47 protein-coding genes and 1 pseudogene (1 of these 48 running past the window's edge) are annotated in these 57671 nt (G+C 60.2%); 27 read left to right on the plus strand and 21 right to left on the minus strand.

All coding sequences use genetic code 11. The annotated features are described in order from the left end of the window. Positions 1 to 306: 306 nt before the first annotated feature. Positions 307 to 3048: an aconitate hydratase AcnA gene (gene acnA / locus JFT63_RS23660; protein ID WP_198844900.1), complete on the minus strand. Its 2742-nt coding sequence runs from the start codon at positions 3046 to 3048 to the stop codon at positions 307 to 309. A 196-nt stretch (positions 3049 to 3244) separates the two neighbouring features. Here acnA and rlmM point away from each other — a divergent pair, with 196 nt between their 5' ends. Further along, positions 3245 to 4321, plus strand: a complete 1077-nt coding sequence (gene rlmM, locus JFT63_RS23665) for a 23S rRNA (cytidine(2498)-2'-O)-methyltransferase RlmM (RefSeq protein ID WP_038449465.1) — start codon at positions 3245 to 3247, stop codon at positions 4319 to 4321. A 129-nt stretch (positions 4322 to 4450) separates the two neighbouring features. Beyond that, complete coding sequence (gene tusA / locus JFT63_RS23670; RefSeq protein ID WP_186562814.1) at positions 4451 to 4696, plus strand: sulfurtransferase TusA; 246 nt, start codon at positions 4451 to 4453, stop codon at positions 4694 to 4696. Here tusA and JFT63_RS23675 read toward each other — a convergent pair. Further along, positions 4693 to 6087 (minus strand): MATE family efflux transporter, encoded by a 1395-nt coding sequence (locus JFT63_RS23675; RefSeq protein WP_186562812.1) that lies wholly within the window; start codon positions 6085 to 6087, stop codon positions 4693 to 4695. The genes tusA and JFT63_RS23675 overlap by 4 nt on opposite strands. A 170-nt stretch (positions 6088 to 6257) precedes the next feature. On the opposite strand from JFT63_RS23675, the gene pdxB reads away from it, so the two are divergent. Beyond that, the gene (gene pdxB, locus JFT63_RS23680; protein WP_198844901.1) at positions 6258 to 7400 is read left to right on the plus strand and encodes a 4-phosphoerythronate dehydrogenase PdxB; all 1143 of its coding nucleotides are present in this window, start codon (positions 6258 to 6260) and stop codon (positions 7398 to 7400) included. A 157-nt stretch (positions 7401 to 7557) separates the two neighbouring features. On the opposite strand, the gene JFT63_RS23685 is transcribed toward pdxB, so the two are convergent. Beyond that, the gene (locus JFT63_RS23685; protein WP_186562808.1) at positions 7558 to 7731 is read right to left on the minus strand and encodes a PA1571 family protein; all 174 of its coding nucleotides are present in this window, start codon (positions 7729 to 7731) and stop codon (positions 7558 to 7560) included. A 236-nt stretch (positions 7732 to 7967) separates the two neighbouring features. Here JFT63_RS23685 and JFT63_RS23690 point away from each other — a divergent pair, with 236 nt between their 5' ends. Continuing rightward, the gene (locus tag JFT63_RS23690; protein WP_198844916.1) at positions 7968 to 9737 is read left to right on the plus strand and encodes an ABC transporter transmembrane domain-containing protein; all 1770 of its coding nucleotides are present in this window, start codon (positions 7968 to 7970) and stop codon (positions 9735 to 9737) included. Positions 9738 to 9753: 16 nt separating this feature from the next. Here JFT63_RS23690 and JFT63_RS23695 read toward each other — a convergent pair whose 3' ends face one another. After that, the gene (locus tag JFT63_RS23695) at positions 9754 to 11682 is read right to left on the minus strand and encodes a transglycosylase SLT domain-containing protein (RefSeq protein ID WP_198844902.1); all 1929 of its coding nucleotides are present in this window, start codon (positions 11680 to 11682) and stop codon (positions 9754 to 9756) included. A gap of 213 nt (positions 11683 to 11895) precedes the next feature. On the opposite strand from JFT63_RS23695, the gene JFT63_RS23700 reads away from it, so the two are divergent. Beyond that, positions 11896 to 13815 carry an ATP-binding cassette domain-containing protein gene (locus JFT63_RS23700; RefSeq protein WP_057704696.1) on the plus strand — a complete coding sequence of 640 codons (1920 nt, stop codon included), beginning with the start codon at positions 11896 to 11898 and terminating at the stop codon, positions 13813 to 13815. A 181-nt stretch (positions 13816 to 13996) separates the two neighbouring features. Here the strand turns inward: JFT63_RS23700 and JFT63_RS23705 are convergent, their stop codons facing one another. Continuing rightward, entirely contained in the window at positions 13997 to 14437 is a 441-nt protein-coding gene (locus JFT63_RS23705) for a universal stress protein (protein WP_057704695.1), read from the minus strand. A 105-nt stretch (positions 14438 to 14542) separates the two neighbouring features. On the opposite strand from JFT63_RS23705, the gene JFT63_RS23710 reads away from it, so the two are divergent. From JFT63_RS23710 to JFT63_RS23745, 8 genes are all read left to right on the plus strand, one after another. After that, entirely contained in the window at positions 14543 to 14980 is a 438-nt protein-coding gene (locus JFT63_RS23710; RefSeq protein WP_186562801.1) for a hypothetical protein, read from the plus strand. 22 nt (positions 14981 to 15002) lie between these two features. Next, a complete protein-coding gene (locus JFT63_RS30150; protein ID WP_157243958.1) occupies positions 15003 to 15179 on the plus strand; it encodes a hypothetical protein in 177 nt (58 codons plus the stop codon). A 361-nt stretch (positions 15180 to 15540) separates the two neighbouring features. Beyond that, on the plus strand, positions 15541 to 17688 hold the full coding sequence (gene fadB, locus JFT63_RS23720) for a fatty acid oxidation complex subunit alpha FadB (RefSeq protein WP_005786151.1): 2148 nt from the start codon (positions 15541 to 15543) through the stop codon (positions 17686 to 17688). 29 nt (positions 17689 to 17717) lie between these two features. Continuing rightward, positions 17718 to 18893 (plus strand): acetyl-CoA C-acyltransferase FadA, encoded by a 1176-nt coding sequence (gene fadA, locus JFT63_RS23725; RefSeq protein ID WP_005786153.1) that lies wholly within the window; start codon positions 17718 to 17720, stop codon positions 18891 to 18893. Between the two features lie 98 nt (positions 18894 to 18991). Continuing rightward, on the plus strand, positions 18992 to 19228 hold the full coding sequence (locus tag JFT63_RS23730; RefSeq protein WP_032803813.1) for a DUF1653 domain-containing protein: 237 nt from the start codon (positions 18992 to 18994) through the stop codon (positions 19226 to 19228). 114 nt (positions 19229 to 19342) lie between these two features. After that, positions 19343 to 21964, plus strand: coding sequence for a type I DNA topoisomerase (gene topA, locus JFT63_RS23735; protein ID WP_003189652.1), 2622 nt, complete (start codon positions 19343 to 19345; stop codon positions 21962 to 21964). A gap of 194 nt (positions 21965 to 22158) precedes the next feature. Continuing rightward, a complete protein-coding gene (locus JFT63_RS23740) occupies positions 22159 to 22680 on the plus strand; it encodes a DUF6586 family protein (RefSeq protein ID WP_057704693.1) in 522 nt (173 codons plus the stop codon). A 575-nt stretch (positions 22681 to 23255) separates the two neighbouring features. Next, positions 23256 to 23489 carry a hypothetical protein gene (locus JFT63_RS23745; protein ID WP_005786160.1) on the plus strand — a complete coding sequence of 78 codons (234 nt, stop codon included), beginning with the start codon at positions 23256 to 23258 and terminating at the stop codon, positions 23487 to 23489. 53 nt (positions 23490 to 23542) lie between these two features. Here the strand turns inward: JFT63_RS23745 and sulA are convergent, their stop codons facing one another. Both sulA and lexA read right to left on the minus strand, forming a co-directional pair. Then, positions 23543 to 24016 (minus strand): SOS-induced cell division inhibitor SulA, encoded by a 474-nt coding sequence (sulA, locus tag JFT63_RS23750; RefSeq protein WP_057704692.1) that lies wholly within the window; start codon positions 24014 to 24016, stop codon positions 23543 to 23545. A gap of 10 nt (positions 24017 to 24026) precedes the next feature. Next, complete coding sequence (gene lexA, locus JFT63_RS23755) at positions 24027 to 24635, minus strand: transcriptional repressor LexA (protein WP_003172575.1); 609 nt, start codon at positions 24633 to 24635, stop codon at positions 24027 to 24029. Between the two features lie 263 nt (positions 24636 to 24898). Between lexA and JFT63_RS23760 the strand changes: the two genes are divergently transcribed. The 3 genes from JFT63_RS23760 (at position 24899) to JFT63_RS23770 (ending at position 30186) form a co-directional block, all read left to right on the plus strand. Beyond that, positions 24899 to 25606 carry a TetR/AcrR family transcriptional regulator gene (locus tag JFT63_RS23760; RefSeq protein WP_198844903.1) on the plus strand — a complete coding sequence of 236 codons (708 nt, stop codon included), beginning with the start codon at positions 24899 to 24901 and terminating at the stop codon, positions 25604 to 25606. 135 nt (positions 25607 to 25741) lie between these two features. After that, on the plus strand, positions 25742 to 26752 hold the full coding sequence (gene nagZ / locus JFT63_RS23765; protein ID WP_057704691.1) for a beta-N-acetylhexosaminidase: 1011 nt from the start codon (positions 25742 to 25744) through the stop codon (positions 26750 to 26752). A gap of 128 nt (positions 26753 to 26880) precedes the next feature. Beyond that, a complete protein-coding gene (locus tag JFT63_RS23770) occupies positions 26881 to 30186 on the plus strand; it encodes a DEAD/DEAH box helicase (protein ID WP_198844904.1) in 3306 nt (1101 codons plus the stop codon). Positions 30187 to 30287: 101 nt separating this feature from the next. Here the strand turns inward: JFT63_RS23770 and JFT63_RS23775 are convergent, their stop codons facing one another. Genes JFT63_RS23775 through mfd form a run of 3 tightly spaced genes read right to left on the minus strand, consistent with a single transcriptional unit; the run spans position 30288 to position 37015 of the window. Continuing rightward, positions 30288 to 32978, minus strand: a complete 2691-nt coding sequence (locus JFT63_RS23775) for a DEAD/DEAH box helicase (protein ID WP_057704690.1) — start codon at positions 32976 to 32978, stop codon at positions 30288 to 30290. Positions 32979 to 32987: 9 nt separating this feature from the next. Next, entirely contained in the window at positions 32988 to 33554 is a 567-nt protein-coding gene (locus tag JFT63_RS23780; protein ID WP_057704689.1) for a CsiV family protein, read from the minus strand. A gap of 11 nt (positions 33555 to 33565) precedes the next feature. Then, positions 33566 to 37015, minus strand: a complete 3450-nt coding sequence (gene mfd, locus JFT63_RS23785; RefSeq protein WP_198844905.1) for a transcription-repair coupling factor — start codon at positions 37013 to 37015, stop codon at positions 33566 to 33568. Between the two features lie 340 nt (positions 37016 to 37355). On the opposite strand from mfd, the gene JFT63_RS23790 reads away from it, so the two are divergent. Further along, the gene (locus JFT63_RS23790) at positions 37356 to 38819 is read left to right on the plus strand and encodes a glyceraldehyde-3-phosphate dehydrogenase (protein WP_057704687.1); all 1464 of its coding nucleotides are present in this window, start codon (positions 37356 to 37358) and stop codon (positions 38817 to 38819) included. A 167-nt stretch (positions 38820 to 38986) separates the two neighbouring features. Here JFT63_RS23790 and JFT63_RS23795 read toward each other — a convergent pair whose 3' ends face one another. Continuing rightward, complete coding sequence (locus JFT63_RS23795) at positions 38987 to 39520, minus strand: chalcone isomerase family protein (protein WP_198844906.1); 534 nt, start codon at positions 39518 to 39520, stop codon at positions 38987 to 38989. Positions 39521 to 39734: 214 nt separating this feature from the next. Between JFT63_RS23795 and sthA the strand changes: the two genes are divergently transcribed. Continuing rightward, complete coding sequence (sthA, locus tag JFT63_RS23800) at positions 39735 to 41129, plus strand: Si-specific NAD(P)(+) transhydrogenase (protein WP_003189670.1); 1395 nt, start codon at positions 39735 to 39737, stop codon at positions 41127 to 41129. Between the two features lie 42 nt (positions 41130 to 41171). Here sthA and JFT63_RS23805 read toward each other — a convergent pair whose 3' ends face one another. Further along, on the minus strand, positions 41172 to 41894 hold the full coding sequence (locus JFT63_RS23805) for a glycerophosphodiester phosphodiesterase (protein ID WP_057704685.1): 723 nt from the start codon (positions 41892 to 41894) through the stop codon (positions 41172 to 41174). A 44-nt stretch (positions 41895 to 41938) separates the two neighbouring features. Then, positions 41939 to 42517 carry a PilZ domain-containing protein gene (locus JFT63_RS23810; protein ID WP_198707548.1) on the minus strand — a complete coding sequence of 193 codons (579 nt, stop codon included), beginning with the start codon at positions 42515 to 42517 and terminating at the stop codon, positions 41939 to 41941. Positions 42518 to 42611: 94 nt separating this feature from the next. Between JFT63_RS23810 and JFT63_RS23815 the strand changes: the two genes are divergently transcribed. The 3 genes from JFT63_RS23815 to JFT63_RS23825 are packed head-to-tail and all read left to right on the plus strand — an operon-like array spanning position 42612 to position 45858. Next, positions 42612 to 43862, plus strand: a complete 1251-nt coding sequence (locus JFT63_RS23815; RefSeq protein WP_186562325.1) for a lipoprotein-releasing ABC transporter permease subunit — start codon at positions 42612 to 42614, stop codon at positions 43860 to 43862. 7 nt (positions 43863 to 43869) lie between these two features. Then, positions 43870 to 44553, plus strand: a complete 684-nt coding sequence (gene lolD / locus JFT63_RS23820) for a lipoprotein-releasing ABC transporter ATP-binding protein LolD (protein ID WP_019818240.1) — start codon at positions 43870 to 43872, stop codon at positions 44551 to 44553. 60 nt (positions 44554 to 44613) lie between these two features. Beyond that, positions 44614 to 45858: a lipoprotein-releasing ABC transporter permease subunit gene (locus JFT63_RS23825; RefSeq protein WP_057704682.1), complete on the plus strand. Its 1245-nt coding sequence runs from the start codon at positions 44614 to 44616 to the stop codon at positions 45856 to 45858. A gap of 106 nt (positions 45859 to 45964) precedes the next feature. Here the strand turns inward: JFT63_RS23825 and JFT63_RS23830 are convergent, their stop codons facing one another. Further along, positions 45965 to 47311, minus strand: a complete 1347-nt coding sequence (locus tag JFT63_RS23830; protein ID WP_198844907.1) for a heavy metal sensor histidine kinase — start codon at positions 47309 to 47311, stop codon at positions 45965 to 45967. Then, complete coding sequence (locus tag JFT63_RS23835; protein WP_057704680.1) at positions 47308 to 47988, minus strand: heavy metal response regulator transcription factor; 681 nt, start codon at positions 47986 to 47988, stop codon at positions 47308 to 47310. Before JFT63_RS23835 ends, JFT63_RS23830 begins: the two co-directional genes overlap by 4 nt. A 260-nt stretch (positions 47989 to 48248) precedes the next feature. Here JFT63_RS23835 and copI point away from each other — a divergent pair, with 260 nt between their 5' ends. Together copI and queF are read left to right on the plus strand one after the other, a co-directional pair. Then, complete coding sequence (gene copI, locus JFT63_RS23840) at positions 48249 to 48770, plus strand: copper-resistant cuproprotein CopI (RefSeq protein WP_198844908.1); 522 nt, start codon at positions 48249 to 48251, stop codon at positions 48768 to 48770. Positions 48771 to 48836: 66 nt separating this feature from the next. Beyond that, positions 48837 to 49667 (plus strand): NADPH-dependent 7-cyano-7-deazaguanine reductase QueF, encoded by an 831-nt coding sequence (gene queF, locus JFT63_RS23845; RefSeq protein ID WP_057704678.1) that lies wholly within the window; start codon positions 48837 to 48839, stop codon positions 49665 to 49667. 135 nt (positions 49668 to 49802) lie between these two features. Here the strand turns inward: queF and JFT63_RS23850 are convergent, their stop codons facing one another. Further along, the gene (locus tag JFT63_RS23850) at positions 49803 to 50069 is read right to left on the minus strand and encodes a DUF4404 family protein (RefSeq protein ID WP_043047481.1); all 267 of its coding nucleotides are present in this window, start codon (positions 50067 to 50069) and stop codon (positions 49803 to 49805) included. 111 nt (positions 50070 to 50180) lie between these two features. Then, positions 50181 to 50789, minus strand: a complete 609-nt coding sequence (locus tag JFT63_RS23855; protein WP_186562316.1) for an HAD family phosphatase — start codon at positions 50787 to 50789, stop codon at positions 50181 to 50183. Positions 50790 to 50984: 195 nt separating this feature from the next. Here JFT63_RS23855 and JFT63_RS23860 point away from each other — a divergent pair, with 195 nt between their 5' ends. From JFT63_RS23860 to rssC, 3 genes are all read left to right on the plus strand, one after another. Next, entirely contained in the window at positions 50985 to 51674 is a 690-nt protein-coding gene (locus JFT63_RS23860) for an MlaA family lipoprotein (RefSeq protein WP_057704676.1), read from the plus strand. Positions 51675 to 52006: 332 nt separating this feature from the next. Next, on the plus strand, positions 52007 to 53188 hold the full coding sequence (gene rssB, locus JFT63_RS23865; protein WP_054899086.1) for a two-component system response regulator RssB: 1182 nt from the start codon (positions 52007 to 52009) through the stop codon (positions 53186 to 53188). Then, the gene (rssC, locus tag JFT63_RS23870; protein WP_010212025.1) at positions 53188 to 53670 is read left to right on the plus strand and encodes an anti-sigma factor antagonist RssC; all 483 of its coding nucleotides are present in this window, start codon (positions 53188 to 53190) and stop codon (positions 53668 to 53670) included. The genes rssB and rssC overlap by 1 nt, the downstream gene beginning before the upstream one ends. Positions 53671 to 53862: 192 nt before the next feature. On the opposite strand, the gene tal is transcribed toward rssC, so the two are convergent. Continuing rightward, positions 53863 to 54789 (minus strand): transaldolase, encoded by a 927-nt coding sequence (gene tal, locus JFT63_RS23875; RefSeq protein ID WP_198707554.1) that lies wholly within the window; start codon positions 54787 to 54789, stop codon positions 53863 to 53865. Positions 54790 to 55201: 412 nt separating this feature from the next. Here tal and JFT63_RS23880 point away from each other — a divergent pair, with 412 nt between their 5' ends. Then, complete coding sequence (locus JFT63_RS23880) at positions 55202 to 55948, plus strand: hypothetical protein (RefSeq protein ID WP_198844909.1); 747 nt, start codon at positions 55202 to 55204, stop codon at positions 55946 to 55948. A gap of 271 nt (positions 55949 to 56219) precedes the next feature. On the opposite strand, the gene dusA is transcribed toward JFT63_RS23880, so the two are convergent. The 3 genes and pseudogenes from dusA to JFT63_RS23895 form a co-directional block, all read right to left on the minus strand. Continuing rightward, the gene (gene dusA, locus JFT63_RS23885; protein ID WP_198844910.1) at positions 56220 to 57206 is read right to left on the minus strand and encodes a tRNA dihydrouridine(20/20a) synthase DusA; all 987 of its coding nucleotides are present in this window, start codon (positions 57204 to 57206) and stop codon (positions 56220 to 56222) included. 104 nt (positions 57207 to 57310) lie between these two features. Beyond that, positions 57311 to 57574 (minus strand): annotated as a pseudogene (locus JFT63_RS23890) (type II toxin-antitoxin system RelE/ParE family toxin). Further along, on the minus strand, positions 57564 to 57671 hold the end of the coding sequence (locus JFT63_RS23895) for a CopG family transcriptional regulator (RefSeq protein WP_198844911.1). Its footprint extends 135 nt past the window's final position; the window shows 108 of its 243 coding nt (coding positions 136-243); the start codon falls outside the window, past its right edge — the gene reads right to left on this strand; the stop codon is at positions 57564 to 57566. The pseudogene JFT63_RS23890 and the gene JFT63_RS23895 overlap by 11 nt, the downstream one beginning before the upstream one ends.

The following is a 57671-nucleotide window of genomic DNA, read 5'->3' on the forward strand; positions in this document are numbered from 1 at the left end:
CACCACTCGGCACCTCGCCTAGGCTCGGTGTGCCCGTAATCCGCCATGGATTTGGGGGGGCGCCGCCACGCGCCATCCATGGCGCGGGGCGGCTAAACCGGCATCCCTGCCGGTTTACCCCCCAAATCCCTGTCGAATTCCGGCCAGCGTGGTTTGACGGGGCGCCTAAGATCAAGATCAAAAGCAGATCAAGAGCAAGAGCGACTCGCTTCGCATCGTGGTTACGGTTGGCAGTGGCTATAAAAAAGTTGGCTGACCCACCGCTTTCGCAGGCAAGCCAGCTCCCACCTTTGATCAGCGTTGCTCTTAAGAGGCGATCAACTGGCGCAGCACGTAGTGCAAGATCCCACCCGCCTTGAAGTACTCCACTTCATTCAAGGTATCAATCCGGCACAGCACCTCAACCTTCTCGCTGCTGCCATCGTCCCGAGTGATCACCAACGTCAGGTTCATGCGCGGCTCGATCTCGGCATCGGTCAGCCCGAGGATGTCGATCTTCTCCTTGCCGGTGAGCTTGAGCGTCTTGCGGTTCTGATCCAGCTTGAACTGCAACGGCAACACGCCCATGCCCACCAGGTTGGAGCGGTGGATACGCTCGAAGCTCTCGGCGATCACCGCCTTGACGCCCAGCAGGTTAGTGCCCTTGGCCGCCCAGTCACGGCTGGAGCCGGTGCCGTACTCCTGGCCTGCGATCACCACCAGGGGTGTACCTGAGGCCTGGTACTTCATCGACGCATCGTAGATCGCTATTTTTTCGCCGGTGGGGATATACAGCGTGTTGCCGCCTTCCTCACCGCCGAGCATTTCATTGCGGATACGGATGTTGGCAAAGGTGCCGCGCATCATCACTTCATGGTTGCCACGGCGTGAGCCGTAGGAATTGAAGTCACGCGGTTCCACGCCTTGCTCGCGCAGGTAGCGCCCGGCCGGGCTGTCGGTCTTGATATTACCGGCAGGGGAGATGTGGTCAGTGGTCACCGAATCCCCCAGCAGCGCCAGCACATTGGCGCCCTTGACGTCCTTGATCACCGGCAGCGGGCCGCCAATGTCATCGAAGAACGGTGGGTGCTGGATGTAAGTGGAGTCCTTTTGCCACACGTAGGTCGCCGCCTGCGGCACTTCGATCGCCTGCCATTGCTCGTCACCGGCAAACACCTCGGCGTATTCCTTGTGGAACATGCTGGTGCTGACCTGGGCGACGGCGTCAGCGATTTCCTGGCTGCTGGGCCAGATGTCCTTCAGGTACACCGGATTACCCTGCTGGTCATTGCCCAGCGGCTCGCTGCTGATATCAATGCGCACGGTACCGGCCAATGCGTAGGCGACTACCAGGGGCGGCGAGGCCAGCCAGTTGGTTTTCACCAAGGGGTGCACGCGGCCTTCGAAGTTGCGGTTACCGGACAACACCGAAGCGACGGCGAGGTCGGCTTTCTGGATGGCTTTTTCAATCGGCTCCGGCAGCGGTCCCGAGTTACCAATGCAGGTGGTGCAGCCGTAGCCCACCAGGTCGAAGCCGAGCTTGTCCAGGTACTGGGTGAGGCCCGCCGCCTTGTAGTAGTCGGTGACCACCTTGGAACCCGGTGCCAGCGAGCTTTTCACCCAGGGCTTGCGGGTCAGGCCTTTTTCCACGGCCTTTTTCGCCACCAGCCCAGCCGCCATCATCACGCTGGGGTTGGAGGTGTTGGTGCAGGAGGTGATCGCGGCGATTACCACCGCGCCGTTTTTCAGGCGATAGGTGTTGCCTTCATATTCATAATCGGCCTCGCCGACCAGGTCGGCGTTGCCCACGGCTACACCGCCACCGCCTTCGCTTTCCAGGCGGCCTTCTTCCTTACTGGTGGGCTTGAATTGCAGGTCGAGGAAGTCGCTGAACGCTTGGCCGACATTCGGCAGCGATACCCGGTCTTGCGGGCGTTTGGGCCCGGCGAGGCTGGCTTCGACGCTGCCCATGTCCAGGGCCAGGGTGTCGGTGAACACCGGTTCCTGACCGGCGTTGCGCCACAGGCCCTGGGCCTTGGTATAGGCCTCCACGAGTTTGACCGTTTCAGCCGGGCGACCGGACAGACGCAGGTAGTCCAGGGTCACCTCATCCACCGGGAAAAAGCCGCAGGTAGCGCCGTATTCCGGCGCCATATTGGCGATGGTGGCACGGTCTGCCAGGGGCAAATCGGCCAGGCCATCACCGTAGAATTCGACGAATTTACCCACCACGCCTTTCTTGCGCAGCATTTGCGTCACGGTGAGCACCAGGTCGGTGGCGGTGATGCCTTCCTTGAGCTTGCCGGTGAGTTTGAAGCCGATCACTTCCGGGATCAGCATCGACACCGGCTGGCCGAGCATGGCCGCTTCGGCTTCGATCCCGCCCACGCCCCAGCCCAGTACGCCAAGGCCGTTGATCATGGTGGTGTGGGAGTCGGTGCCTACCAGGGTGTCGGGGAAGGCGTAGGTGCGGCCGTCTTCCTCTTTGGTCCACACGGTGCGGCCCAGGTATTCCAGGTTGACCTGGTGGCAGATGCCGGTACCCGGCGGTACCACGCTGAAGTTGTCAAAGGCGCTCTGGCCCCAGCGCAGGAAGGCGTAGCGTTCGCCGTTACGCTGCATTTCGATGTCGACGTTCTGCTCAAAGGCACTGTGGCTGCCGAACTTGTCGACCATCACCGAGTGGTCGATCACCAGGTCCACCGGCGACAGCGGGTTGATGCGCTGCGGGTCACCGCCGGCCTTGGCCACGGCGGCGCGCATGGCGGCCAGGTCGACCACGGCGGGTACCCCGGTAAAGTCCTGCATCAGCACGCGGGCGGGGCGATACTGGATCTCGCGGTCCGACTGGCGCTCTTTGAGCCAGGCGGCGATGGCTTTGAGGTCGGTGCCGGTAACGGTCTTGGCATCTTCCCAGCGCAGCAGGTTTTCCAGCAGCACCTTGAGGGACATCGGCAGCTTGTCCAGATCACCCAGGCTCTTGGCGGCTTCGGGCAGGCTGAAGTAGTGGTAGGTCTTGCTGTCTATTTGCAGTGTCTTAAGGGTTCTCAGGCTATCAAGGGATGACATTACATGACTCCTTATGGTCCGCACGGCTACGGACCTGACGGGACGAACAGAGCTAACACGTTAGCGCTGTTTTCATTAGCAGGCTAATAACTGGACTCTATCGCCGAGCCCAAGGTTCCGAACTCGGCTATCATGCGCGCGTTTTCATGACAGGCATTGCGATAGCGCAAGGTCAGTTGATTCACCAGGAGAGTTGATGAACACCCTTTTTATGCACTGCCGCCCGGGTTTTGAAGGCGAAGTCTGTTCCGAGATCGCGGAACACGCGGCGCGCCTGAACGTGTCCGGCTACGCCAAGGCCAAAACCGGCAGCGCCTGCGCCGAATTTGTCTGCACTGAAGAAGACGGCGCCCAGCGCCTGATGCACGGCCAGCGCTTTGCCGAGCTGATCTTCCCAAGGCAGTGGGCGCGCGGGGTGTTTATCGACCTGCCGGAAACCGACCGTATCAGCGTGATCCTCGCCCACCTGCGCGAGTTCCCGACGTGCGGCAGCCTGTGGCTGGAAATGGTCGACACCAATGACGGCAAGGAACTCTCCAACTTCTGCAAGAAGTTCGAAGTGCACCTGCGCAAAGCTCTGCTTAACGCCGGCAAGCTGGTGGACGACCCGAGCAAGCCGCGCCTGCTGCTGACCTTCAAAAGTGGCCGTGAAGTGTTCATGGGCCTGGCCGAGTCGAATAACTCGGCGATGTGGCCGATGGGCATCCCGCGTCTCAAGTTCCCGCGTGACGCGCCCAGCCGCTCGACCCTGAAGCTGGAAGAAGCCTGGCATCACTTTATTCCCCGTGATCAGTGGGACGAGCGCCTGCACGGCGACATGACTGGCGTGGACCTCGGTGCAGCGCCGGGCGGCTGGACCTGGCAACTGGTCAACCGTGGCATGCTGGTCACCGCTATCGACAACGGCCCCATGGCCGAAAGCCTGATGGACACCGGCCTGGTGCAGCATCTGATGGCCGACGGCTTCACCTTCGTGCCCAAGCAGCCGGTAGACTGGATGGTCTGCGACATCGTTGAGAAACCTGCCCGCAACGCGGCGCTGCTGGAAACCTGGATCGGTGAGGGGCATTGCCGCGAGGCGGTGGTGAACCTGAAGTTGCCGATGAAACAGCGTTACGCCGAAGTGAAGCGTTTGCTGGAGCGCATCGAAGAGGGCTTCAAGGCGCGTGGCATTCGTGTGGAGATCGGCTGCAAGCAGCTCTACCATGATCGCGAAGAAGTGACATGTCACCTGCGCCGCCTGGTAGATGTAAAGAAATCCAAAGGCCGCTGATATTAAATGTGGGAGCTGGCTTGCCTGCGAAAGCGGTATAACAGTCGAAGTTTATGTTGAATGTGCCCCCGTCATCGCGGGCAAGCCCGCTCCCACATTGTTGAGCGGTGCCAGTTTTAGGAGTGAAGTATGAGTCATGAACAGCCTGTCGACGGCACCCTCGACGCCACCGGCCTCAACTGCCCGGAACCCGTGATGATGCTGCACCAGCACATCCGCGACCTGCCGGCGGGCGGCCTGCTCAAGGTGATCGCGACCGACCCGTCGACCCGTCGCGATATCCCCAAGTTCTGCGTGTTTCTCGACCATGAACTGGTGCGTCAGCAGGAAGATGCTGGCACCTACCTGTACTGGATCCGCAAGAAAGCCGATTAAGCCTGCGCCTTTTCGGCCCGAATGCGTCGGCGTGCACTGCGCGCCAGGCGCACCACCAACATCCCCGCCGCACAGCTCAAGCCCACGATCAGGCCTTGCCATAAACCGCTCGGGCCGCTGGGTTCGCCGAGCCAGTTGGTCAGGCCCAGGGCGTAACCCACCGGCAGCCCCACGCCCCAATAGGCGAACAAGGTCAGCACCATGGTCACCCGGGTGTCCTGATAGCCGCGCAATGCGCCGGCGGCGGTGACCTGGATCGAGTCGGAGAACTGGAACAGCGCCGAGAACACAATCAGCATCGACGCCAGGTGGATTACCACCGGGTCGGGCGTATAGATCGCCGCGATCTGCTCACGAAACAGCAGCATGAGGCTGCACGACAGGCAGGCATAGGCCAGTGCAGTGCCCATGCCGACCCCGGCGGCGAAGCGTGCCTCACGCGGTTCGCCACGGCCCAGGGCCTGGCCGACGCGCACGGTCACGGCCATGCTCAGGGAATAGGGGATCATGAATACCAGGGAGCTGACGTTCAGTGCGATCTGATGGCCGGAAACCACGGTCGCGCCCAGGCTGCCCAGCAACAGGGCAATCACTGCAAATATGCTCGACTCGGCGAAGATCGCCACGCCGATCGGCAGGCCGATGCCCAGGATGCGCTTGATCACCGTCCATTGCGGCCAGTCGAAGCGCTTGAACAGTTCGCTGCTCTGGTACGCCGGGCCCCAACGCGTCCAGCCAGCCAGGCCGAGCATCATCACCCACATCGCAATGGCCGTGGCCCAGCCGCAACCCACACCGCCCATGGCCGGCACGCCGAAGTGGCCGTAGATGAAGATGTAGTTCAGTGGAATATTCAGCGCCAGGCCACACAGGCCCATGACCATGCTTGGTCGCGTACGACCCAGGCCATCACTGAAACAGCGCAGCACGTAATACAGCGCAATCGCCGGCATCCCCGCGGCGATGCCATGCAGGTAACCCATGGACGGCTCGATCAGGTCGGGCTCGACCTTCATCGCATGGAGGATCGGCTCGGCGCACAGCAACAGCAGCGCGCCGCAGAGGCCAACTACCACCGCCAGCCACAACGACTGGCGCACCAACGGCCCTATTTCGGTGAGTTTGCCCGCGCCATAACGCTCGGCAACCTTCGGCGTGGTGGCCAGCAGGGTGCCGGTCATCAGCAGATACACCGGGATCCAGATCGAGTTACCCAGGCCGACCGCCGCCAGGTCCTGGGGGCTGACACGCCCGGCCATCACCGCATCGACAAAACTCATCGCAGTGGTTGCCAGTTGGCCGATCATGATCGGTAAGGCCAGCGTCAGCAGGCCGCGCACCTCCCGGCTGACACGGGCGGGGCGGGAGAGGGTAGCGGTGGCAGTGTTCACGTACAGGTGTCCAATAAAAAGGCAGTCGCAAGAACGGCGGATTCTACGCTTTGACGCAGTGGTCAGGAAAAAACCTGTGTTGCTGATTTGTAATGCAATCCCCCCATCACCCCCTCCCACATTGGATCCTCACAAGCCTGTACACTGCTGATCCGCCAAAGGAGCCTGCCATGCTGATTGTTGCCGACGAAAATATCCCGCTGCTTGATGACTTTTTTCAGGGGTTTGGCGAGATTCGCCGCGTTCCCGGCCGTTCTATCGACCGCGCCACCGTCGAGCAGGCCGACGTGCTGCTGGTGCGCTCGGTGACCAACGTCAACCGTGCCCTGCTGGAAGGCAGCAACGTACGCTTTGTCGGCACCTGCACCATCGGCACCGACCACCTGGACCTGGACTTTTTCAAGCGGGCAGGTATCCAGTGGGCCAGCGCGCCTGGCTGCAATGCGCGTGGGGTCGTGGACTACGTGCTCGGCAGCTTGCACACCCTGGCCGAAATCGAAGGCGTCGAACTGGGTCAGCGCACCTATGGTGTCGTCGGTGCCGGTGAAGTCGGCGGGCGGCTGATCAAGGTACTCAAGGGCCTGGGTTGGAACGTGCTGGTGTGCGACCCGCCGCGCCAGATCGGCGAAGACGGCGACTACGTCAGCCTGCAGCAGATCATCGAGCAGTGCGACGTGATCAGTCTGCACACGCCGTTGATCAAGTCCGGCAATGGCGCCACCTGGCATTTATTCGACCGCCAGCGCCTGGAGCAACTCAAGCCCGGCACCTGGCTGATCAACGCCAGCCGTGGTGCGGTGGTGGACAACGCCGCCCTGCGCGAGGTGTTGCTGGCCCGTGAAGACCTGCAAGCGGTGCTGGACGTGTGGGAAGGCGAGCCCGAGGTGGATGTCGACCTGGCCGACCTGTGCGTGCTGGCCACGCCGCACATTGCCGGTTACAGCCTGGATGGCAAGCAGCGCGGCACTGCGCAGATCTACCAGGCGTTGTGCGCGCACCTGGGCCAGGAGCCAAGCGTTCAGCTCAGTGATTTATTGCCGGCACCGTGGCTGGACGAAGTCCACCTGACCGCGTCAACCGATCCGGCCTGGGCCTTGGCGGCTCTGTGCCGCAGCGTGTACGACCCGCGCCGTGACGACGCGGATTTTCGTCGCAGCCTGGTGGGCACCGTGGAAGAACAACGCAAGGCCTTCGACCTGCTGCGCAAGCATTACCCGCAGCGTCGCGAGATCGATGGCTTGAAGGTGCGCATCAAGGGTGAGTCGGCGGCGCTGTCGCAAATCGTCACTGCTCTGGGGGCCGAACAGCTGTAACTGTAGGAGCGAGCTTGCTCGCGAAAAACGTCAACGATAACGCAGCGTTTCTGATTTAACGCGGCGCCCTCAGGTTTTTCGCGAGCAAGCTCGCTCCTACAGGGATACAAACAAAAAACCCGGCCACCAGGGCCGGGTTTGAAAGAGTCTGGGCACTTCAGCCTTGCCGGGCAGGTTTGACCAGTCGCTGTTCCAGCTCGCTGCAGGCTTGCTGAATCATCTCTTCGGTAATCTGCACTTCCTGGCCCTTGGCATCGATATACGAGCAAGGCAACTGCTGCGGCTGGCGGATCACTTCAATTTTGGCGTCGCTGCTGTTTTGCAAGGTCATGGCCTGTCTCCTCATCAGGTTGTGTACCTACTTTAAATCCCCCGCATGAACGCGCTGTTACAACTCCTTGCACGGTCATCGGTTCGAACACCCAGTCCACCAGAAACCGGTACATATTTCCAGATGAGTCTTAGACCGATAGCCTCTAGCGGCCAGTATCGGCGGGCATAATTAACCTGACTCATTGTTATTTGCGCAAGTTCCCCCAATGTTGAAGTACAGACTCCTCATTGGTGGTGCCTTCCATGCTCTCAACCCGTCAACGCCGTGCGATCCGCCTGGCCAGCCGCTTTATTGCGCCCTACCGCTGGCAGGCCCTGGGCGCCTTGCTGGCGCTGATCGTCACCGCCGGCATCACCTTGTCCATGGGGCAGGGCATTCGCCTGTTGGTCGACCAGGGGTTCATGACCCAGTCGCCGCACTTGCTCAACCAGTCCATTGGCTTGTTCATGGTGCTGGTACTGGGGCTGGCTGTGGGAACGTTCACGCGGTTTTACCTGGTGTCGTGGATCGGCGAGCGCGTGGTGGCCGATATTCGTCGGCAAGTGTTCAGCCACCTGATCTACCTGCACCCAGGCTTCTACGAGAACAACCGCAGCTCGGAGATCCAGTCGCGGCTGACCACCGACACCACGTTGCTGCAATCGGTGATCGGCTCGTCGCTGTCGTTGTTCCTGCGTAACGCTCTGATGGTCATTGGCGGCATCGTGCTGCTGTTCATCACCAACCCCAAGCTCACCAGCATCGTGGTGGTGGCGCTGCCGCTGGTGCTGGCGCCGATCCTGATCTTCGGGCGCCGGGTGCGCAGCCTGTCGCGCTTGAGCCAGGATCGCATTGCCGACGTCGGCAGCTATGTCGCCGAGACCCTGGGCCAGATCAAAACGGTGCAGGCCTACAACCACCAGGTACAGGACGAACAGCGTTTCGCCGTCACCGTGGAAGACGCGTTCACCACTGCACGCAAACGCATCCTGCAACGCTCCTGGCTGATTACCCTGGTGATCATGCTGGTGCTCGGCGCCGTAGGCGTGATGCTATGGGTCGGCGGCATGGATGTGATCAGCGGGCGCATTTCCGGCGGTGAGCTGGCGGCGTTTGTGTTCTATAGCCTGATAGTCGGTAGTGCGGTCGGCACGCTGAGCGAAGTGCTCGGCGAGCTGCAGCGTGCCGCCGGGGCGGCCGAGCGTATCGGTGAACTGTTGCAGTCGAGCAACGACATCCAGGCGCCGGCCAGTGGTGGCGTGCGCTTGCCGCAGCGGGTCAGTGGGCATATGGAACTGCAAGACCTGCGGTTTTCCTACCCCTCGCGGCCGGACAGCTACGCCATCGACGGCTTGAACCTGACCATCCATCCCGGCGAAACCCTGGCACTGGTAGGGCCATCCGGCGCGGGCAAATCGACGCTGTTCGACCTGTTGCTGCGCTTCTACGACCCTCAGCAAGGCCGCATCCTGCTCGAAGGCCAACCGTTGACCGAGCTTGATCCCCAGGACCTGCGTCGCCATTTCGCGCTGGTATCCCAGAGCCCGGCGTTGTTCTTTGGCAGCGTCGAGGACAACATCCGCTACGGCAAGCCGTGCGCGACCACCGCCCAGGTCGAAGCCGCTGCGCGCATCGCCCACGCCCACGATTTCATCCTGCAAATGCCCGACGGCTACCAGACCCACCTCGGGGAAAGTGGTCTGGGCCTCTCCGGCGGCCAGCGCCAACGCCTGGCCATCGCCCGCGCCTTGTTGGTGGACGCGCCGATTCTGCTGCTGGACGAAGCCACCAGCGCCCTCGACGCGCAGAGTGAGCACCTGATCCAGCAGGCGCTGCCGCAATTGATGCAAGGGCGAACCACGCTGGTGATCGCCCACCGCCTGGCGACCGTGAAGAATGCCGATCGAATAGCCGTGATGGATCAGGGCAAGCTGGTGGCAGTGGGCACTCACCAGCAGTTGATTGCGAGCAACCCGCTGTATGCGCGGTTGGCGGCGTTACAGTTCAGTGCAGACCCACATTAGAAGCAGGTTCAGAGCCTTATTGGTCGTCGAAGTAACGCTCATGCCAATCCACCAAAGGCTGCGGTGAATTGAGCTTCTGCCCGTAGATCACCGAATAAGACAGCACGTTCTGCACATACTGGCGGGTTTCGTCGAACGGAATGCTTTCAACCCATACGTCGAAACTCAGGTGGTCTGCGCCGCGCAGCCATTGGCGCACGCGGCCTGGGCCGGCGTTGTAGGCGGCGGAGGCGAGCACGCGGTTGCCATTGAACTGGCTGTGCACCTGGCTCAGGTAGGCGGCGCCGAGCTGGATGTTTTTATCCGGGTCCAGCACCTGGGCCGGGGAGGCCAGAGGGATGCTGAATTTGCGTGCGGTTTCCTTGGCGGTGCCGGGCATCAGTTGCATCAGGCCGCTGGCGCCCACGCCGGAACGGGCGTCGTCCATGAACGCGCTTTCCTGGCGGGTGATGGCAAAAATCCAGCTGGAGTGCAGGCCGCGCACCTTGGCTTCGCGCACCAGGGTGTCGCGATGCGCCATCGGGAAACGGATGTCCAGGTCGTCCCAATACTGCGCCTGGCTGATGGTACGGATCGCCGGGAAGTACCACTTCATGTCGTAGGCCAATTTGGCCTGGGCGACCATTTCGTCACGGTTGAAGTGGCGGCTGACGTGGTACCACTCGCGGCGACCGTCCACGATCTGGCCACGGGCGTAGAACTCCAGGGCACGGCGCACCCCCGGGGTATTGCGGACCTTGTTGACCAACGCCTGGCTCATCACCAGCGGCTTGTTGTTCAACTGGTAAGGGGATTTGGAACGGTCAGCGGCGAGGAAGCCGTAGAAGTCCCGCTCCTTGGCCACGTTTTTGTACAGCACCAGGGCTTGCGGGTTTTTCGGTTCGGCCAGCTCCAGGCTGCGCGCCTGCCAGTAGCGCCAGCGGTTGGTGGTCGCCAGGTCTTGTGGGAGCTTGCGGGTCAATTGGTAGGCATCTTCCCAGCGTGCCAGGCGTAACAGCAGGCGCAGGCGCCATTCAGACACGGTGTTGTCGCGCAGCTCCGGGTCGTACTTGGTCATCACTTCCAGCGCGCGCGGGTCGAAGCGCTTGGCCAGGGTCAGGCCAATTTCGCGGGCGATCGACACCTTTTCGTCACGGGAGAAGTGCATGCTGCTGGCGTAGCCGTCGAGCAGGGCCATGGCCTTGTCCGGGTCCTGACGGGCCAGGCGACGCAGGCCCAGCCCGACGGCGTCAGACATCGCCTCGGTGGCTGGCTGGAAGCGTGACGGATCGCTGAGCATGTCCGGCTTTTGCGCCACATCCACCATCAAACGGCCTTGGGCGCCAAGGGTTGGCAGGGTTTTCACCAGGCTGTTGGCCAGCGCGTAATTGCGGGCTTCGGCTGCGAGCTTGGTGCGGTCCCAGATCTTCTTTTCAGTTAGTTGGCCGGCAGCGGCCCATTGGCCGAACGTGGCGTCACACGCGGCGGGCTGGGATTTACCGGTCATCCACAACTTTTCGGCGGTCTTGTAGCCTTCAGCCTTTAGATTGTGGCTGAGCTGGTACTGGCCATGCAGGCAGTCCAGCTCGACGAAATTGAGTTTGGTGTCGTAGTACTTTTCAAAGGTCTGCCAATCGCCACGTTCAGCCAGCCAGCGCAGCCAACGCAGTTTCATCCAGTTCGCCTGGGGCAGGTCGCCGTGTTTAGCGAGGAACTGTTCGATTTCCTCGTTGCTCGCGGTTTTCAGGCGTGCGGTCAGCTCGTCATACGCCAGGTAGGGCGTGAGCGGGTAGTCGGCCAGAGCCTGGCTGTATTGCATGTAGGGGCCGCTGTCGCCCTTGGCCAGGGCGCGTTTGGCTTGATCGTAATACTGACGTTGGGTGGTGAGGTCCACCGCCTGGGCGGTTTGAACGGCAGTGGCGGAAAGAAGCAGACAAGATAAAAAGTTGAAAAGGCGACTGCGCATGAGACGTCCGTGCAGAGAAATCACGACTAGCACCGGCACTGCCGACACTGATTGCCCCTAGCTTAGCCTTTTGCCATCGGCCCGCGAAAGCTTTGCTGGCTGGTTCGTTCAAGTTCGCCGGAAATGTCCTACAGAACGTGTCAATAGAGAAAATGCCGACCGCATCCCACCCTCAAGTCAGGTAGAATGCGCGCCCAGTTTTTGGAGAAGCGTATGACCCTGCTCAAATTCAGCGATGTGTCCCTTGCTTTCGGCGCCATGCCGTTGTTGGACAAGGTGTCCTGGCAGATCGCCCGTGGTGAGCGGGTGTGCATCATCGGCCGCAACGGCACCGGCAAATCCAGCATGATGAAGCTGGTAAAAGGCGACCAGAAGCCCGATGACGGCTCTGTGTGGCGTGCTCCGGGCCTCAAGATCGGCGAATTGCCCCAGGAATTGCCGGTGGCCGACGGACGGACAGTGTTCGACGTGGTTGCTGAAGGCCTGGATGGTGTTGGCGAGTTGCTCGCGCAATACCATCACCTGGCGCAGAACTGCGTCACCGAGGAGGACCTGGACAAGCTGATGCACGTCCAGCAAGACCTCGAAGCCCGCGACGGCTGGCGCTTGCAGCAGCTGGTGGACAGCACTCTGAGCCGCCTGCAACTGCCGGCCGACAAGACCCTCGCCGAATTGTCCGGCGGCTGGCGTCGTCGTGTACTGCTGGCCCAGGCGCTGGTGTCCGAGCCGGACCTGCTGCTGCTCGACGAACCGACCAACCACCTGGACATCGGCGCCATCGCCTGGCTTGAAGAAGCCATCAAGGACTTCCAGGGCGCCGTGCTGTTTATCACGCACGACCGTGCATTCCTGCAAAGCCTGGCCACGCGCATCCTTGAGCTGGACCGTGGCGGCCTGATCGACTGGAACGGCGACTACGCCAGCTTCCTGGTACACAAGGAAGCCGCTCTGGCGGCCGAAGAAACCGCCAACGCACTGTTCGACAAGAAGCTGGCCCAGGAAGAAGTCTGGATCCGCCAGGGCATCAAGGCCCGCCGCACCCGTAACGAAGGCCGCGTGCGTGCCTTGAAAGCCTTGCGCGTCGAGCGCAGTGAGCGCCGCGAGCGTACCGGCAAGGCCAATATCCAGCTGGACACCGCCGACAAGTCGGGCAAGCAAGTGATGGTGCTGGAGAACGTGAGCTTCCATCACCCGGACGGCCCGTTCCTGATCAAGGACTTCTCCATGGTCCTGCAGCGCGGCGACCGTATCGGCCTGCTGGGCGCCAACGGTACCGGCAAGACCACGCTGCTCAAGCTGATGCTCAGCGGTCTGCAACCGACCAGCGGCAAGGTGGAAGAGGGCACTCGCATCGACGTGGCCTACTTTGACCAGTTACGCCACCAGTTGGACCTGGAAAAGACCGTGATCGACAACGTCGCCGAAGGCCGCGACTTTATCGACATCGACGGCCAGAGCCGCCACGTACTCAGCTACCTGGGTGACTTCCTGTTCAGCCCGCAACGCGCACGTACGCCGGTCAAGGCGCTGTCGGGTGGTGAGCGTGCGCGCCTGCTGCTGGCCAAGCTGTTCAGCAAGCCGGCCAACCTGCTGGTGCTCGATGAACCGACCAACGACCTCGATGTGGAAACCCTTGAGTTGCTCGAAGAAGTGCTGCTGACGTTCAACGGCACCGTGCTGATGGTCAGCCACGACCGGGCATTCCTCGACAACGTGGTCACCAGCACCCTGGTCTTCGAAGGTGAAGGCAAGGTGCGTGAATACGTGGGTGGTTACCAGGACTGGCTGCGCCAGGGTGGTTCCCCGCGTCTGCTGGGCGTGACCGAGAGCAAGTCCGGCAAGGCCGACCTGACTTCGGCGGTGGTGACTCCCGTGCAAGAGGCTGCACCGGTTCAGGAGGCTGCACCAGCGGCCAAGAAGAAACTCAGCTACAAGCTCCAGCGTGAACTGGAAGCGTTGCCGGGTGATATCGACGCCAAGGAACAGCAGATTGCTGCGGTGGAAGCAGAAATGGCTGACGCCGGTTTCTACCTGCGCCCTGCGGCAGAAACCGCCAAGGTCATCGCCTCTCTGGAGACGTTGAACCAGGAGCTGGAAGCGTTGGTTGAGCGTTGGGCCGAGTTGGATGCCTGACTGATCGACCCGCAATAAAAAGCCCGGCGCTCTTCTATGAGCGCCGGGCTTTTTAATATGAAATGCGATTCAACTGTGGGAGCTGGCTTGCCTGCGATAGCGGTGTATCAGCCACTTGATGCATCAACTGACAGGCTGCTATCGCAGGCAAGCCAGCTCCCACATTAGACCTTCATCGGTCTTACGAACTCTTTACCAGTTTGACGGCCAGTACATCGCACGGCGCGCCGTGCAATACATCATTGGCGGTCGAGCCCAGCAACAACGCCAAACCGTGACGACCATGGCTACCCACCACGATCAAGTCGCAAGCCTTTTCCTTGGCCAAGTGGTGGATTTCCTGACGCGGTTGGCCGTATGTCAGGTGACAGTCTTCCTTTTTCAGGTGCGGGTATTTGAGAATCAAACGGTCAAGGCGCTCCTTGGCCTGGTCGAATTGTTGTTGCTGCAGTTGGGAAAGGTCCATCGGCACGTCACCACCAAAGGCCATGGCCATGGGCTCGACGATGTGCACCAGCGACAGTATGGCGCCATTGGCCAATGCAGATTCCTGTGCGCGCTTGATCACTGGATCGCACTCTTCGGTCAGGTCGACAGCGACCAGAATATGTTCGTAGGGCATGAGGCGTTCCTCCAGGGGGCTGCAATAAGTTCAGTATGGCTGCTTTCAAGCGAATGGGGTTGCCGCACATCAAATCCGCTCATCTAGAAATTCGGGAGTACACATATGACGGTCTGGATAGTGGTGTCAATCCTTGCGGTGGTTTTAAGCCCCCTGGTATGGCTGCGCCCGTCGCGCCAGCAGAGTGGGCGCATGGCCCTGCGCATGGAGGCGCGCCGCATTGGGTTGGCCATGCAACTGGCGCCCCAGGAATGGCCGCACTGGCTCAAACAGCCGCCGCCGAGCCCGTGCGCGCAGTATTGCCGACCACGACGCGGCACCACGCCGGCGCTCTGGTGCTACTGGCAGTTGGAGCCTGGGGTGTGGGTCAATCAGTGGCGCGAATTGTGTGTGGACGAGAAGTTGTTGCCGCATTTTGCAACGCTACCGGCCAACGTCTACAAGGTTGAAGCGGACAAGCAGATGATCGCCTTGTATTGGGGCGAGAAGGGCGACGCGAGTGTGCTCAAAGACATCGATACGCTGCTCAAGGCCCTGGCCTGACCCAAACCTTGTAGGAGCGAGCTTGCTCGCGAAAATCGCCAACGATAACGCGGCTAATCAGGTGACACGCGGCGTTCTCCAGGTCTTCGCGAGCAAGCTCGCTCCTACAGAAAAGCCGGGCAATAAAAAGCCCGACTTCATCATCGGGCTGGAGGTGGCCAGGCAGGCCGGTAAAGTTTTCACATTGTCGCCAGCCTAGACGTGTATTCCCTTCTGTACAGCCTTTTTCCATATCTTTTCTATTATTGATCCTGTGAATATTTAAATATTGACGGGTTGCCCACCTGTGGCCAGGGTTCTGAAATGACTGGAAAGTCGCGTTTTACCTAGCCTTTGGAGCGATTGACAATTGCCCGGAATTGGATGAAGGTGGCGTACCCAAATCAAACGGGCGTATGAATTGAGCGTTTGTCCTACAGGCAGCTCAGACATAACCCCGACTATCGCACTGGCGGGTGTGCCTGGCGGATGGGTTTGAGCATTGATGCGACTGTCAGTGTCAAACCAGAGACCAGCGTCCAGTGTGTACTGTTCAGCTTCCATATCGTGGAGATCAGTTGATGATTTACGAAGGTAAAGCCATCACGGTTAAGGCTCTTGAAAGTGGCATCGTCGAATTGAAATTCGACCTCAAGGGTGAGTCCGTCAACAAGTTCAACCGTCTAACCCTGAACGAACTGCGTCAGGCCGTAGACACCATCAAAGCAGATGCTTCGGTCAAGGGCGTGATCGTCTCCAGCGGCAAGGACGTGTTTATCGTCGGCGCTGACATCACCGAATTCGTCGACAACTTCAAGCTGCCCGATGCCGAGCTGGTGGCTGGCAACCTCGAAGCCAACAAGATCTTCAGCGATTTCGAAGACCTCAACGTGCCGACCGTTGCCGCGATCAATGGCATTGCGTTGGGCGGTGGCCTGGAAATGTGCCTGGCTGCGGATTTCCGCGTCATGTCCGCGACCGCCAAGATCGGCCTGCCGGAAGTTAAACTGGGCATCTACCCCGGCTTCGGCGGTACCGTGCGCCTGCCGCGCCTGATCGGTGCCGACAACGCGATCGAATGGATCGCCGCCGGTAAGGAAAACAAGGCCGAAGACGCACTGAAAGTCGGTGCCGTCGACGCGGTAGTGGCTCCGGATAAACTGGCCGAAGCCGCGCTGAACCTGATCAAGGGCGCCATCAGCGGCGAATTTGATTACAAGGCCAAGCGTCAGCCGAAGCTGGAAAAACTCAAGCTCAACGCCATCGAACAGATGATGTCGTTCGAAACCGCCAAAGGTTTCGTGGCAGGCCAGGCCGGCCCGAACTACCCGGCGCCGGTTGAAGCGATCAAGACCATCCAGAAGGCCGCGAACTTCGGTCGCGACAAGGCCCTGGAAGTGGAAGCGGCTGGCTTCGTCAAACTGGCGAAAACCTCGGCGGCCCAGAGCCTGATCGGCCTGTTCCTGAACGATCAGGAACTGAAGAAAAAGGCCAAGGCCTACGACGAAATTGCCAAGGACGTGAAACAGGCCGCCGTACTCGGCGCCGGTATCATGGGCGGCGGTATCGCCTATCAGTCGGCGTCCAAAGGCACGCCGATCCTGATGAAAGACATCAACGAGCACGGTATCGAACAGGGCCTGGCCGAAGCCGCCAAGCTGCTGGTGGGCCGCGTTGATAAAGGTCGCATGACCGCTGCAAAAATGGCTGAAGTGCTCAACGGCATTCGTCCTACGCTGTCCTACGGCGATTTCGGCCACGTCGACCTGGTGGTCGAAGCGGTTGTCGAGAACCCGAAGGTCAAGCAGGCGGTACTGGCTGAAGTGGAAGCCCAGGTCAAAGACGACACCATCCTGGCCTCCAACACTTCGACCATTTCCATCTCGCTGTTGGCCAAGGCCCTCAAGCGTCCGGAAAACTTTGTCGGCATGCACTTCTTCAACCCGGTGCACATGATGCCGCTGGTGGAAGTGATCCGTGGCGAGAAGTCCAGCGAGCTGGCCGTTGCCACCACCGTTGCCTACGCCAAGAAAATGGGCAAGAACCCGATCGTAGTCAACGATTGCCCGGGCTTCTTGGTCAACCGCGTGCTGTTCCCGTACTTTGGCGGTTTCGCCAAGCTGGTCAGCGCCGGTGTGGATTTTGTGCGCATCGACAAGGTCATGGAGAAGTTCGGCTGGCCCATGGGCCCGGCGTACCTGATGGACGTGGTCGGTATCGACACCGGCCACCACGGTCGCGACGTTATGGCTGAAGGCTTCCCGGACCGCATGAAAGACGACCGCCGCTCGGCGATCGACGCGCTGTACGAGGCCAAGCGCCTGGGCCAGAAGAACGGCAAGGGCTTCTACGCCTACGAGGCCGACAAGAAGGGCAAGCAGAAGAAGGTCGCCGATCCGTCGGTGCACGAAGTGCTCGCTCCGGTCATCTACGAACAGCGTGAGGTGTCGGACGAGGACATCATCAACTGGATGATGATCGCCCTGTGCCTGGAAACCGTGCGTTGCCTGGAAGACGGCATCGTTGAAACCGCCGCCGAAGCCGATATGGGCCTGGTGTACGGTATTGGTTTCCCTCCATTCCGTGGTGGCGCGTTGCGTTACATCGATTCGATCGGTGTGGCCGAGTTCGTTGCCCTGGCTGACAAATACGCTGATTTGGGCCCGCTGTACCACCCGACCGCGAAGCTGCGTGAAATGGCCAAGAATGGCCAGAGCTTCTTCGGTTAAGCGCCCAATCGACTAGAGCGAGAATATTTATGAGCTTGAATCCAAGAGACGTCGTGATTGTCGACTTCGGTCGTACGCCGATGGGCCGCTCCAAGGGCGGCATGCACCGCAACACCCGCGCCGAAGACATGTCGGCGCACCTGATCAGCAAGCTGCTGGAACGCAACGTCAAGGTTGATCCTAACGAAGTCGAAGACGTGATCTGGGGCTGCGTAAACCAGACCCTGGAGCAGGGCTGGAACATCGCGCGCATGGCGTCGTTGATGACCCAGATCCCGCACACTGCGGCCGGCCAGACCGTCAGCCGCCTGTGCGGCTCGTCGATGAGCGCGCTGCACACCGCTGCACAAGCGATCATGACCGGCAACGGTGATGTGTTCGTGGTCGGCGGTGTGGAGCACATGGGCCACGTCAGCATGATGCACGGTGTCGATCCCAACCCGCACATGTCGCTGTACGCGGCGAAAGCTTCGGGCATGATGGGCCTGACCGCGGAAATGCTCGGCAAAATGCACGGCATCACCCGTGAAGCCCAGGACGCGTTCGGCCTGCGTTCCCACCAACTCGCCCACAAGGCGACCGTGGAAGGCAAGTTCAAGGATGAGATCATCCCGATGAACGGCTACGACGAGAACGGTTTCCTGAAACTGTTCGACTACGACGAAACCATCCGTCCGGACACCACCCTGGAAAGCCTGGCGGCCCTCAAGCCGGCCTTCAATCCAAAGGGCGGCACCGTGACAGCCGGTACGTCGTCGCAGATCACCGATGGTGCTTCGTGCATGATCGTGATGTCGGCGCAGCGTGCCCAGGACCTGGGTATCCAGCCGCTGGCCGTGATCCGTTCGATGGCGGTAGCGGGTGTGGACCCGGCGATCATGGGCTATGGTCCAGTACCGGCCACACAAAAAGCCTTGAAGCGCGCAGGCCTTTCCATCTCCGATATCGACTTCTTCGAGCTCAACGAAGCTTTCGCCGCACAGGCCCTGCCAGTGCTGAAAGATTTGAAAGTACTCGACAAGATGAACGAGAAGGTTAACCTGCACGGCGGTGCGATTGCCCTGGGCCACCCATTCGGTTGCTCCGGTGCACGTATCTCCGGTACTTTGCTTAACGTGATGAAGCAAAATGGCGGCAACCTTGGGGTTGCTACCATGTGCATTGGTCTCGGCCAAGGCATCTCCACCGTCTTCGAACGCGTCTAAGCGTTCGGTTGACGGAAGCCGGGGCCCAGTGCCCCGGTTTTTGTTTTTTGGGATTTTTTAATATTTTTTTTCAATGAATTTTGTACGAGGGCCAGAGCATGAAAGTCGAACCAGGGCTCTACCAACATTATAAGGGGCCGCAGTACCGCGTTTTCAGCGTGGCACGGCACTCCGAAACCGAAGAAGAAGTGGTGTTTTACCAAGCACTGTATGGCGAATACGGCTTTTGGGTGCGCCCCTTGAGCATGTTCCTGGAGACCGTCGAAGTTGACGGCGAGCAGGTCCCGCGCTTTGCTTTGGTGCAGGCCGAACCCAGTCTTTTTAAAGGGCAATAACGGCAGGTCACGCAGAATGCTGCGCTTGACCTCACCTTGTTGCCACTATATATAGCGTTGCCGCGTCAGGCGCCAACTGCCTTTCACTTCTCGAATTCAGGAATTTTCCGATCCATGGGCAAATCGCTGGTCATTGTGGAATCCCCGGCTAAGGCCAAGACCATCAACAAGTACTTGGGCAACGAGTACGTGGTGAAGTCGAGTATCGGCCATATCCGAGACCTGCCCACCAGCGGTTCGGCTAGCGCCAGCAAGGAGCCTGCCGCCAAGCGCGGCAAGGCGGCCGCAGGCGAAGGTCCGGTGCTCACCCCTAAAGAGAAAGCGCGCAAGCAGCTGGTCTCACGTATGGGTGTGGACCCTGACCATGGCTGGAAGGCCAAGTACGAAATCCTTCCGGGCAAGGAAAAGGTCATCGAAGAGCTGCGCCGGCTCGCCAAAGATGCCGACACCATCTATCTCGCGACGGACTTGGACCGCGAAGGGGAAGCCATTGCCTGGCACCTGCGCGAAGCCATCGGCGGTGATGACAGCCGCTACAAGCGCGTGGTGTTCAACGAAATCACCAAGAAAGCCATCCAGGAAGCGTTCTCCAAGCCAGGCGAGCTGGACATCGACCGTGTCAACGCCCAGCAGGCCCGTCGCTTCCTCGACCGCGTCGTCGGCTACATGGTCTCGCCACTGCTGTGGGCGAAGATTGCCCGTGGCCTGTCCGCCGGCCGTGTGCAATCGGTTGCGGTGAAACTGGTGGTAGAGCGTGAGCGTGAGATTCGCGCATTCATCCCCGAAGAGTATTGGGAAGTCCACGCTGACCTGGGTACCGCCAAGGGCGCCAACGTGCGCTTTGAAGTGGCCCGCGAGAAAGGCGAGGCCTTCAAGCCGCTGAACGAAGCCCAGGCCATGGCCGCGCTGGAAAAGCTCAAGGCTTCCAGCTACAGCATCGTCAAGCGTGAAGACAAACCCACCAGCAGCAAGCCGTCGGCGCCGTTTATCACCTCCACCCTGCAACAGGCCGCGAGCAACCGCCTGGGCTTCGGGGTGAAGAAGACCATGATGATGGCCCAGCGTCTGTATGAAGCGGGCTACATCACGTATATGCGTACGGACTCCACCAACCTGTCGCAAGACGCGGTGGCGATGGCACGCACCTATATTGAAAGCGAATTCGGCAAGACCTACCTGCCGGAGAAGCCGAACGTCTACAGCAGCAAGGAAGGCGCACAGGAGGCTCACGAAGCGATTCGCCCTTCCGACGCCAACACCACGCCCGCCAAGCTGAGCGGCATGGAGCGCGACGCTGAGCGCCTCTACGAGCTGATCTGGCGCCAGTTCCTGGCTTGCCAGATGCTGCCGGCGCAATACCTGTCCACTACCGTCAGCGTGGGCGCGGGCGACTTCGAGCTGCGTGCCAAGGGCCGTATCCTCAAGTTTGACGGCTACACCCGTGTGATGCCGCAGATCGCCAAGCCTGGCGATGATGACGTGCTGCCGGACATGGCCCAGGGCGACACGTTGAAGCTGATCAAGCTCGACCCGTCCCAACACTTCACCAAGCCGCCGGCGCGTTATTCCGAAGCCAGCCTGGTGAAAGAAATGGAGAAGCGCGGTATCGGTCGTCCGTCGACCTACGCGGCGATCATTTCCACCATCCAGGACCGTGGCTACGTTGCGTTGCACAACCGTCGTTTCTATTCGGAAAAGATGGGCGACATCGTGACCGAGCGTCTGTCCGAGAGCTTCTCCAACCTGATGGACTACGGCTTCACCGCCGGCATGGAAGAGAACCTCGATGACGTGGCCCAGGGCGAGCGCGACTGGAAAAACGTGCTGGATGAGTTCTACGGCGACTTCAAGAAAAAACTCGAAGTGGCCGAGAACCCTGAAAACGGTATGCGCGCCAACCAGCCGGTGATGACGGATATTCCGTGCACCACCTGCGGTCGCCCCATGCAGATCCGTACCGCCTCCACTGGCGTGTTCCTCGGTTGCTCGGGCTACAGCCTGCCGCCCAAAGAGCGCTGCAAGGCGACCGTCAACCTGGTGCCGGGCGATGAAATCGCGGCTGACGACGAGGGTGAATCCGAGTCGCTGGTACTGCGTGGCAAGCACCGTTGCCCAATCTGCAGCACGGCGATGGACGCCTACCTGCTGGACGAGAAGCACAAGCTGCACATCTGCGGTAACAACCCTGATTGCAACGGCTACGAGATCGAAGAGGGCACTTACCGCATCAAAGGCTATGAGGGTCCTAGCCTGGAATGCGACAAGTGCGGCAGCGAGATGCAGCTCAAGACCGGCCGTTTCGGCAAGTTCTTCGGCTGCACCAACCCGACCTGCAAGAACACCCGCAAACTGCTCAAAAGCGGTGACGCGGCGCCGCCGAAGATGGACCCGGTGAAGATGCCGGAGCTCAAGTGCGAGAAGGTCAACGACACCTACATCCTGCGTGATGGTGCTTCGGGGTTGTTCCTGGCTGCCAGCCAGTTCCCGAAAAACCGCGAGACTCGTGCGCCGCTGGTGATGGAGATCGTGCCGCACAAGGACGAGATCGATCCGAAGTACCACTTCCTGTGTGAAGCGCCGAAGAAGGACCCGGATGGTCGCCCAGCCGTGATCCGCTACAGCCGCAAGACCAAGGAGCAGTACGTGCAGACCGAAGTGGATGGCAAGCCTACCGGCTGGAAAGCGTTCTACGACGGCGGCAAGTGGAAGGTCGAGGACAAGCGCCAGGGCGCTTGATCCACCGAATGTGCTGAAGATCCAAATGTGGGAGGGGGCTTGCTCCCGATGAGGGAGTGTCAGTTGATACATCTGTAACTGACCTACCGCCATCGGGAGCAAGCCCCCTCCCACATTTGCACTTGCAGTAGATTCGGCTGATCCGTGACACTGTTCAGCCAGCATCACGCCTATTCGTTGTGGAGATTGCCGTCATGGCCAACGAACTCTATACCCGTACCAATCAGAAAATTTACTTCGCGGGTTTATCCCTGGAGGCCCTTGGCCGTGCCGAGGAAGGGAAAGAGATGAATGCCATCGCGCTGGTGCAGGCGGGGCGCGAAGCGGCCTTGTTCCATCTCTATGGTGCGTTGCTGGGGCTGTGTCATGAAATCGCCGGGTTTTACCGCCTGCCTCAGGCCGGTGCGCCGCGCGCAGAAATGATCATGAATCGTGAAGTGCTCGATTCGATGGCGATCCCTGAGTTGGCCGAACTGGTGGAAATGGCCCAGAGCCCTGACAGTTGGGTGGCGCGGCTGCTCAAGGCTCATGCCGATATGTTCCACCCGCCCCGTATTCCCCATGTGCCCAAGGGCGATGTCACCCAGCCGCTGATCGTCGCTGTGGCCTTAGAGCAGGATGAGCCCAAGCCGTTGAGCCGCGAAGAGTTGGAAGGCTGGCGCCAGGAGTTGAAGAAGATGGCGCTGCGCTTTCGTGAAGGGCTCAACGAGTGCTGAAGGATAAATGAGGGCGGGCTGGCTGCGCAGCGATGCTTATCTATCTGACGCCCTAGGATCCACATGTGGGAGCTGGCTTGCCTGCGATGACGGCCTGCCAGCCGACACCTATCTACCTGATTCCCTGCGATCAAACTGTGGGAGCTGGCTTGCCTGCGATGGCGGCCTGACAGGCGACCCTGTTATACCGTGTACATATCCATTCCTGCGGTAACGGCCACTTATGGGCCGCCGCCCTGCCGGGTCACCCACGAATTCAAGCCTGCGTTCGGCCAGCGTGGTTTAACGGGGCGCCTGAGATCAAAAGCAGATCAAGAGCGGCTCGCTTCGCATCGTGGTTACCGTTGGCTGCTTCAGCCTGCAAAGTTGTACAGGTACTTATGCTGCGATAGCGTTGGGTCAGTTTGCTGGTTATTCGCTGATACTCCGCCATCGCAGGCAAGCCAGCTCCCACACAGAGAAGCGTATTCCCTAGGGCGCCATTCATCACACCGTAAACAAACCTGTCCATATCCCCTGCGAGGCTGGGTGGATGACTGATATAATCCCAGGCCTTTCGTGGAGAACAGACTTTTATGCCAACGTCCTTTCTGGAAATTGTTGAACTGCCTGACGGCCGAATCGAACTGCGCCGGGCTGAGGACGAAGGTTCTCTGGTTATTCTGGATTTTTCCGAAGACGCCAAAGTGTTCCTGCAGGGCCAGCACGTGGAAGTGGCTAAAGCCATGTTGAGCGTGGGCGTGCAGATGGCAGGTCGCCTGGCTGAAGGCGAACCGGAGAAGGACGACGGCCCGCGGGTACTTCACTGAGTCTTGTGCAGAAGGGGCTTCCAGGCCCAATCACTGCAAGCCAAGCTGTAGTTTTATCCCAAACGAATATTCAAACTCTGAGCTTCGCCCGTACGTGCGGCACTGATCAGTTGCTGCTTGGCGCTCGCATTCAACGGATTCAACCAGCTCACCACTGTATGGCTGCGGCCTAGACGCAAGGCTTCACAGGTCAACTGCTGGGCACTCTGCGCTCCCCGTGGCTGCAACAGCAGGATGCGCTCGCGGTTGAGGCCGGCATCCCGCAGCCAGGCCTGGGTAAGGCTGGCGGGCGGGGCGATCAGCGTCAGCCAGCGGGCGTCCTGATCTTCGCTCAATTCGCGCAGGATAGGCGCCAGCAGGTTCAGGCAGCTCTCAGCCGCACCGCGCAACGACAATTCACTGAACGCCTCAGGTTCACCGCCCCAGGGGGCTTCGACCGTTTCCTTGAGGATGGGCGCAAGGGGTTGGGCCATAAAGGCCTCGAACAGCGACAGTTGTGTGTGTTGTGGGGTGTGCACGAGCTGCATGATGCCTCCTTTAGCGGCGAATGACGCCGACACTCAAGCCTTCGATCACCAGGTCCTGATCTTTCAGGTTGACTTCAATCGGTGCGAACTCGGGGTTCTCGGCCAGCAGCCAGACCTTGCTGCCTTCACGCTTGAAGCGTTTGACCGTAACCTCATCGCCGATTCGGGCGACGACGATCTGGCCATTGCGGGCTTCACGGGTGGTGTGCACCGCCAGCAGGTCGCCGTCGAAGATGCCCACGTCCTTCATGCTCATGCCGTGCACACGCAACAGATAGTCGGCGCGAGGATGGAAGAACGTCGGGTTGATGTTGCAGGATTCCTCGACGTGCTGCTGCGCCAGGATCGGCGCACCGGCGGCGACGCGGCCGATGATCGGCAGGGTCGATTCGTCGGCCTTGGCTTCAAAACCAGGGATGCGGATACCGCGTGAAGCCCCTGGCGTCATCTCGATCGCGCCTTTGCGAGCGAGAGCCTTGAGGTGTTCTTCGGCGGCATTCGGGGACTTGAACCCCAATTCCAGGGCAATCTCCGCGCGGGTAGGCGGGTAGCCGTTGTCATCAAGGCAGCGCTTGATGAAGGCCAGAATCTCGGCTTGGCGTGGCGTCAGTTTTAGCATGTTGATCGCTCTGTCTTTTTATACAGTGACTGGGATTATATACAGTGAACTGCGCTTGGCAATCACCCATTTGCGCGACTCCGCTGGACGGTCATGCGTCGCCCTTCCTACAACGTAGATAGGGCGTTGCCTACACGGCAGAAGGGATGTGATTAAATAGGCATGAAAAGAGTGACTGCCTGGCCGCAAAGCGAACCCGCAGGCTTGACAAGACACACTCTGAAACGTATGTTTCAAACAAGTGTTTGTCAGGCGGAGTAGCCATGGCCCAGTCGGAAACCGTTGAACGCATTCTCGATGCTGCCGAGCAATTGTTCGCGGAAAAAGGATTTGCTGAAACTTCATTGCGGCTGATCACCAGCAAGGCTGGGGTCAACCTCGCTGCTGTGAACTATCATTTCGGCTCGAAAAAAGCCCTGATTCAGGCGGTGTTTTCCCGCTTCCTGGGGCCATTCTGTGCCAGTCTCGACCGTGAGTTGGAGCGCCGCCAGGCCAAGGCCGATCACAAGCCGAGCCTTGAAGAGCTGCTGGAAATTCTGGTTGAGCAGGCGCTGGTGGTGCAGCCACGCAGCGGCAATGACCTGTCGATCTTCATGCGCCTGCTTGGCCTGGCGTTCAGCCAGAGCCAGGGCCACCTGCGTCGTTACCTGGAAGACATGTACGGCAAAGTATTTCGTCGCTATATGTTACTGGTCAATGAAGCGGCCCCGCGTATTCCGCCTATCGAATTGTTCTGGCGTGTGCATTTCATGCTCGGCGCGGCGGCGTTCAGCATGTCCGGGATCAAGGCGTTGCGGGCGATAGCCGAGACCGATTTTGGCGTGAACACCTCGATCGAACAGGTGATGCGCTTGATGGTGCCGTTCCTCGCCGCCGGTATGCGCGCCGAGACCGGCGTCACCGACTCGACCATGGCCGCCGCTCAACTGCGCCCCCGCAGCAAAAACGCACCGGTCGCCGCCAAGGTTTGACCGTCCCGGGTGTGCGTGGCCGCTTGCATCCGCTAAGCTAGCCGCCATGCCGATTTCAGCTATTTACTCACAACCCGTCGTGCTGACCGTGTCAGGTCAGCGCGACGGGTTGTGTGCGTTATTTAAGGAAGGTTTATGACTGCTGCCCTGCAAGGTTCTTTGATGGTCGACGTTGCCGGTACCTGGCTGACGGCCGAGGATCGTCACCTGTTGCGCCAACCGGAAGTGGGCGGCCTGATTATTTTTGCGCGCAATATCGAGCACCCACGCCAGGTTCGCGAGCTGAGTGCGGCGATCCGTGCGGTGCGCCCCGACCTGCTGCTGGCGGTCGACCAGGAAGGCGGCCGCGTACAGCGCCTGCGCCAGGGCTTCGTGCGCCTGCCGGCCATGCGCGCACTGGCCGATAACCCCAATGCTGAATACCTGGCTGAACAGTGCGGCTGGATCATGGCCACCGAAGTCCTGGCCGTGGGCCTTGACCTGAGTTTTGCCCCGGTGCTGGACCTGGATTACCAGCGCAGCGCCGTGGTCGGCACCCGTTCCTTCGAAGGCGACCCCGAACGCGCCGCCATACTGGCCGGTGCCTTTATCCGCGGCATGAACAGCGCCGGCATGGCCGCCACCGGCAAGCATTTCCCGGGTCACGGTTGGGCCGAGGCTGATTCCCATGTCGCGATTCCCAATGACGAGCGCAGCCTGGAACAGATTCGCGCCAATGATCTGGTGCCTTTCGCACGCTTGAGCAAGCAACTGGCCGCAGTAATGCCTGCGCATGTGATCTACCCGCAGGTCGACAGCCAGCCCGCCGGCTTCTCGCGCCGCTGGTTGCAGGACATTCTGCGCGGCGAGTTGCAGTTCGACGGGGTGATCTTCAGCGATGACCTGTCCATGGCCGGCGCCCATGTGGTCGGCGATGCGGCCAGTCGGATCGAGGCGGCGCTGACCGCGGGGTGTGACATGGGGCTGGTGTGCAATGACCGTGCGGCTGCCGAGCTGGCGCTCACCGCCGCGCAGCGGATGAAGGTCACACCGTCGGCGCGGATTGCGCGTATGCGTGGGCAGGCGGTTGCGTCGACTGATTACAAACAGGATCCGCGTTGGCTGACAGCGCTTACTGCGTTGCGAGACGCACAACTGATTGAATAAGCGTCGCCCGTGCTGTTAAACAGGCTTGATGTAGGAAACGTCTTAATGTGGCTGTAGCGGTCTCTTACCCAATTGTAGGACTTGCCCTGCTTTAAATCCCATTGCTGACCGCTGTAGAGTTCTGCTCCATGAATGACCTGATTGCACGTATCGTCGAGTTGGATTGGCAGGATTACTTTGACCCTCGTTCGCTGGAGCGTGGGTTTGAATATGTTGGCGAGAATCGCCTTGAGATAAAAGAGTTCGGGCATGACCGGCTGATTGCACAGTGCAAAGGGTCTGGCCGTAATGTCTATAGTCTGGTGATTACCCTGGAGGGTGCGTCATCTCGTCGGACGGGCTTCAGCTGTGTGTGTTCCTGCCCGGTGGCAATCAATTGCAAGCACGCAGCCGCAACCTTGTTTACGTTGACCGGCCTGTATGACGAGCTGGACGAACCAAGAAAGCAGGAGGTTGACCGTCTGAGTCCGCAGCTCGAAAACTGGCTTGAGAATATCCCCAAGCCCGCCCCTGTGGATCAGGTACAACACAAGAACACCGGTACCTGTTTGCTGTACCAACTCGCCCCCGATCCTTATTCAATGCGCTGGTCACTGGAGGTCTATAGGGCGCGCGTGACGAAAAAAGGTGACTACAGCGATATCAAGCCACTGTATTCGATTGATGAGACATTGCGACGTGCTCCAGCCTATATGCATGAGCTGGATACACGCCTTGCTCGATTGCTGTTGCTGAGCCGGTCTTATGGTTCCTATAGCAACAGTTATCAACTGGCCGGCGAGCCAGGGGCCGAAATTCTTCAACTAGCGTTGAAAACCCAACGTCTGTTTTTTGAGCTGGGCACTGTGCTGGCGCTTAAGCCCGGCCCGGCCCGCGCCGCGCGTTTCGATTGGGCCATGATGCCCGATGGCAATCACATTCCCAGTTGGATCAGCGACGGGCGCGAGTTGGAGGAAGTGTTGCCTCTCAAACCGCTTCATTATCTTGATATGGATAACCTGTCAATCGGGGTGGTCGAGCACGGGCTGGATGAAAATCTGGCCATGCATCTTTGCGCCTTGCCGATGATTCCTGCTGATCAAGTTGCGTTATTCAGTCACCGGATCAGTGCGGCCTCCAGCGTGATTCCGCCTCCGCGCAAGCTGACCGAGCGTGTGGTCGATACGTTGGAGCCTCAAGGATGCCTTACCTTGGGAAGCGACGAATCCTACGTGTACAGCCAGGTCGACTATCGGCGGATGCCTATCCTGGAACACCGCGCAGCCTTGGCTTTCCGTTACGACGCCAGCCTGGTCAGCGGTAAAGGCACTGAGGACATCCTGTTTCTCAACGGCACCGAAACCCAACATATCCAACGCAAGCCGGCGGCAGAAAAAGCCCTGCGCAAGACCCTCACAAAAATCGGCTTCAAAACGGCCAATCGCAAAACCCGCGCGCTGCCTGTCAGTGCAGGAGAGATGTTCGATCTACCCAATGATGAAGCCTGGCTGGCGTTTGTTGAAAGCGAGCTGCCGGTTTTGCGTGAAGCAGGGTGGGACGTCGTCATCCATCCGGGTTTTTATTACGATGTGGAGGCTGTTGACGGCTGGTATGCGGACATCGAAGAGTCGCCCGGTCACGAGTGGTTCGACCTTGAGCTGGGCATTGAGGTCAATGGCGAGCGTTACAGCCTGCTGCCCATCGTACTCGAATTGATGCGTCGTCAACCCAAGCTGCTTGACGCCGCCTACATGGCCGAGCGTGACGATGATGAGCGCGTGTTAGTGAGTTTGGGAGCCCGCACTCTTACCAAAGTTGCGCTGCCCTACGGTCGTATCAAACCCCTGATGGCGACCCTTGGCGAACTCTACCTGCGTGCACCTGAAGGCGATGCGCTGCGGCTCAGAGCGCCGGATGCGGCACGCCTCAGTAACCTGTATGCACTGCCCCTGGTCTGGCAGGGCGGCGAGCGACTGCGTGATTTCGCCAAGCGTCTTAAAGATGCCATTCACGTCCATGTGCCTGCTCCTCAGGGCCTGAACGCGGAATTGCGTGGCTATCAGCTCGAAGGGCTGAACTGGATGCAAACCCTGCGCGAGCTGGGAGTCGGCGGCATTCTGGGTGACGACATGGGGCTTGGCAAAACCCTGCAGGCGCTCGCCCATCTACTCTGCGAAAAGCAGTCTGGCCGTTTACAGGCACCTGCACTGGCGGTAATGCCCACCAGCTTGATCCCGAACTGGACCGACGAAGCCGCACGCTTTACACCACAACTCAAAGTCCTGGCGCTGCACGGTGCGCAGCGTCAGGCCGACTTCACGCGTTTGACCGATTACGACCTGGTACTCACCACCTATGCACTGTTGCCGCGGGATCTTGAAGTTCTGCAGCCTCAGCGTTGGAGCGTACTGATCCTTGATGAAGCGCAAAATATCAAGAACCCCAACAGCAAGGCGGCCCAGGCTGCTCGTCAGCTGGAGGCTGATCAGCGTTTATGCTTGAGCGGTACGCCTTTGGAAAACCACCTTGGCGAGCTGTGGTCGCTGTTTCATTTCCTGTTGCCGGGATGGCTGGGCGATAGCAAGACCTTTAATCGTGATTACCGCACGCCCATCGAGAAGCACGGTAATGCGCAGCGTATGCAGCACCTCGGCGCGCGTATAAAACCGTTCCTTTTACGCCGTAAAAAGGAGCACGTCGCGACGGAGTTACCGCCCAAATCCGAAATTGTGCACTGGGTCGAGCTAAGCGATGCACAGCGGGATGTGTACGAAACGGTGCGCGTAGCGATGGACAAAAAGGTGCGCGACGAAATCAGCCGGCATGGCGTGGCCCGTAGCCAAATCATCATTCTTGAAGCCCTGCTAAAACTGCGGCAGGTGTGCTGTGACTTGCGCTTGGTCAAGTCGGCACCGATGACCAAGGCTGCCAAGTCAGGCACCGGCAAGCTGGGCAGCTTGATGGAAATGCTGGAAGAGTTACTTAGCGAGGGGCGGCGGATTTTGCTGTTCTCGCAGTTCACCTCAATGCTGGCGTTGATTGAAGAAGAGCTCAAGCAGCGTGGGGTTGAGTATTCGATCCTGACGGGAGACACCCTGGACCGACGTACGCCAGTCAAAAATTTCCAGGACGGCAAGACACCGTTATTCCTGGTCAGCCTGAAAGCGGGCGGTACGGGCTTGAACCTGACGGCGGCCGATACGGTGATTCACTACGACCCCTGGTGGAACCCAGCGGTAGAAAACCAGGCCACCGACCGGGCTTATCGGATTGGCCAGGATAAACCGGTGTTTGTGTACAAGATGATTGCTCGCGGGACGGTCGAGGAGAAGATTCAAGCGTTGCAGTTGGAGAAGGCGGCATTGGCCGATGGGGTGCTGGAAGGTGGCGCCGGTGCGGGTTGGAAGTTGGAGGAACGGGATATCGAGGCGCTGTTTGCGCCTTTGCCTGGCTGAGGGCCGCGTCGCGCCCATCGCAGGCAAGCCAGCTCCCACATTTTGATGTGTGAATACATTCAAGTGTGGGAGCTGGCTTGCCTGCGATAGCGATCTAACAGTCAGCGCTTCTCTTGCTTATTAGGCAGTGGTGCGAAGAGCGCCTCGATATCCTCATTACCCAACTGCCAATCCCCCGTGGTCCGCCCATCCAGCACACCCGCCGCCAAGTCGGATTTTTCCTTTTGCAGGTGCTGGATTTTTTCCTCCACCGTGCCGCGGGCAATCATCTTGTACACGAACACCGGCTTTTCCTGCCCGATGCGGTACGCACGGTCGGTGGCCTGGTTTTCCGTGGCCGGGTTCCACCAGGGGTCGTAGTGAATCACCGTGTCCGCTTCGGTCAGGTTCAAGCCTACGCCGCCAGCCTTCAAGCTGATCAGAAAGATCTGCAACTTGCCGCTCTGGAAATCCTTTACCGGTGTGCGCCGGTCGCGGGTCTGGCCGGTCAATAGTGCGTAGGCAATCCCGCGTTTTTTCAGTTCGGCTTCGATCAGGCTCAGCATCGAGGTGAACTGTGAGAACAGCAGAATCCTGCGGCCTTCGGCAAACAGCTCGTCGAGCATGTCCATCAGGCTGTCGAGCTTGCCCGAGGAGCTGCCACGGGCGGGCAGTGTGGCGTCGTTGACCAGGCGCAGGTCGCAGCACACCTGACGCAGTTTGAGCAGGGCTTCGAGGATGATGATCTGGCTGCGGGCCACGCCCTTGCGGGTGATCTCGTCGCGGACCTTTTTATCCATGGCCAGGCGCATGGTTTCGTACACGTCCCGCTGGGCCTCGTTGAGGTCGACCCAGTGGATAATTTCGGTCTTGGGTGGCAGTTCGGTTGCCACTTGTTCCTTGGTGCGGCGCAGCAGGAACGGTTTGATCCGACCGTTAAGGTGCTGCAAGCGCACGTCACTGGCGCGTTTTTCAATCGGCACGCGGTAATCACGGTTGAAGCTCTTCACGTCGCCCAGCCAGCCCGGCAACAGGAAATGGAACAGCGACCACAGCTCGCCCAAATGGTTTTCCAATGGCGTGCCGCTCAAGCACAGGCGCTGGCGGGCATTCAGCTCGCGCGCGGCCTGGGCGGCCTTGCTGGAAGGGTTCTTGATGTATTGCGCTTCATCCAGAATCAATACATGCAAGGGCAGGGCGGCGAGGGTGTCGATGTCTTTGGGCAGCAGGGCGTAGGTGGTCAACAGCAGGTCGTAGTCGTGCAGGTTGGCGAAGTGTTTCTTGCGCCCTGCGCCGTACAGCGCCTGCACCCGCAGTTGCGGAGTGAAGTGCGCGGCTTCATCGAGCCAGTTCGGGATCAGGCTGGTGGGCATCACTACCATGCAGGGTCGATCAAGGCGCCCGGCGATTTTTTCGGTAAGAATATGCGCCAGGGTTTGCAGGGTTTTACCCAGGCCCATGTCGTCCGCGAGAATCCCGCCCACTTCCAACTGGCGCAATGACTGCATCCAGCTCAAGCCTTCCAGTTGGTAGGGGCGCAAGGTCGCGTTCAGGCCTTCGGGCGCTACGCAGGTGAAGTCCTTGATATCCCGCAGGCGCTGGGCAAAGTTGCGAATCTTATCGCCGCCTTCCCATTGCAATGGCAGGTCTTCCAGCGGGTTGAGCCGAATCGCGTCGGCCTTGGCCAGGCGCAACGTCGTGGTGCCGGTTTCCTGCAGGTAAAACTCGCCGAGGGTCGCCAGCACCGGCTTCAAGCGCCCGTAGGGCAGCGCCACTTGCAGCGGGCCGTGGCCATTGGGCAACCCGGGAATATTCACCAGGATCAGTTCATCATCGCGGCGCCTTGCGAGTTTTTCCGGGTTGAGGATCTCGGTGTGCGAGCGCATCAGGTTCAACAGGATCGGCAGCAGGCTCAGGCGTTCGCCATTGACGATGATGCCCAGCTCCAGGTCGAACCAGTCACGCTCGGGCGCTTCATCGACGCTGGCGTACCAGTCGTCCACCGGGCTCAGGTCGAAACCGAAGTCTTCATCGATTTGCAGCTCCCAGCCCTCGGCCCGCAGCGTGGGCGATGAGTTGAGCGTGAAGTTCAGCCAGGCGCTGTCATTGACCATCTCAAACAGCTCGCCGGCGCTTTCAGGCAAGGCCTTGCTCTGGCGCGTAGCGATCTTGAACCCCAGCAGGCGCAATTGTTCGCGACAGGCTTGTTCCAGTTCGGGATGGCGCTTGATCCGCAGGCTCTGGGTTTCCTGGCGCACGATGATGTCGGCGTTCTTTTGCCCGCTGACGTAATTGCCCAGGTAGTTGAACGACAGCGCCGCACGGTGCTGGATATAGCGCTGCATCTTGCCGTTGCGCGGCTCGAACGCGCTGAACTCGACGCTGGCCAGCCACAGGCGCGGCACGGGCCGCACATCCTCCATGACCACTTGCGGCAGGACCACGCGGTTATCCAGCACGGCCTGGAGTTTTTCCAGCAGTTGCGCATCCTGAGCGGCGGCCGGGTAGGCCAGGGTTTCCTGGACCTTGAGCAGCACCGCCGCGATGTGTTTGCAGTTGGTGTGCACCGGGCAGGTACAGCGGCTGTCCACCAGGATCAACAGGCCCTTGGCCGACTCGCGCAACGAGATGGTTTGCCGATAGACATTGCCGCCCGAGCCTTCGCAACTGGCGGTGATGGTGCTGTCGCCGCACTCGACGATGCGCACGCGATTTTCCAGTGCGTAACGCCGCCCGCGCTCCAGGCTCTGCTCTTTGAAGCGATTGGCCCACGACGGGGCCAGGGGTTTGGTCAGAGGCGAAGTGAGGGGCATGGCGCTGGATCAGTCCTGCATGTCGGGCGGTGGTGCGCTGGGCGGCTTGGCGGTCAGCGAGGTGATCTTGATCAGCAGCGCCAAGTGGCCGCCGTCCAGGTAGTTAAGCTGGTTGTTCTTGGTGCGTACGTCTTTTTGGGCCAGGTGTTCACTGGCGATCACGCTGCCGTTGCCGTCGAACTGGTTGATCCAGAAGTCGGCATCAATGTCGGTGAAACGACCCAGTTGCAGGCTCAGCACGCCCTCGATAGGGAATTGGCCGAACTGCTCCTGGCCGTCGGTGATGGCGATCTTCACCGGTTGCTCGCCCAGGTTCTGTTCCCAGGCTTTATGCGCGAGCACGGTGTAGTTGGAGTCGGCGCGCAGCTTGTCGACGATGTTGCCCAGGCGCGGCGGGCTCAGTCGCTCGCCCAGGCGCTGGGCGCCGCCATCCCAGTTTTCCGGGGCGGCGCGGCTGTTGATCACCGGCTCCGCGTTCTGGCGCACCAGGATCATTTCCACCTGGTACGGGCTGTCGGCAAATGCCGACGGCGCAAGTACCACCAACAACAGGCTCAGAATGCGGAACAAGCGCATGGCGGCGTCCTTCAAGCGGATTTCGGGATGAGGCGCTCAAACAGCGCCTCCAGGGTATTGAAGCGTTCTTCGGCACGTTCCATCGGCACCATGAACTTGAACAGCGTAGCCCCTTCGAACTTGTAGCGGTTGGGCTGGCCCTGGATCAGCTTGATCAGTACCAACGGGTCGACCGGCGTCTGCGCTTCGAATTCGATACGCCCACCTTGCGGCCCGGCGTCGACCTTCTTGATCCCCAACTGCTCGGCCTGCAACTTGAGCAGAGTCAGGCGCACCAGATTCTTGGTCGGTTCGGGCAGCAGGCCGAAGCGGTCGATCATCTCCACTTGCAGGTCCTTGAGGCCCTCTTCGTCGGTGGCTGAAGCGATGCGCTTGTACAGAATCAGCCGCGCGTGCACATCCGGCAGGTAGTCCTCGGGGATCAACGCCGGCAAGCGCAGGTTGATCTCCGGGCCGCCGCCCAGGGGTTGATCGAGGTTGGGCTGCTCGCCCTTGCGGATGGCTTTTACCGCGCGTTCGAGCATCTCCATATACAGGGTGAAGCCGACTGCCTGGATCTGCCCGCTCTGGCCATCGCCCAGCAGTTCGCCGGCGCCACGGATTTCCAGGTCGTTGGTGGCCAGCACAAATCCGGCGCCGAGGTCCTGGGTGTTGGCGATCGCTTCCAGGCGTTTTTCTGCATCGGACGTGATCTGTTGGCGCGGCGGCGTGAGCAGGTACGCATAGGCCTGGTGGTGACTGCGCCCGACGCGGCCGCGCAGTTGGTGCAACTGCGCCAGGCCGAACTTGTCGGCGCGCTCGATGATGATGGTGTTGGCGCTCGGCACGTCGATGCCGGTCTCGATGATCGTCGAGGCGATCAGCACGTTGAAGCGCTTGTGGTAAAAGTCGCTCATCACCTGTTCGAGTTCGCGCTCGCGCATCTGGCCGTGACCAATGGCGATACGGGCTTCCGGCACCAGTTCGGCGAGATCGGCGGCGCATTTCTCGATGGTTTTCACATCGTTGTGCAGGTAGTACACCTGGCCGCCGCGCAGCAGTTCGCGCAGCAGTGCTTCCTTGACCGTGCTTTTGTTCTGCTCCATCACGAAAGTGCGCACCGACAGGCGGCGCGCCGGTGGCGTAGCGATGATCGACAGGTCGCGCATACCCGACACCGCCATGTTCAGCGTGCGCGGAATCGGCGTAGCGGTGAGGGTAAGGATGTCGACTTCGCTGCGCAGGGCCTTGAGCTGTTCTTTCTGGCGCACGCCAAAGCGGTGTTCTTCGTCGATGATCACCAGGCCCAGGTTCTTGATCTTCACATCGTCCGACAGCAGCTTGTGAGTACCGATGACGATGTCGATCTTGCCCTCGGCCAGATCGGCGACGGCGGCATTCACTTCCTTGGCGGATTTGAAGCGGCTCATCACCTCCACGGTCACCGGCCAGTCGGCAAAGCGGTCGCGGAAGCTGTTGTAGTGCTGCTGGGCGAGCAGGGTGGTCGGCACCAGGATCGCCACCTGGCGACCGCCGTGTACCGCAATAAAGGCTGCACGCATGGCCACTTCGGTCTTGCCGAAGCCCACGTCGCCGCACACCAGGCGGTCCATCGGCTTGGGCGCGAGCATGTCGGCGCGCACCGCTTCGATGGTGGTTTGCTGGTCCGGGGTTTCTTCGAAGGCGAAGCCCGCACTGAAGGTGGCGTAATCGGCTTTGGGGTCAGCGAAGGCATAACCTTCGCGGGCAGCACGGCGGGCATAGATGTCGAGCAGTTCGGCGGCCACGTCGCGCACCTGTTCGGCGGCCTTGCGCTTGGCTTTCTGCCAGGTCTCGGAGCCCAGGCGATGCAACGGCGCCAAGGCGTCGTCGCTGCCGGTATAGCGGGCGATCAGGTGCAGGTTGGCCACCGGCACGTAGAGCTTGGCGCCCTCGGCGTATTCCATGGTGAGGAATTCGGCGGCCTGGTTGTCGATCTCCAGGGTCTGCAAGCCCAGGTAGCGGCCTACACCGTGGTCGATATGCACCACCGGCGCGCCTTCGCGCAGCTCGGTGAGGTTCTTGATCACTGCGTCGTTGTTGGCGTCGGCGCGTTTTTCCCGGCGTCGGCGTTGCATTACGCGCTGGCCGAACAACGGGCTTTCGGCGATCAAGGCCAGCGCCGGGTCATCCAGCCGCAGCCCTTCGTCCAGCGGCGCGATGGTGATCGCCAGGCGCTCTTTGCTGGCGACAAAATCCGGCCAGCTGTCGACGGTTTTCGGTCGCAGCTTCAGGCGTTCCAACAACTCCAGCAGCACTTCGCGACGACCGGCGGATTCGGCGGTAAACAGCACGCGGCCAGGGAAGTCGCCGAGGAAGTTCGACAGCGCCTCCAGCGGTTGCGTGGCTTTGGCCTGGATCGCCAAATCGGGCAGCGCGCTCGCCGGGAAACGCTCACGGCCACTGCCAGCGTCCACGTCCTGCTGGCTGGCGACCACACGCGGCCAGTTTTTCAGGCGCGCGAAGCAGTCTTCCACTGGCAGGAACAGCTCAGCAGGCGGCAATAAAGGCCGGGACGGATCGACGCGGCGTTCTTCGTAGCGGTTGCGCACGTCGTTCCAGAAGTTTTCCGCCGCCTGTTCGATACCCGGCAGCGAGAACACCTGGGTGTCCTGAGGCAGGTAGTCGAAGAGGGTGGAGGTCTCGTCGAAGAACAACGGCAGGTAGTACTCGATACCGGCAGGTGTAATCCCGCTGCTCAAGTCCTGGAAGATCGGGCAACGACGGAAGTCGACATCGAAGCGCTCACGAAAGCGCGCCTTGAAGCGTGTCACCGCGTCTTTTTGCAACGGGAATTCCCGCGCCGGCAGCAGCTTGATCGAGTCGACCTTGTCGATTGAGCGCTGGTTCTCCGGATCGAAGGTACGCAGGGTTTCGATTTCGTCATCAAACAGGTCGATGCGGTACGGCAACTTGCTGCCCATCGGGAACAGGTCGATCAAGGCCCCGCGCACGGCGAACTCACCGTGCTCGTACACCGTGTCGACGCAACGGTAGCCGCTGGCTTCCAGGCGCGTGCGCATCTGCTCGACGTCAAGCTTCTGGCCCACGTCCAGCACCAGGCTGCTGCCGAGCAGGAACTTGGTCGGCGCCAGGCGGTGCAGCGCCGTGGTGATCGGCACCACCAGCACGCCGTGGGCCAGTTCCGGCAAGCGGTACAGGCTGGCGATGCGCTGGGAGATGATGTCCTGGTGCGGCGAGAACAGGTCGTAGGGCAGGGTTTCCCAGTCGGGAAAATGCAGTACCGGCAAATCCGGGGCGAAGAAGCTCAGCTCCTGCTCCAACCGTTCGGCACTTTGGCTGTCGGCGGTGAGCAGCAGGGTAAAGCGCTTGGCTGCGCTGGCAGCCTCGGCAATGGCCAGGCTCAGGGAGGCACCGGGCAGGTTGCCCCAATGCTGTTTACCTGCCGCGGCAGGGAGAAGCGGTAGACGCAGAACGGGCACGGAAGGTTGAGCTCCAAGCGTTGCGACAAAGTCGGTAATTGTAACGGCCCCAGGTGCCGCCTGTCAGTTGCTGACTGTGCCTATTACGGTTTGTAGGAAATGTAGTGGCTAAGACAAACAATGGCCGGTTTTGACTCAATATGTAGTGCCAAAAAGCGCGAATGTTTAGGAGGGTTACGGACAAGTCGGCACTGTCGCTCGACTAGTGGCCTTCTGGAACCCGCGTATTTACTGGGCTGTAGCGCGGCGGTATTTTTTTGCAAGGGCTTTTTGTTGCCCCTCGCGCATTGCTCAACGGCCAGTCGGGCGACATAATGTAGCCCCTTTTTTCTGCCCCTACATGTGGAAGGTTCCCGTGACTCAGAAGCCCGACCAGTGTCTTGGTGAATGGATCGACCGTGAAGCACTCGCAGAAGCGATGATTCCGCTTATCGGCCAGCTGTACCGCAATAACAATGTGGTGAGCTCGATCTATGGCCGCAGCCTGATCAACCAGTCTGTCATCGCGATTCTCAAAGCGCACCGCTTTGCGCGCCATCGCTCTGCCGACGACAGCGAACTCTCCGTCCACGAAACATTCCCACTGCTTAAAGCCATGAGCGAGCTCAAGCTCGGCGCGGCTTCGGTAGATCTGGGCAAGTTGGCCTACAAATTCCGTAAAGAAGGCGCCGGCCGCAGTGCCGAGCAGTTCGTACGTGAAGAAATGGCCGATGTGGTTGGCCAGCAAAACGCCGCAGCCCGCAAGGGTACCGACGTGGTGCTGTACGGCTTCGGTCGTATCGGCCGCCTGCTGGCGCGCATCCTGATCGAGAAAACCGGTGGCGGCGACGGCCTGCGTCTGCGCGCCATCGTGGTGCGCAAAGGCGCCGAAAACGACCTGACCAAGCGCGCCAGCCTGCTGCGTCGCGATTCGGTACACGGCTCGTTCAACGGCACCATCACCATTGACGAAGAAAACAACACCATCACCGCCAACGGTAACCTGATCCAGGTGATCTACGCGAAGAACCCGACTGAGGTGGATTACACCCAGTACGGCATTCAGAACGCCCTGCTGGTGGACAACACCGGCGTATGGCGCGATGCCGAGGGCCTGGGCCAGCACCTGGCTTGCCCGGGTGTTGACCGCGTTGTGCTGACCGCGCCTGGCAAAGGCAAGCTCAAGAACATCGTGCACGGCATCAACCACGCTGAAATCACCGCTGACGACAAGATCGTGTCCGCCGCCTCCTGCACCACCAACGCCATCGTGCCGGTGCTCAAGGCTGTGAATGACAAGTTCGGCATCGTTAACGGCCACGTTGAAACCGTTCACTCGTACACCAACGACCAGAACCTGATCGACAACTTCCACAAGGGCGATCGCCGTGGCCGTAGCGCCGCGTTGAACATGGTGATCACCGAGACCGGTGCTGCCACCGCTGCTGCCAAGGCCCTGCCTGAGCTGGCCGGCAAGCTGACCGGTAACGCGATCCGTGTACCGACGCCGAACGTGTCGATGGCCATTCTCAACCTCAACCTTGAGAAAGCCGCCACCCGCGAAGAGATGAACGAGTACCTGCGCTACATGGCGCTGCACTCCGATCTGCACAAGCAAATCGACTTCGTCAATTCTCAGGAAGTGGTCTCCACCGACTTCGTCGGCTCGCGCCACGCCGGTGTGGTGGACGCTGAAGCGACCATCACCCAGGACAACCGTGTTGTGCTGTATGTGTGGTACGACAACGAGTTCGGCTACAGCTGCCAGGTGGTTCGCGTGATGGAAGACATGGCTGGGGTCAACCCGCCTGCGTTTCCGCGCTAAGCCTTTGCGCTGAATGAAGAAGCCCCGACTGGTTCGGGGCTTTTTTATGCCTGTGGGTTTTGTGGTGTCTGGGAGGGCCTTATCGCAGGCAAGCCAGCTCCCACAGTTGAAATGCATTTACCTGTGGGGGCTTGCCCGCGATGAAGATGGAACCGTCAACGCGGCCATCACTTGAGTAGCGTGTTGCGCAAACTGTCCGACAGCCCTTTGGGCCCCAGCCAGATACCCAGGTAGGCCTTCGCTAATTCTGCGTCCGGGCTGCTGAACACCACCTGCCCATTAATCTCCAGATTCAACCCGCGCCCTGGACGAAAATCCAGGGCATAGCGATCGCCGCTGCGAATATCCCGAAAGCGCGCGTGCAGCTTGGCTACCTCCGGGTTCAACCCGGCATTGGCCTGCTGGCGCTCCAGGGTGACGGTGGCCGCCTTGATCACATCATTGCGGTCAATGTCGCGAAAGTAGTACAGCGCCAGGCGCACCGCCTTCTGCTGGTCCCAGGCCTGCTTTGCCGGCAGGTCAGCGGGCGCATACAGCGCCGCCGCATACACATCCGCCCAGAGATAATTGAATACCGCCTGGTTTTTCAAGGCCAGCCCCTCGACCTGTGCCGGGAAGCTCGCCTGCTTGAGCCGCTGCGCATCGTTGGCGTGCGCGCTGATCGACAGCATCAGCATTAAACAAAAAAATAGTTGTCGCATAATGGCTCATCCTGAATTCGGCGCTGATGTGCGTCCTGTAGTATGGCAACACTGGCCTACGACGCGACCAAGGGTTAATGTTCGCGGCGCTCGGCCTTCTATAGACTGTGCCCCGGTTCACACACTTGAGCCAAATTGTCCTTCATGACCGCTGGCCGCGGCATGATTTAGCCTGGCGTCCAACCGTACGCCTGGCCTGTTCTGAGGAGTACGCATGGCTGTCTACAACTATGACGTGGTGGTACTGGGTTCCGGCCCGGCTGGAGAAGGTGCGGCGATGAACGCTGCCAAAGCAGGGCGCAAGGTGGCGATGGTCGATAGCCGTCGCCAGGTCGGCGGTAACTGCACCCACCTGGGTACCATCCCGTCCAAGGCGTTGCGTCACTCCGTGCGCCAGATCATGCAGTTCAACACCAACCCGATGTTCCGGGCCATTGGCGAGCCGCGCTGGTTCTCGTTCCCGGACGTGTTGAAAAGCGCCGAAAAAGTCATCTCCAAGCAAGTCGCTTCGCGCACCGGCTACTACGCCCGTAACCGCGTCGACCTGTTTTTCGGCACCGGCAGCTTCGCCGACGAGCAAACCGTCGAAGTGGTCTGCGCCAATGGCGTGGTCGAGAAGCTGGTGGCCAAGCACATTATCATCGCCACCGGTTCGCGCCCGTATCGCCCGGCGGACATCGATTTTCACCACCCGCGTATCTACGATAGCGACACCATCCTGAGCCTGGGCCACACCCCACGCAAACTGATCATCTACGGCGCCGGCGTGATCGGCTGTGAATACGCCTCGATCTTCAGTGGCCTGGGTGTCTTGGTGGAGTTGGTGGACAACCGCGACCAGTTGCTCAGCTTCCTCGACTCGGAAATCTCCCAGGCGTTGAGCTACCACTTCAGCAACAACAACATCACCGTGCGCCATAACGAAGAGTACGAGCGGGTCGAAGGCCTGGACAACGGTGTGATCCTGCACCTCAAATCCGGCAAGAAGATCAAGGCCGACGCCTTGCTGTGGTGTAACGGCCGTACCGGCAACACCGACAAGCTGGGCATGGAAAATATCGGGGTCAAGGTCAACAGCCGCGGCCAGATCGAGGTGGACGAGAACTACCGCACCTGCGTGCCGAACATCTACGGCGCCGGTGACGTGATCGGCTGGCCAAGCCTGGCGAGCGCCGCCCATGACCAGGGCCGTTCGGCCGCCGGCAGCATTGTCGACAACGGCAGTTGGCGCTATGTGAATGACGTGCCGACCGGGATCTACACGATTCCCGAGATCAGCTCGATCGGCAAGAACGAACACGAACTGACCAAGGCCAAGGTGCCTTACGAAGTGGGCAAGGCGTTCTTCAAGAGCATGGCGCGTGCGCAGATTGCCGGTGAGCCGCAAGGCATGCTGAAAATCCTGTTCCACCGCGAGACCCTGGAAGTGCTCGGCGTGCATTGCTTCGGCTACCAGGCCTCGGAGATCGTGCACATCGGCCAGGCGATCATGAACCAGCCAGGTGAGCAAAATACCCTCAAGTATTTCGTCAACACCACCTTCAACTACCCGACCATGGCCGAAGCCTATCGGGTAGCGGCCTACGACGGCCTCAACCGGCTTTTTTGAGCGGCTCCGGCCGGTGGCCTGAGCCGGCCGGGGAGACCGATTTCAGTAATTCCCGAGGGTGGCAGTGGCCAAACCGGGAAAGTCTGTAATCAGGCTATCTACGCCGAAGTCGGCGAGCCTGCGCATCAGCGCAGGTTCGTTGACCGTCCACACGGATACATGCAAACCCTGGCGCTGGGCTTTTTGCAGGCGCTCGGGGGTGCACAGCGTCCAGTTCAATGCCAAATACTCACAGCCGTAGTTCTGCGCGACCTTCAGCGGGTCGAGCCAGGCGTATTCGGCGACCAGGCCGCGTGACAGGTCCGGGGTGAGTTCCACGGCGGCCTTGAGCACTTCCCGCGAACTTGACGTCACCGTGACCTTGTCCATCAAGCCAAAGCGCACGGCCATTTCACGAATGGCCAGCACGGTGGTTGCGGCGCGGGTGCGCGAAGCGCTTTTGACTTCCAGTTGCCAGTGATCGAAGTCGCACTTTTCGAACAGCTCCTCCAAGCGTGGGATCGGGCATGGGCTGACCCAACCCGGGCCGCCTTTGCGCGCGTCCATCTTGACCAAATCAGCCGCCGAGTACTCGACGACCTTGCCGCGCCGGTCGGCGGTGCGCTTGAGGGTCGGGTCATGGATGACCATCAGCTCGCCGTCCATGGACAGGTGCAGGTCCAGCTCGCAACGACGGACGCCGTGCTTGAGACATTCCTGAAAACTGGTCAGGGTATTTTCCGGTGCTTCGCCTTTGGCACCGCGATGGCCGTAGATCAGGGTCACAGTTGCTCCTTTGCGCCAGGATCGCTGGCGGAATGAATAGGTATTCAGAGGTCGTCGCTTTGTTCTCGCGCCAGGCGGCGTTCCTGCGCCTGCTTTTGCAGGATGTAGCGCGCCAGCAGTTGGCGTTGGGCATCGGTCATGGATTCGAATTCCGTACCCACATCAAAGCCGTCGCCCTTGGGATCACAATGGGTCACCCGCGCGCGTAATAACAGGCCAAGCGCCTGGGGCATCAGCACCAGCTTGACCGCCAACTGTGTGTCGGGAGCCAGTGGGGCAGGGTGCTGGAAGTCGATGCCGCCCTCGGAGAGGATCACCGGCTGTGGCGCGCCCACTTCAGCCAGCAGGCCGCGGGCCATGACCTGGCTGAGCAAATCCAGGCGCTTGTTTTGCACTTTGAGGAAGGCCGCCAGGCTGCGGTCTTTCTCGCTGATCTGGCGCAGCAGGTGCTGGGCTTCGAATTCGCTCAGGTGCAATTCGCTGAGTAGATTGAACAGCGGCGAATCATCCAGCAACACTTCCTTGCTCGCCGCTTCGGGGCCAGACAATGTGCTGATTTGAAGTGCGATCATGTCGTCGATACGGTAGTATTCGCGGCGCTCTTCTTCATCTAATGTCGACATGGCGAACCCCAGGTTACGGTAATGGTCTGAGTGTAAAGCTGCTTACCAGACCCCGCCACCGGGACGTCTTCTTTTCCTCCGAACAAGCCCCGACATGTTCAGACCTCTCTTCGTATTTATCGGCACGCGTTATACCCGTGCAAAGCGTCGCAATCATTTTGTGTCGTTCATTTCCTTGACCTCGATGATCGGTCTCGCCCTGGGCGTGGTTGTGATGATCGTGGTGCTGTCGGTGATGAACGGCTTCGATCATGAGATGCGTACCCGCGTGCTGGGCATGGTGCCCCACGCGACCATCGAGGGCGATGCGCCCATCAACGACTGGCAAAGCCTGGCCGCCAAGGTCAAGCAGAACCCCAAGGTGGTGGCCGTCGCGCCGTTTACCCAGATGCAGGGGTTGCTGACCAACGACGGCAAGGTGCAGAAGATCCTGCTCAATGCCATCGACCCGGCCCAGGAGCGCAACGTCTCGATCATCGACAAGTTCATGCTGCAAGGTAAGCTCGACGACCTGGCGCCTGGCAGTTTCGGCATCGTTATCGGTGACAAGGCCGCCGCCAAGCTCGGCGTGGGCGTCGGCGACAAGCTGACCTTCGTCGCCCCGGAAGTCACCGTGACCCCGGCCGGCATGTTCCCGCGTATGAAGCGCTTTACCGTGGTGGGCACCTTCCACGTCGGCGCCGGCGAGATCGACGGTTACATCGGCCTGACCAACCTCACCGACCTGGCCCGCCTGCATCGCTGGCAGCCAGACCAGGTGCAGGGACTGCGCCTGAAGTTCAACGACCTGTTCGAAGCCCCGCGCGGCGCCTGGGAAATTGCCCAGCACCTGGGGGAGACCGAGTACTACGCCCGCGACTGGACTCGCACCCACGGCAACCTGTACCAGGCCATCCGTATGGAAAAAGCCATGATCGGCCTGCTGTTGCTGCTGATCGTCGCCGTGGCGGCCTTCAACATCATCTCCACGCTGGTGATGGTGGTGAACGACAAGAAGGGCGATATCGCTATTTTGCGTACCCTGGGCGCCACGCCGGGGCAGATCATGGCGATCTTCATGGTGCAGGGCACCGTGATCGGCGTGGTCGGCACCCTGATCGGCACGGCGGTGGGCATTCTGGCCGCGCTGAACGTCAGCGCCGCCATTGCCCTGCTTGAAAAAGTGATCGGCCACAAGTTTCTCAACGCTGACGTCTACTTCATCGATTACTTGCCGTCCCAGGTGCAAACCCAGGACGTGCTGATGGTGGGCGGCGCCGCGTTGGTCCTGAGCTTCCTTGCCACCCTGTATCCAGCCTGGCGCGCGGCACGTACCCAGCCAGCACAGGCATTACGTTATGAGTGAATCGGGCATGAGTGAAAAAGCAATCCTGAGCTGCCGCAACCTGGGCAAATCCTACGAGGAAGGCCCGGAGTCGGTGGTGGTGCTGTCCAACCTGCAGCTTGAACTGCATCCGGGCGAACGCGTGGCGATCGTCGGCAGTTCCGGTTCCGGCAAAAGTACCTTGCTGAACCTGTTGGGCGGCCTTGATACGCCGTCCCAGGGCAGCGTATGGCTGGCCGGCGAAGAACTGTCGGCGTTGAATGAAAAGGCCCGTGGCCAACTGCGTAACCGCTCGTTGGGCTTTGTGTACCAGTTCCACCACCTGCTGCCGGAATTCACCGCCCTGGAAAACGTGTGCATGCCGCTGTTGATCGGCAAGACCGCGATTCCCGAAGCGCGCCAACGGGCCACTGCCTTGCTGGAGCGTGTGGGCCTCGGCCATCGCCTGGAGCACAAACCGGCCGAACTGTCCGGTGGTGAGCGCCAGCGCGTGGCGATCGCCCGTGCTCTGGTGAACAACCCTGGCCTGGTGATGCTCGACGAGCCGACCGGCAACCTCGACTCCCACACCGCCCAGGGCATCAAGGACTTGATGCTGGAACTGAGCACCCAGATGCGCACCGCGTTCCTGGTGGTGACCCATGACATGAGCATGGCCCGGCAGATGGACCGCGTACTGCATTTGCAGGAAGGTCATCTGGTCGCTATCTGACCTGTTGCAAGCCCGGGTTTTTGAGGCCGGGCTTTTTCATTTTTCCAACGGTGCCCGCGAATGTTCAGACCGTTATCGATTTTTATCGGCACGCGCTATACCCGCGCCAAGCGCCGCAACCGTTTTGTCTCGTTTATCTCGATGACCTCGATGATCGGCCTCGCCTTGGGCGTATTGGCGATGATCGTGGTGCTTTCGGTGATGAACGGCTTCCAGCGCGAAATGAGCTCGCGCATTCTCGGCATGGTGCCCCACGCCACCATCGTTGGCGTAAAGCCCATTGATGACTGGCAACCGGTGGCGGCCGCTGCGATGAAGAATCCGCAAGTCACCGCTGCGGTACCGTTCACACAGATGGACGGCATGTTCTCCTACAAGGGCGCCATGCAGCCGATCGAGATCAGCGGCGTCGACCCGGCCCAGGAAGGCAAGGTGTCGATCGTGACCCAGCATATCGTGCGCGGCAAACTCGATGACCTTAAACCCGGCGAGTTCGGTGTGGTGATCGGCGATATCACAGCGCGGCGCTTTCGCCTGAATGTGGGTGACAAGCTGACCCTGATCGTCCCGGAACTGAGCAGTGCGCCGGGCGGCATCACCCCGCGTATGCAGCGGTTGAACGTGGTGGGTATTTTCAAGGTTGGCGCCGAGCTGGATGGCTCCATGGCCCTGATTCATATGGCCGACGCGGCAGAAATTCAGCATTGGCAGCCCAACCAGGTGCAAAGCGTGCGCCTGGCGGTAAAGGACCTGTACGCAGCGCCCAAAGTCTCGGCAGATATCGCCGCCAGCCTGGGCGCGGCTTACAAGCCGGATGACTGGACCCACACCCAGGGCAGCCTGTTCAGCGCGATGAAAATGGAAAAGACCATGATCGGCCTGCTGTTGCTGATGATCGTCGCCGTGGCGGCGTTCAATATCATCGCCACCTTGATCATGGTGGTGAACGACAAGGGCGCAGACATCGCGATCCTGCGTACCATCGGTGCCACGCCTCGGCAGATCATGGCGATCTTCATGGTGCAGGGCACGGTGATCGGCGTGGTCGGCACCTTGATCGGCGGCGTGCTGGGGGTGATTGCAGCGCTGAACGTGAGCGAACTGGTGGGCTGGCTGGAGCGGGTGAGCGGGCAGCATATCTTCAGTTCAGACGTGTACTTCGTTAGTAATCTGCCTTCGGAGCTGCAAGGTGGGGATGTGTTGCTGATTTGCTCGGCGGGGTTTGTGTTGAGCTTTTTGGCGACGATTTACCCGGCGTATCGGGCGGCGAAGATTGAGCCGGCGCACGCCCTCAGGTATTCGTAACCTTTAAGACCGCTATCGCAGGCAAGCCAGCTCCCACATTGTGACTGTATTCACAGCTCAAATTGTGGGAGCTGGCTTGCCTGCGATAGGGCCGGCCCAGCTTGCATCAATCTCCCTTGGGCAACTCAATCACAAACCTTGTCCAGCCCGCCTGCGACTCACAATAAATCTTCCCGCCGTGCGCCCGCACAATCGATTGGGTAATCGCCAGCCCCAGCCCCGCATGTTCACTGCTGCCTGCCCGCCTTGAAGGGTCGGCTCGGTAAAACCGATCAAACAGTCGCGGCAATACCTGCGCAGGAATAGCTTCCCCGCTGTTCTCAACCGTCAGTGTCACGCCAGGCTCTATCCGCACCCGCACTTCGCCGCCCGGTGGGGTAAACCGCAGCGCGTTGTCCAGCAGGTTCGACAAAGCCCGGCGCAACATGCCGCGATCGCCCATCGTAGGGGCGCTGCCTTCGCGTACCAGCGTGACCTGCGCGTCCTCTGCCAGCAGGGTAAAAAACTCCAACAGTGCGTCGACCTCATCGCCCAGATCCAGCGCTTCACGGCTGGGCATCAGCAGGCCGTGGTCGGCTTTGGCCAGGTACAGCATGTCGTTGACCAGCTGCGCCATCCATTGCAACTCTTCCAGGTTACTGTGCAGCGCCTCGCGGTAGTCCTCCAGCGGGCGCGGCTGGGTGAGGATGACCTGGGTCTGGGTCAGCAGGTTGGAGAGCGGCGTGCGCAGTTCGTGGGCGATATCGGCGGAGAACGCCGACAGGCGCTGGAACGCGTCGTCCAGGCGCCCCAGCATCGCGTTGAAGGCTTGGGCCAGTTCCGCCAGCTCCACCGGCATTTGCGCCTGGGGCAGGCGTTGCGTCAGGGAGTGGGCGGATACGCTGGCGGCCACTTCGCCCATGCGCCGCAACGGCCGCAGTCCACTGCGCGCCGCCCAGGCGCCCAGCAGGGCGGTCGCCAGGGCCGAGAGGCCGACGGTCAGCCAGATCAAGTGCTGCATACGTTGCAGGAAGTGCTGGTGATGGGTGATGTCGAGGATCAGGCTCAGTTGCGGCGAACCGGGTTGCCCGGGCGTCAACGGCGCGTTGTACACACGGTAGTCGGTGCCTGCATTTTGCAGGCTGTGCAGGCCCGGTGCTGCGGGCACGCTGAGGTGTGGCGCGCCGTCTATCCAGCGCTGGTCGGCGGCGGTGATGCGCAAGGTAAAGTCAGGCTGGTGGTCGAGTTCGGCGCGCAGTTGCGGGCTTCGCAGGGCAAAGGCTTCCCGTGAGTCGACACCCTGCAAGGCGCTGCGCAGGGCCACCAGCTTGCTGTCGAGCAGTTGCTGGTCCAGTTCGATGAAGTGCGCTTCGCTGGCGCGGTTGAACAATACGCCGGCGATCAACGAGACCACGGCGGTGCAGGCGGCAAACAGCAGTGCCAGGCGGCTGGTCAGGGACAGGCGCTTGATCACGTGAACCGCTCCTCCAGCACATAACCCATGCCGCGCACGGTGTGGATCAGCTTGTTGGAGAAGTTGTCGTCGACTTTCAGGCGCAGGCGACGGATCGCCACTTCGATGATGTTGGTGTCGCTGTCGAAATTCATATCCCACACCTGGGACGCGATCAGGGTCTTGGGCAGCACTTCGCCCTGGCGGCGCAGCAGCAGTTCCAGCAGGGCGAACTCCTTGGCGGTGAGGTCGATGCGCTGGCCGTCGCGCTCGACGCGGCGCCGGATCAGGTCCAGGCGCAGGTCGGCCAATTGCAGGGTGGTTTCCTGCGGGGTGCTGCTGCCACGGCGCAACAAGGTGCGCACCCGGGCCAGCAGTTCGGAAAAGGCGAAGGGCTTGACCAGGTAATCGTCGGCGCCCAGTTCCAGGCCATGTACGCGGTCTTCCACCGCATCGCGAGCGGTGAGGAACAGCACCGGCATGTCCAGGCCGGCACTGCGCACCGCCTGCAGGATCTGCCAGCCGTCGCGGCCCGGAAGCATCACATCGAGGATCAACAAGTCATAATCCCCGCTCAGCGCCAGGTGCTGGCCGGTCGTGCCGTCGGCCACCAGTTCGGTGGTAAAGCCAGCCTCGGCCAAGCCTTGACGCAGATAGTGGCCGGTTTTGGGTTGGTCTTCGACGATCAGCAGTTTCATGTTGGGCTCTTAATCGGTGGGTGTAGGAGCGAGCTTGCTCGCGAAAAACGCCAACGATAACGCGGGCTGTCTGGCTTAACGTGTTGTGCTTGAGCCCTTCGCGAGCAAGCTCGCTCCTACAAAAAGCATTGGGCGTTATACCGTGCTCGCCAGGTTATGGGCGCAAGCTGACAAAGTTGTAATCTAGCAGTCAGCTGGCTGGCAGCGAGGCTATCTTAAAGTGCGGCCCAAGCGGGTCACCTATTTTTGGAGCGTGAGAAATGGCGTTGCGTACATCCCTGTTAACGGCGGGCTGCCTGTTGGCGTTGAGCTTCCATGCACTGGCAGATGCGACTCACACCTACGCGTTCGGCCAGCCGGCTCCGGCAGCCAAGGCCACGCGTACCGTGGAAGTCACCCTGCAAGACATTGCCTTCGAGCCCAAGAGCCTGGACGTAAAAGCCGGTGAAACCGTGCGGTTTGTGCTGGTCAACAAAGGCCGCTTGCTTCACGAATTCAACCTGGGCGACGCGGCAATGCATGCCGCTCACCAGAAAGAGATGCTGCAGATGCAAGCCAGCGGCATGCTCACCGCCACCGGCATGGGCAAGATGGACCACAGCGCCATGGGCCACGGCGATATGGGCGCCATGAAGCATGACGATCCCAACAGTGTGTTGGTGGAGCCGGGCAAGACGGCCGAACTGACCTGGACCTTCACCAAGGCCACGGGCCTGGAGTTTGCCTGCAACCTTCCCGGCCATTACCAGGCGGGCATGGTCGGTAAACTGACCGTTGAGTGAGGCGTTTGTTAAGGGGGCGAGCAAAGGCTGGTAGACTGGCGCGGTTTATTTAGCCAGGTTTCCGCCATGCATCCCGCAGCCGAACATTCGCCGCTGGGCAAGTCCAGTGAATACATCTCTACCTATACGCCTTCGTTGCTGTTCCCGATCCCGCGTGCCGCCAAGTGGGCCGAACTGGGCCTGAGCGCCGACACCCTGCCGTACAAGGGCGTGGATTTCTGGAACTGCTTCGAATTGTCCTGGTTGTTGCCCTCGGGCAAGCCGGTGGTAGCCATCGGTGAGTTCAGCATTCCGGCCGACTCGCCGAACATCATCGAGTCCAAGTCGTTCAAGCTGTACCTCAACTCGCTGAACCAGACGGCGTTTGTCGATACACAAAGTTTGGAAGCTACCTTGCAAACCGACCTCAGTGCTGCTGCCGGCAAGCCGGTGGCCGTACGTATTCGCAGCCTGGCTGACATCGAGGCCGAAGGCGTGATGGCGCTGCCGGGCGTGTGCATTGATGAGCTGGATATCAATGTCAGCAGCTACGAACACCCGCGCCCGGAACTGCTGCGTTGCGATGATTCGCGCGTGGTGGAGGAGAGCGTGCACAGCCACCTGCTCAAATCCAACTGCCCGGTGACCAGCCAGCCTGACTGGGGCAGCGTGGTGGTGGAATACCGCGGTGCGGCACTGGACCACGCCAGCCTGTTGGAATATATCGTCAGCTTTCGCCAGCACTCGGACTTTCATGAGCAGTGTGTGGAGCGGATCTTCCTGGACTTGCAGCGTTTGCTCAAGCCGGAGAAGTTGACCGTGTATGCGCGCTATGTGCGTCGGGGTGGGTTGGATATCAACCCTTACCGCAGCACTGAAAATACCCAGTTCCTGAACGTGCGCCTGGCGCGTCAGTAAGCCTTCATACAAAAAACTGTGGGAGCTGGCTTGCCTGCGATTGCGATCTTTCAGTCATTCATCAAGTGACTGATACACCGCTATCGCAGGCAAGCCAGCTCCCACATTTGGTTGTGTGTTTGGTTTGGGATTGGGTTAGATGCCGATATTGCCCAGGGTGATCATGATATTGCGCAATGTCCCTGAAATGACCGGGTGCTCAGCGTCGAACTCTATGGCCGCTTGATTCACATCGTCGGAGATGCTCGGCGTCTGAGTGGCCGGCTCCAATTCAAGTTGCACTTCGAACTTGGCAATCAATTCCTCCAACGCTTCACGTTTTTCAGGTGACAGCGGTGGCTCCTGTTCCAACTGCCCACGCAGGATCTCGACCTGTTCTTCCAGCTTTTTGCGATCAGGCATGACGTTCTTTCCTTTTATCGATAGTCACTGGCATAGACCGCGGCGCGCCGGGAAAGGTCTACGGGCTGGCCTGTAGATTAATCCACTGCGGCCAACTGTGCATGATCTTGATCAGGGCTTCTCACCTTTGAGCTGGCGCAGGCGGATGTCTGCCAGGCAGGTGCCGAGTTCGCCAAGGTGATCGATCACCGAGTGCACGCCCAGGCCATAGAGCGCCACCGTGGCCTTGGCGCGCTTGTGTTCGCGTTGCTGCTCGGTCAGCGCCTGCCATTGCTCGGGTGCCAGACCGCACAGCGAGCCGCAGGAGGCCAGGCCGATGGTCCACAAACCGGCATTCAGGCCCGATTGCAGCAGGCGCGGCTCGCCGCTGACCAGCACGCAGCCTTCCAGGCGTTGGATATTCAACTCCATCAAGGCTTGCCAGCAAGCGTGAGGGGCTGGCCAGCGGATGGAGGAGGGCGAGGTAGCCTTGAGCCAGCCGGGCAAGCCCGCGGACAGCGGGGTGGTCACCGCTGGGGGCAACTCGTCCAGCCAGGCGCAGGGCACACCTTGCTCCTTCAGGCTGCGCAGAACTTTCAGGGCCCCGGGCGTGGCCTGGGCGTCGGGGGAGGGCGAGTCGCCGCGGGCCTGGGAACCGAAATCCACCAGGCAGCCACTCAGGCCAAATAACACGGCAGTCAGCGAGGGGGCGGTGGCGACGGCAATCTCGGCGTGTGGCATCTGAACGTCCCTGAAATAGCAACCACGCTATCGGCGCGCCATGACAAGGGCATGACACTGTCGCTATTTGTAGGAAATTTGTTCATTTTAAGTAAGTCGTTTCGTTGTGGCTGCCTAAACCAACACTTCCGTCATATACTGACGGCCTTATTCAGGGCATAGCGCCCATGACAGACCATTCAAGGAGCAAAAGCTATGCGCTGGAGCCAATACTTCGCTCAGCTGTCGGTGTGTGCCACCATCCTGTTGGCACCGTTCGCCGCTCAGGCCGCGTCGGAAGATGATCCATGGGAAAGCGTCAACCGCCCGATCTTTACCTTCAACGACACCGTTGATACCTACGCCCTCAAGCCACTTGTCCAGGGCTATCAGTTCGTCACCCCACAATTTGTGCAGGATGGCGTTCACAACTTCTTCCGCAACATCGGCGATGTCGGCAACCTGGCCAACAACGTGCTGCAACTCAAGCCTCATAATGCCGGTGTCGACACCGCTCGCCTGTTGGTCAACACCACCTTCGGCGTGCTGGGCTTTATCGATGTAGGCACCAAAATGGGGCTGCAACGCAGCGACGAAGACTTCGGCCAGACCCTCGGCTACTGGGGCGTCGGCAGCGGTCCCTACGTGATGATCCCATTGCTGGGCCCAAGCACCTTGCGTGATGCGCCGTCCAAGTACGTCGACAGCTACACCCTGCCGTACCGCTACATGAACGACATCGGCTGGCGTAACAGCACCTTCGGCCTCAACGTCGTTGACGTGCGCGCCAGCCTGCTCGACAGCGAGAAGCTGATCAGCGGCGACAAGTACACCTTTATTCGTAACGCCTACCTGCAGAACCGTGAGTTCAAGGTCAAGGATGGCAAGGTTGTCGACGACTTTTAAGCCGTAACTTCCTGAAATAAACCAAGGCGACCTTCTGAAGGTCGCCTTTTTTATGCGTGCTCCAACCTTACTTTGTGTTGTGGTCCAAGCCGTTCTTATAACTCCCGGTGATTTGCAGGGTAAAGACGCCCGGCGACCATCGCCATGAGCTTGAAACCCCTCACGGATGGGAGTACCGTCTGCGCCTTAGAAGGGCACCTCTGCTTTACCGTTGTGCATGGGCCAAATCCCAATGCTTTGTAGGACAGAGAGGCTAGAAAGCGAATCCAGTACGTGAGCCCGGCCATTGCCGAGCCGCCTACGCCAACCTAATTCTGGCGCCGTTTGCCCACATGCAAAAAACCAGTGCCACGCTGCTGATAATCGATGACGACGAAGTAGTGCGCGCGAGCCTCGCGGCCTACTTGGAAGACAGTGGCTTCAGCGTCCTGCAGGCCAGTAATGGCCAACAGGGTCTCCAGGTATTCGAGCGCGACAAGCCCGACCTTGTGATCTGCGACCTGCGCATGCCCCAGATGGGCGGCCTGGAGCTGATTCGCCAGGTGACCGACCTTGCCCCGCAAACGCCGGTGATTGTCGTGTCCGGTGCCGGGGTCATGAACGACGCCGTCGAAGCCCTGCGCCTGGGCGCCGCCGATTACCTGATCAAGCCCCTGGAAGACCTGGCCGTGCTGGAGCACTCGGTGCGCCGCGCCCTGGACCGTGCACGCCTGCTCCTGGAAAACCAGCGCTACCGCGAAAAGCTCGAAACCGCCAACCGCGAACTCGAAGCCAGCCTGAACCTGCTGCAGGAAGACCAGAACGCCGGTCGCCAGGTGCAGATGAACATGCTGCCGGTCAGCCCTTGGACGATTGACGAGTTCACGTTCGCCCACCAGATCATCCCGTCGTTGTACCTGTCGGGTGATTTTGTCGACTATTTCCGTGTGGACGAGCGCCGTGTGGCGTTCTACCTGGCCGACGTGTCCGGCCATGGCGCGTCTTCAGCTTTTGTGACCGTGTTGTTGAAGTTCATGACCACACGGCTGTTGTTTGAGTCCAAGCGCAATGGCACCTTGCCGGAGTTCACCCCCTCCGAGGTGCTGGGCCACATCAACCGGGGCCTGATCAGCTGCAAGCTGGGCAAGCACGTGACGATGGTCGGCGGCGTGATCGACGAAGAAACCGGTCTTTTGACCTACAGCATTGGCGGTCACCTGCCGATGCCTGTTTTGTACACTCCTGACAGTGTGCGCTACCTGGAAGGGCGTGGCCTGCCCGTAGGCTTGTTTAACGAAGCCACCTACGAAGACCACATCCTGGAACTGCCGCCGACTTTCAGCCTGACGCTGATGTCCGACGGCATCCTGGACCTTTTGCCAGAGCCTACACTCAAAGAGAAAGAAGCCGCCTTGCCCCAAAAGGTCAAGTCGGCGGGCGGCAGCCTGGATGGCCTGCGGCAGGTTTTTGGATTGGCCACGCTAGGGGAGATGCCGGATGATATCGCCCTATTGGTGTTGAGCAGGAATCTTTGATGAGTACCGGAAGAATCCAGTTCGCCGAGCAAGACGGGACCTTCGTCCTGAAATTTGTCGGTGAAGTGCGCCTGACCTTGTGTTCGGCCCTGGATGCGACGATTGAGCGGATCTTCACAGCGCTGAACTTCTCGGCGATCGTGATCGACCTGACCGAAACGCGCAGCATCGATAGCACCACCCTGGGCCTGTTGGCCAAGTTGTCCATTCTGTCGCGGCAGAAGGTCGGCCTGTTGCCGACCGTGGTCACCACCCACGAAGACATCACCCGTCTGTTGCAGTCCATGGGTTTTGACCAGGTGTTCAACATCGTTGACCGCCCCATCCCGTGCCCGGAATGCCTCACCGACCTGCCGTCCCAGGACCAGTCCGAAGAGATCGTACGGGTCAAGGTGCTGGAAGCGCACAAGATCCTCATGGGCCTCAACGAGTCCAACCGCGAAGCCTTCCACGACCTGGTCAACGCCCTCGAGCGGCACTGACAGCCTCCCTGTTGAAACACATTCCCCTGTGGGAGCTGGCTTGAACTGCGATTGCGCACTGTCAGTCGATGAAGTGTTGGCTGGCCCACCGCTATCGCAGGCAAGCCAGCTCCCACACTGGACGGCGGTGACACCGACGCACAAAAAAGGGCGACACCCTCACAGGTACCGCCCTTTTGCTGCTATCTGCCTTTACAGCTTGGCCGACAACAACGCCTCCAGCTTCTCCTGGTCCCGAGCAAACTGACGAATCCCCTCCGCCAGCTTCTCAGTCGCCATCGCGTCCTCGTTGGACTCCCAACGGAACTGCGCTTCAGTCATATGCACCCGCGCCTCACCGGCATGGCCTGGCGCCAACTTGCGCTCCAGCTTGCCTTCATCCGCCGCCAGCTTCTCCAGCAGGTCCGGGCTGATGGTCAGGCGATCACACCCGGCCAGCTCTTCGATCTGGCTGAGGTTACGGAAGCTCGCACCCATCACCACCGTCTTGTAGCCGTTAGCCTTGTAGTAGTTGTAGATGCGCGTCACCGACTGCACGCCCGGGTCATCGGAACCGGTGTAGTCGGTGCCGTTGGCCTTCTTGTACCAGTCGTAGATACGGCCCACGAACGGCGAAATCAGAAACACACCCGCTTCCGCACAGGCAACGGCCTGGGCGAAGGAGAACAGCAGCGTCAGGTTGGTCTGGATGCCTTCTTTTTCCAGCTTCTCGGCGGCACGGATGCCTTCCCAGGTGGAGGCGATCTTGATCAGCACGCGATCGCGGCTAACCCCGGCTTTGTCGTACAGGTCGATCAGACGGTGGGCACGCTTGAGAATAGCGGCCTCGTCGAACGACAGGCGCGCATCCACCTCAGTGGAAATACGGCCCGGCACTACTTTGAGAATCTCTTGACCCACCGCCACCGCAAAGCGGTCACTGGCCAGGCCCACATCGCCGTTGCAATCCTGCACACACTCATCCAGCAGCTTGGCATAGCCAGGAATCGACGCAGCCTTGAGCAGCAGGGAAGGGTTGGTGGTGGCGTCTTGTGGCTTGAGCTTGGCGAGGGTGGAAAAATCGCCGGTATCGGCTACGACGGTGGTGAATTGCTTGAGTTGTTCCAGCTTGGAAGTCATGGGCGTGCTCTGTCCTGTGGGTCTGATGACATTACCCGAGCGCTGGCAGGCGCTCAAGGGCGCAAATGCGATAGGTCGTTTGCGCGGGCAACAACCTGAAAACGGCCGTTTGAATTACCGGCAGTGGTGCTCAATTGGAGGGCAAAATCGCGGCTAGGTTCAACTGGATTCCACCCGTCCTGCGCCACTGGTTTCAAGCCAATTGATAGAGGCAATATCAATGTTTTGAAGTTGTGAAAAGTTTATTTTCCAGCTCTTTAGTTGTTGCTGTTTTTACTTGTGCTATACCTGACTGGCAAGCGCTAACTTGGGCCGATAAAAACTCTGATGACATAACTGTCCGCGGCGAAGTGTGTGCGTCTGTGCATTGAAATCTGCTGGTTCGTTAGTTTGAAAGCAAAGGAGAGATGTAATGAAACGGAATATATCAACACTATTCGCCGCCCTCGGTTTTATTTGTTCAACAACGGTATTTGCCGATGTGACGGTACAGCAGGCCCTCAGCGCCGGTTGTTACGATACCCAGGAAATGCGTGGCATCATTGACACTGCCAAGGCAGGTAAACCCATGGGGAGCCGCACCCTGGAAAAGGAAAACGAACTGACCTCATCCTACGGCGGCAAGATCACCGACAGCCGAGTGACTGCGCCTGCCACCTGGGTGTACCGCGCGTATGAGAGCGCGGACACCAACAATTGGCACGTCCAGAAACTCAAGGCCGGGGTGATCTACTCCAAGGCACAGAACGACCTGGATAAATACCTAAGGGACGGTGGCACACCCGAAAAGTACTGGGCCATCGATGGGCCTGACCTACACGCGCTGGGTTTTAACGGTGCCACCTACACGACAATGCGACTGCTCGCCTTACAGTCCAGCGACACCCCGAAAAGTCAGTTCGTGAGTTTTGCACTGGACTACGCCACCACCGGAACCTTTGGAGATGCCGTGTATGCACTGCAAGTAAACCCGAACTCACCCATTCTGGGGTTGGTTAACTGCAAAATCCCAGGCGGTGAAGTTCAATTGCAAATACTCGGCGGCACCACATTCAACACGCTTTACCGAAAAGTCAGGACCGATAAAGATTGGAAAAGGTATAACCGCGACACCGACCAATGGGTAACTGTGCCCAAAGGAACAGTGCCGGAAAACTAAGCAACAGTGCAGCAAGGGCCGGCAGCAACTGCCGCGCCCTTGCAATCACCGCTAAATATGTGGGAGCTGGTTTGCCTGCGATAGCGTCGGTACGCCCAATGAGCACTTACCTGACACTCACCAGGCAAAAATGTGGGAGCTGGCTTGCCTGCGATAGCGCCGGTACACCCAATGAGCACTTGCCTGACACTCACCAGGCAAAAATGTGGGAGCTGGCTTGCCTGCGATAACGCCGGTACGCCCAATGAGCATCTACCTGACACTCGACCAATCACCGCCCCTCCAACAACGTCCCCGCCTGATCCAGCAACGCCAACGGATCCGCCGCCTTATGAATATCCACCGACAACAACTGCCTGAACTTGCGCGCCCCTGGAAACCCCGTGCCCAACCCCAACACATGCCGAGTAATGTGATGCATCGTCCCACCACTGGCCAAATGCTCAGCAATATAAGGCCGCAACTGCGCCAACGCCTCCGCCCGACTGATCACCGGCGCCTCACTGCCAAACAACCGCTGGTCCACCTCCGCCAACAGATACGGATTGTGATAAGCCTCCCGCCCCAGCATCACCCCATCAAACGTCTGCAAATGCTCTTGGCACTGCTCCAGCGTCTTGATCCCACCATTGAGATTAATCTCCAACTCCGGAAAATCCCGCTTCAACTGCGCCGCCACGTCATAACGCAACGGCGGAACGTCCCGGTTCTCCTTGGGCGACAACCCCTCCAGAATCGCAATCCGCGCATGCACGGTAAAACTGGTGCAACCGGCATCCTTCACCGTCCCGACGAAATCACACAGCTCGGCATAACTGTCCCGGCCATTGATGCCGATACGGTGCTTCACCGTCACAGGGATCGACACCGCATCGCGCATCGCCTTCACACAGTCCGCCACCAGGGCAGGGTGCGCCATGAGGATCGCGCCGATCATATTGTTCTGCACGCGGTCGCTGGGGCAGCCGACGTTCAGGTTCACCTCGTCATAACCTGCGGCCTCGGCCATACGGGCACAGGCGGCCAGATCGGCGGGGACACTGCCGCCCAGTTGGAGCGCCAGCGGGTGCTCGGCTTCGTTGTGGCGCAGGAAGCGGTCGTGGTCGCCGTGGAGGATCGCGCCCGTGGTGACCATCTCGGTGTAGAGCAGGGCGTGTTTGGAGAGCAGGCGTAGGAAGAACCGGCAGTGGCGGTCCGTCCAGTCCATCATGGGGGCGACGGAGAAGCGGCGGGAGAGTGGGGCGGTTTGTAGGGACATGGGGGATCTGAGTTAGCGAGGCGAATGGGGCGCAGTTTATCAGGAACGGATCTTGGGTGTCGGAGAGGCAAGTTTTACGCGCATTACCACTTCGAGCGAGGACGTTACCGTGTGTGGAATACGCCAAGGATCTGCAGTCGATCACCCCGCACTCTATACGGGATCAGATAGGACTAGTTGGGAACTGCCCATTCGCGGGTATGTTTCACCCGACCGTCGCGGCCCATGGAAGGAAACTGAGCTAGCCTGTCGACACTGGCGAAAATGGCATTCGAGAAGTCGTCAGCGGCTTTTGGATTTTCGAGAGCGATGTAGCTCGCTTCGTCTTCCAGATTTTTGAGTGCTTTTTCAAGCCACTCAACCCGCATTCCTGCTCCAGCGCCTAGCGTGCATGGCTGCTACTTGGTCATCAGTGGCGAATTTGCCTTCGTCGGCGTCTTTTACCGCCAGCTCGATCTGAGCGGT

The organism is Pseudomonas sp. MF7453 (assembly GCF_016405455.1).
GTDB classification, from domain to species: Bacteria; Pseudomonadota; Gammaproteobacteria; order Pseudomonadales; family Pseudomonadaceae; genus Aquipseudomonas; species Aquipseudomonas paralactis.

Excerpts from the sequence above, each read along its gene's own strand:
- JFT63_RS23860 (WP_057704676.1), top strand. The coding sequence starts at position 50,985 with ATGCGCTGGAGCCAATACTTCGCTCAGCTGTCGGTGTGTGCCACCATC.
- sthA (WP_003189670.1), top strand. The coding sequence starts at position 39,735 with ATGGCTGTCTACAACTATGACGTGGTGGTACTGGGTTCCGGCCCGGCT.
- JFT63_RS23745 (WP_005786160.1), top strand. The coding sequence starts at position 23,256 with ATGCCAACGTCCTTTCTGGAAATTGTTGAACTGCCTGACGGCCGAATC.
- JFT63_RS23730 (WP_032803813.1), top strand. The coding sequence starts at position 18,992 with ATGAAAGTCGAACCAGGGCTCTACCAACATTATAAGGGGCCGCAGTAC.
- sulA (WP_057704692.1), bottom strand. The coding sequence starts at position 24,016 with ATGCAGCTCGTGCACACCCCACAACACACACAACTGTCGCTGTTCGAG.
- JFT63_RS23850 (WP_043047481.1), bottom strand. The coding sequence starts at position 50,069 with ATGCCTGATCGCAAAAAGCTGGAAGAACAGGTCGAGATCCTGCGTGGG.
- JFT63_RS23855 (WP_186562316.1), bottom strand. The coding sequence starts at position 50,789 with ATGCCACACGCCGAGATTGCCGTCGCCACCGCCCCCTCGCTGACTGCC.
- acnA (WP_198844900.1), bottom strand. The coding sequence starts at position 3,048 with ATGTCATCCCTTGATAGCCTGAGAACCCTTAAGACACTGCAAATAGAC.
- queF (WP_057704678.1), top strand. The coding sequence starts at position 48,837 with ATGCATCCCGCAGCCGAACATTCGCCGCTGGGCAAGTCCAGTGAATAC.
- JFT63_RS23775 (WP_057704690.1), bottom strand. The coding sequence starts at position 32,978 with ATGCCCCTCACTTCGCCTCTGACCAAACCCCTGGCCCCGTCGTGGGCC.
- rssC (WP_010212025.1), top strand. The coding sequence starts at position 53,188 with ATGAGTACCGGAAGAATCCAGTTCGCCGAGCAAGACGGGACCTTCGTC.
- JFT63_RS23810 (WP_198707548.1), bottom strand. The coding sequence starts at position 42,517 with ATGTCGACATTAGATGAAGAAGAGCGCCGCGAATACTACCGTATCGAC.
- rlmM (WP_038449465.1), top strand. The coding sequence starts at position 3,245 with ATGAACACCCTTTTTATGCACTGCCGCCCGGGTTTTGAAGGCGAAGTC.
- lolD (WP_019818240.1), top strand. The coding sequence starts at position 43,870 with ATGAGTGAAAAAGCAATCCTGAGCTGCCGCAACCTGGGCAAATCCTAC.
- JFT63_RS23695 (WP_198844902.1), bottom strand. The coding sequence starts at position 11,682 with ATGCGCAGTCGCCTTTTCAACTTTTTATCTTGTCTGCTTCTTTCCGCC.
- lexA (WP_003172575.1), bottom strand. The coding sequence starts at position 24,635 with ATGCTAAAACTGACGCCACGCCAAGCCGAGATTCTGGCCTTCATCAAG.
- JFT63_RS23760 (WP_198844903.1), top strand. The coding sequence starts at position 24,899 with ATGGCCCAGTCGGAAACCGTTGAACGCATTCTCGATGCTGCCGAGCAA.
- JFT63_RS23795 (WP_198844906.1), bottom strand. The coding sequence starts at position 39,520 with ATGCGACAACTATTTTTTTGTTTAATGCTGATGCTGTCGATCAGCGCG.
- dusA (WP_198844910.1), bottom strand. The coding sequence starts at position 57,206 with ATGTCCCTACAAACCGCCCCACTCTCCCGCCGCTTCTCCGTCGCCCCC.
- JFT63_RS23815 (WP_186562325.1), top strand. The coding sequence starts at position 42,612 with ATGTTCAGACCTCTCTTCGTATTTATCGGCACGCGTTATACCCGTGCA.
- tal (WP_198707554.1), bottom strand. The coding sequence starts at position 54,789 with ATGACTTCCAAGCTGGAACAACTCAAGCAATTCACCACCGTCGTAGCC.
- topA (WP_003189652.1), top strand. The coding sequence starts at position 19,343 with ATGGGCAAATCGCTGGTCATTGTGGAATCCCCGGCTAAGGCCAAGACC.
- copI (WP_198844908.1), top strand. The coding sequence starts at position 48,249 with ATGGCGTTGCGTACATCCCTGTTAACGGCGGGCTGCCTGTTGGCGTTG.
- JFT63_RS23790 (WP_057704687.1), top strand. The coding sequence starts at position 37,356 with ATGTGGAAGGTTCCCGTGACTCAGAAGCCCGACCAGTGTCTTGGTGAA.
- rssB (WP_054899086.1), top strand. The coding sequence starts at position 52,007 with ATGCAAAAAACCAGTGCCACGCTGCTGATAATCGATGACGACGAAGTA.
- JFT63_RS23685 (WP_186562808.1), bottom strand. The coding sequence starts at position 7,731 with ATGACCTTGCAAAACAGCAGCGACGCCAAAATTGAAGTGATCCGCCAG.
- JFT63_RS23825 (WP_057704682.1), top strand. The coding sequence starts at position 44,614 with ATGTTCAGACCGTTATCGATTTTTATCGGCACGCGCTATACCCGCGCC.
- JFT63_RS23700 (WP_057704696.1), top strand. The coding sequence starts at position 11,896 with ATGACCCTGCTCAAATTCAGCGATGTGTCCCTTGCTTTCGGCGCCATG.
- JFT63_RS23880 (WP_198844909.1), top strand. The coding sequence starts at position 55,202 with ATGAAACGGAATATATCAACACTATTCGCCGCCCTCGGTTTTATTTGT.
- nagZ (WP_057704691.1), top strand. The coding sequence starts at position 25,742 with ATGACTGCTGCCCTGCAAGGTTCTTTGATGGTCGACGTTGCCGGTACC.
- fadA (WP_005786153.1), top strand. The coding sequence starts at position 17,718 with ATGAGCTTGAATCCAAGAGACGTCGTGATTGTCGACTTCGGTCGTACG.
- JFT63_RS23770 (WP_198844904.1), top strand. The coding sequence starts at position 26,881 with ATGAATGACCTGATTGCACGTATCGTCGAGTTGGATTGGCAGGATTAC.
- pdxB (WP_198844901.1), top strand. The coding sequence starts at position 6,258 with ATGCTGATTGTTGCCGACGAAAATATCCCGCTGCTTGATGACTTTTTT.
- JFT63_RS23710 (WP_186562801.1), top strand. The coding sequence starts at position 14,543 with ATGACGGTCTGGATAGTGGTGTCAATCCTTGCGGTGGTTTTAAGCCCC.
- tusA (WP_186562814.1), top strand. The coding sequence starts at position 4,451 with ATGAGTCATGAACAGCCTGTCGACGGCACCCTCGACGCCACCGGCCTC.
- JFT63_RS23835 (WP_057704680.1), bottom strand. The coding sequence starts at position 47,988 with ATGAAACTGCTGATCGTCGAAGACCAACCCAAAACCGGCCACTATCTG.
- fadB (WP_005786151.1), top strand. The coding sequence starts at position 15,541 with ATGATTTACGAAGGTAAAGCCATCACGGTTAAGGCTCTTGAAAGTGGC.
- JFT63_RS23780 (WP_057704689.1), bottom strand. The coding sequence starts at position 33,554 with ATGCGCTTGTTCCGCATTCTGAGCCTGTTGTTGGTGGTACTTGCGCCG.
- JFT63_RS23740 (WP_057704693.1), top strand. The coding sequence starts at position 22,159 with ATGGCCAACGAACTCTATACCCGTACCAATCAGAAAATTTACTTCGCG.
- JFT63_RS23705 (WP_057704695.1), bottom strand. The coding sequence starts at position 14,437 with ATGCCCTACGAACATATTCTGGTCGCTGTCGACCTGACCGAAGAGTGC.